The organism is Mesorhizobium captivum (assembly GCF_033977165.1).
Taxonomy (GTDB): domain Bacteria; phylum Pseudomonadota; class Alphaproteobacteria; order Rhizobiales; family Rhizobiaceae; genus Mesorhizobium; species Mesorhizobium captivum.
Genome location: NZ_JAVIJB010000010.1, coordinates 112,673 through 163,727 on the forward strand (window position 1 = coordinate 112,673; position 51,055 = coordinate 163,727).

Genomic DNA, 51,055 nt, shown 5'->3' on the forward strand with positions numbered 1-51,055 from the left:
GTTAACTGGATATGCCGACCAAGGTCAAAGAGCCGCCACCACCGAAGCCCGAGCCGAAGCCACCTGTTCGTCGTCCCGACAAGAAACCATCGCCAGAGCCTGGACATGTCGATCCGCCACCGCGAGACGTGCGAGAGGCTCCGGCACCAAATCCCAACGGCGATAAGAAATCCTAGGGGTCGACACGATGCCTGGCTCGACTGCCACGGCGACCCGTTCACGGGAGGCAAATTCAGTTGGATATTGGCCAAAGATTGGACAGAGAGGGCAGGGAAGTCGCTGAGTGCTTGAAAAAAGCTGGTACGCCCAAGGGGAATCGAACCCCTGTTACCGCCGTGAAAGGGCGGTGTCCTAACCGCTAGACGATGGGCGCGCTCAGACGAAGCGGCTTATAATTGCGTTGTTGGCAACCGGCAACCCATCTGCCGCCACATGCGACAACTTTTTTCGCGAGCCTGCAAAACGCATGTTTGGCAGGCCGAAAGGCAGGTTTTGCAAGGGATGAATGAGCCACCGAGTGACGGCAGGCGAGCCGCTAGCCGTCGCCGCCGCCGCCGCGCCGGCGGCAGCGCCAGTTCCAGTCGCGCTCGGGGCCGACGTCGACATGGATCGATTCGGTGTGGCAGTAGGTGCCGACGCCGCCGCGGCCGGGCATCGAGCGTACATAGCTCGCCAGCTCCCACTTGGAGACGCCGGGCAACTGGATGTCGGCGGCGGCGCAGTACATGTGCAGCGAGTTCTTGGCACCGTTGGCGCGGCGGTTGCGCGAGGGATCGCGATAGCCGGAGGTGACCACCATCTTGCGGCCGAAATGGCCCTCGATCGTCTTCAGCACCCGCACCAGCGACGGCTTCAGGCAGGCGACGTCAACGCTTTCGTTCTGCTTCAAGAGGCCGTTGGGCGCGAGCCTTGCCATGCCGGCGGCGGACGCCACCTGGTAGGAGCCGCCGCCTTCGTCCTCGTTGAGGTCGACGTCGCTTTCGTCGTCGATGCCGGACTTGCGCTTGATCTCGAACAGCGCCGTCTGGCGCACGCCGGGCAAGGCATCGGCGCCGGTGATGTGGTTGCCGCTATCGTCGCCGAGGGAAGCGAGCTGCACCGGCTTGTCGCCCGGCGTAGCGGAGGCGAGCGTCACGATCGGCTTGGCAGGCGGCGGCGTGGTCTTGGCCTGGGCGGCAGGCTGGTCGCCGGAGCGCGCATTGTTGATCAGCGGCGCGGGTGCCGCAGAAGCCGGCGTGGTGCTGAACAGCGAGGCGAACAGGCCCTTCTTCGGCGCGGCGATCGGCTGCTGCTGAGGCTCGCCCGCCGTGACATAGACGCCATTGTTCATGGCTTGCGTGGTCGCCTGCGCTTGCGATGCGACCGCGGCGGCGTCGGCGGCAGCGACTTTCTCGGCGGCGGCTTTCGTCTCGTCGGTCGTCTGCGCCGGCTGTACCAGCGGTTGCGGCGTGTTGCCTGCAATCGAGGTGGCGCCGTCAGGCACGGCGACGGCGGGGAAAGCGGCGGCTCCGGGCCGGGTCTCCGGCACATAAGCAATCTTTTCCGGCAGCGGCTTGTCGTCCTCGCTCATCACGGTCGATGCCGCCTCTGGGGTGGCCGATGCCACCTGCGAGGTCGAATCGGCCGAGGCCGCGGGCGTGGCGCCGGAAGCCGCGCTCATCTCGGTGGCGGTTGAATTGTAGGCCGGCGTGACGACCGACATCGTCGGATCGCCGGTCGAGGTGCAGGAGGCCAGAAGCACGGAGAAAAGCGCTGCCACAATGCTGCGGCTTTCCCTTCGTGCGAGACGCCAACCTGCTGGTTTCAAAATAGAATTCCCCCTCGGCATCCGGTCCGTGCATCATCGCCGTGGCGCTCCAGTGCCCCTGGCGACGACCTCCTGTTCCCGAACCGGAAACGGGATTTGTCTCGTATCTGCAAACCTCGGATTTACTCTGCACCAGAAGGCGAATTGAGGCTGCGAAAACGATTAACGCCACCATTTCGCCCTGTTTTGGCAGCCCGTCAACTCACCAGACATTACAGTCCGTTACACACGCACCTTGACATAGGTGCCCGGCGCATCGCCCAAGGTTTTCATACGCTTGCCCGGTTTGCGGGCAGGTACATGGACATTGTCCTGGCTCTCGATCCAGTGCTGCCAGTGCGTCCACCACGAACCAGCATGCTCGTGCGCCCCAGCGAACCAGGTGTTGAAATCGCCCACCGGCCTGCCGCCCGTCCAGAACTGGTATTTATGCGCCGCCGGCGGATTGACGACGCCGGCGATGTGACCGGAGCCCGCCATGACGTATTCGACATCGCCGCCGAAATAGCGCGAGCCGAGGAACACCGAGAGCGCCGGCGCGATGTGGTCCTCTTTCGTGGCCAGGTTGTAGACGGGGATCGTGATGTCGGCCAGCGAGACGGTGCGGCCGGCAAGCTCCATCGTGCCGCGCGAGAGATTGTTCTCGAGATAGCAGTTGCGCAGATAGAAGGAATGGTTGGCCGCCGCCATGCGGGTCGAATCGGCGTTCCAGTAGAGCAGGTCGAAGGGCAGGGGGTCCTTGCCGCGCATGTAGTTGTTGATGACATAGGGCCAGATCAGGTCGCCGGAGCGCAGCATGTTGAAGGCGGTCGCCATCTTGGTGCCGTCGAGATAGCCCTTCTCGCTCATCGAGCGCTCGACCGCGGCAACCTGATCCTCGTCGACGAAAACCTTCAGGTCGCCGGCATAGGTGAAGTCGACCTGAGTGGTGAAGAAGGTCGCCGACTTGATGCGGTGGTCGCCTTCCTGCGCCAGAAGGGCAAGCGCCGCCGCCAGCAGCGTGCCGCCGACGCAATAGCCGATCGAATTGACCTCCTTCTCGCCGGTCGCCTTCTCGACCATGTCGAGGCCATATTGCAGGCCCTCGCGGATATAGGCCTCCCAGCCCTTGGCGCCGTGGCGCTCGTCTGGGTTGATCCAGGAGATGACGAAGACCGTATGGCCCTGCTCGATCGCCCAGCGGATGAAGGATTTCTGCGGGTTGAGGTCGAGGATGTAGTATTTGTTGATCCAGGGCGGGCAGACGAGCAGGGGGCGCTTCAGCACCGTCTCCGTCGCCGGGTCGTACTGGATGATCTCGGCGACGTCGCTGCGGCCGATCACCTTGCCGGGCGTCGTGGCTATGTTCTTGCCGATCTCGAATGGCGCGTAATCCGCCTGGCGCAGCTTCAGGTCGCCCCTGCCGGCGGCGATGTCCTCGGCCAGCATCTTCATGCCGCGCACCAGGTTCTCGCCGTTGGAGGCGACGGTCTCGCGGAACAGTTCCGGATTGGTCAGGATGAAATTCGACGGCGCGATCGCGTTGGAGACCTGCTTGACGTAGAAGCTCGCCTTGTGGCGGGTGTGCTCGTCCAGGCCCTCGGCATGCTCGACGAGGTCCGCGGCCCAGCGCGAGGTGACGAGATAGGCCTGTTTCAGGAAATCGAAGAAGGCGTTGCGGCCCCATTCCGGGTCCTGGAAGCGCTTGTCGCCGCGCTCGGGCTTGACCGCGTCCTCGGGGGCTTCGGCGTTCTGGCTGACCCTCTGGATGGCGTTCGCCCAGACCGTCATGTAGCCGGCGAAGAGCCGCGTCTGCGCTTCCAGAGCGCGCTGCGGATCGGCCAGCCAGTATTCCGAGAGCTTGGAGAAGGTCTTGACCATGTCGACCACGGGCTCGGCGACATGGTCGCGCACCTCACCCTTCTCGCGCGGCTCGGCCCAGGCGGAGGCCGCCTTGCCGGCCTGCTCGATCATGCGCGCCATGTTCAACGCGAAACGCTCGGGGTCTTTCACCAGATATTGCTCGACCGTCGAAGGTCCGCCATTTTCCGCTTTGTCCGAATCGGGCGCTTTGGACATGGTTCGCGGGGTTCCTCCCGGAGCGTTTTCTTGACATATTACCATGGGACATCTGACCGGGTCCAACACGCTCTAACCCGGCTGCCAGGAAAACAATATGACGATTAATGTTGGCGGGACTTATTTTCTCGGCGTCGGTTCGATTTGCCGCATCGCTGTCGCGGCCGCGGTTTTGTCCGCGCCGTTGTTGGCGGGCGGCTGTACCACCAGCAACACCTCGAACAGTTCGGCGCCGACAGCGCTGGCGGAGGGACCGAAGGACACTGGCTCCTATCCGAATCTCAACATTCGGCCACAGGTGGCCGCCAAGCAACTGTCCAAGGAAGAGACCGCCGCCAGGCTCGGCGAGCTCAAGGCGGAGCAGCAGGCGCAGCTTGCCAAGGGCGGCGGCGCGAAACCAGCCCCCAATACAGCGGCGCTCAACACGCTCGCCAGGACGCATGGCGTCGACACGCTGAAGCAGATCGAGACCAAATGCGATCCCGCCCTCGACCCTAACTGCAATTAGGTCTATATCGCGCGCCGAATGCGCCCCCTTTGATCGTCTGGAACTGAAATGGAAGAATTTCACAAGGTCCGCCGGCTTCCGCCTTACGTGTTCGAGCAGGTCAACCGGCTGAAGGCCAGCGCCCGCTCGCGCGGTGCCGACATCATCGACCTTGGCATGGGCAATCCGGACCTGCCGACGCCGAAGGCCATCGTCGACAAATTGTGCGAGGTGGTGCGCGACCCGCGCACGCATCGCTATTCCTCATCACGCGGCATTCCGGGCCTGCGCCGCGCCCAGGCGAACTACTACCAGCGCCGCTTCGGCGTGAAGCTCAATCCCGACACGCAAGTGGTGGCGACACTGGGCTCGAAGGAGGGCTTCGCCAACATGGCGCAGGCGATCACCGCGCCCGGCGATGTGATCCTGTGCCCCAATCCGACCTATCCGATCCACGCCTTCGGCTTCATCATGTCGGGCGGCGTCATTCGCTCACTGCAGGTGGAGCCCGATGACGGGTTCATCCCGGCGGTCGAACGCGGCATCCGCCACTCGATCCCGAAGCCGCTGGCGCTGATCCTCAACTACCCGTCGAACCCGACGGCGCTGGTCGCCTCGCTCGATTTCTACAAGGACGTCGTCGCCTTCGCCAAGAAGAACGACATCATCATCCTGTCCGACCTTGCCTATTCGGAAATCTATTTCGACGGCAACCCGCCGCCTTCCGTACTTCAGGTTCCGGGCGCGATCGACGTCTGCGTCGAGTTCACCTCGATGTCGAAAACCTTCTCCATGCCCGGCTGGCGCATGGGTTTCGCGGTCGGCAACGAGCGGCTGATCGCGGCGCTGACCCGGGTCAAGTCCTATCTCGACTACGGCGCCTTCACGCCGATCCAGGTGGCGGCGGCGCATGCGCTGAACGGCGACGGCGCCGATATCGAGGAGGTGCGCGAGGTCTACCACAAGCGACGCGACGTGATGGTCGATTCCTTTACCCGCGCCGGCTGGACCATTCCCGCGCCCGCGGCCTCGATGTTCGCCTGGGCGCCGATCCCGGAACAGTTCCGCCAGCTCGGCTCGCTCGAATTCTCCAAGCTGCTCATCGAGCATGCCGACGTGGCGGTGGCGCCGGGCATCGGCTTCGGCGAGCACGGCGACGACTTCGTCCGCGTGGCGCTGGTCGAGAACGAGCACCGGATTAGGCAAGCGGCGCGCAACATCAAGCGCTTCCTGGCCTCGACCGCCAAGCAGCCCAACAATGTTGTGCCGCTCACGGCCCGCCGCTAGAGCCGGATGATTTCAGGCCCGTTGGCCTGAAATCTGAATCCGGCTCTCAATTAAAGAGATAGAGCATGATGTCGTCCGAAAACCGCATCACACTTTTCGGCATCATGCTCTAGTTCACCGCACATCACACCGACCAATCTTTGAGGGGCGTCGCCGGACATGGCTGAAGCGTTGCGTGTTGGAATTGCCGGCCTTGGCACGGTGGGCGCCTCGGTGGCGCGCGTGCTCAACGAAAAGGCCGCCGAACTCACCCGCCAGTGCGGCCGCGACATCGTCGTCACAGCCGTCTCGGCGCGCGATCCGAAGCGCGACCGCGGCGTCGATCTCAGCGCCGCCAAGTGGTTCGACGACGCCGCGCAGATGGCCGAGAGAGCCGACATCGATGTCTTTGTCGAATTGATCGGCGGCGACGAGGGGCCAGCGCGGGCATCGGTGAAGGCGGCGCTCGAGGCCGGCCGCCATGTCGTCACCGCCAACAAGGCGCTCTTGGCCAAGCATGGCGTGCAGCTCGCCGAGATCGCCGAGAAGAGGGGTGTGCTGCTCAACTATGAGGCGGCGGTGGCCGGCGGCATACCGGTCATCAAGACGATGCGCGAGGCGATGGCCGGCAATCAGGTCACCCGCGTCTTCGGCATCCTCAACGGCACCTGCAACTACATCCTGACCCGCATGGAGGCCGAAGGCATCTCCTTCGACGCCTGCCTCAGGGACGCGCAGCGGCTGGGCTATGCCGAGGCCGACCCGACCTTCGACATCGAGGGCCATGACACGGCGCACAAGCTGTCGATCCTGACCAGCCTTGCCTTCGGCACGAAGATCGCCGCCAACGACATCTATATGGAAGGCATCTCCAACATCACCCAGGCCGACATCCGCGCGGCGGCCGAGCTCGGCTACCGCATCAAGCTGCTCGGCGTCGCGCAGCGCACCGAAAGCGGTATCGAGCAGCGCGTGCACCCGACCATGGTGCCGACGGCTTCGGTCATCGCGCAGGTGCACGGCGTCACCAATGCGGTGGCGATCGAGACCGACATCCTTGGCGAGCTGCTGCTCTCCGGTCCCGGCGCCGGCGGCAACGCCACTGCTTCGGCAGTGGTCGGCGACATCGCCGACATCGCCAAGAGCCGGCCGGGCTTCCAGCATGCACCGGTCTTCGGCTGGCCGGCGAGGGAATTGAAGCCCTACAAGAAGGCGCAGATGCGCAGCCATGCCGGCGGCTATTTCATCCGGCTGACGGTACACGACCGCACCGGTGTCTTCGCCGCGATCGCCAAGCGCATGGCCGACAACGACATTTCGCTGGAATCGATCGTGCAGCAGGCGGCCGGGCCGGAAACCGAGGCGCAGAAGACGGTGATCCTTGTCACCCACGAGACGACGGAAGCCGCGGTGCGCAAGGCGGTCGAAGGTGTCACCAAGGACGGCCACCTGACCGACAAGCCGCAGGTGATCCGGATCGAACGGGCGGAATAGCCGTCGTCTGATTTCGCCTTAATCGATTGATATTGCTGCAATTTCAAAAATTGCCGGGGCAAGTCTTGCCGTTGTCATGGAGCTTTGCCAGAAGAAGCGCGCCTCTGGCGGGAGGCTAGGAGCAATTCCAGGAAAAGTGCTTAGCGGTTTTCCGTCCGGAATTGCTGGAAGCAACAGTCAACGAGGAATATCCATTTATGAATATGGCCCAGAACATCGCAGCCGGCCTCGACCGTATCCTCACCATGGAAGTCGTGCGCGTCACCGAACGGGCCGCGGTCGCCGCCGCGAGGTTGCGCGGTCGCGGTGACGAGAAGGCCGCCGACCAGGTCGCGGTCGATGCCATGCGCCAGGAGCTCAACCGGCTCGCCATCAAGGGCACCGTGGTGATCGGCGAGGGCGAGCGCGACGAGGCGCCGATGCTCTATATCGGCGAAGAGGTCGGCACCGGCAAAGGCCCGGCCGTCGACATCGCGCTCGATCCGCTCGAAGGCACGACGATCTGCGCCAAGAACCTGCCCAATGCGCTCGCCGTCATTGCCATCGCGGAAAAAGGCAGCCTGCTGTTCGCGCCCGACGTCTACATGGACAAGATCGCCATCGGCCCAGGCTATGCCGAGGGCATCATCGACATCGATGCGCGGCCGGCCGAGAACATCGCCAACCTCGCCAAGGCCAAGGGCGTCGCGGTGTCCGACATCACCGCCTGCATCCTCGACCGGCCGCGCCACACCAAGCTGATCGACGCCGTGCGCGCCACTGGTGCGGCGATCCGGCTGATCGGCGACGGCGACGTCGCAGGCGTCATTCACACCACCGATCCGGACGAGACCGGCATCGACATCTATCTCGGCACCGGCGGCGCGCCAGAGGGCGTGCTGGCCGCGGCGGCGCTCCGCTGCACCGGCGGGCAGATGCAGGGCAGGCTGATCCTCGATACGCCGGAGAAGGTGGCGCGGGCCGAAAAGATGGGCATTTCGGATCCGAAGCGGGTCTATCGCGCGCAGGACATGGCACGCGGCGACGTCCTGTTTGCGGCAACCGGCGTCACCGACGGCAATTTGCTCGACGGGGTCAAGTTCGGCCGCACCTTCATTACCACTCACACCATCGTGCTGCGCTCGTCCTCGCGCACCGTGCGCGAGATCAAGGCGCGTCACCAGGATCTGGAAAAATTTTGATTTCGTGCAGCGTTGACCCTTTCGACGCAATTGCGGACGGAAAACCGTTCCACAGTTTCCTTTAGTTGCCCGCTTTCCTGGAATTGCTCTGGACGTCGCATATTGATATCTGCCACAGGATGATGTGCAGACGGCGCCTCGCGTGACGGGCGAAAGACGGTTCTTCCTCGATGTCAGGCAGTCGGCGACCGGTGTCTCCTGGGAGCATCGGCTGACCGAGCGGCAGGACATGGCCGCCTTGGCCATCGCGCAGGGTCATGGGGTGCCGGACATCGTCGCGCGGGTGCTCGCCGGGCGCGGCGTGACGGTCGAACAGACCGAGCGCTTCCTCGATCCGACCATCCGCGAGCTTTTGCCGAATCCTGCCTCGCTGACCGACATGGAAAAGGCGGCGGCGCGGCTGGCGGATGCCATCGTGGCCGGCGAAAAGGTGGCGATCTTCGGCGACTACGATGTCGACGGCGCGGCTTCGTCGGCGCTGCTGAAGCGCTTTCTTGCGCATTTCTCGGTGCCGTCCGAAATCTATATTCCGGATCGCATCTTCGAAGGCTACGGCCCCAATCCGGAAGCCATGCGCGAGCTGATCTCGCGCGGCGCGAAGCTTATCGTCACGGTCGACTGCGGCACCAACAGCGCCGCGTCGGTCGAGGCGGCCAGAGAAGCCGGCGCCGATGTCGTGGTGCTCGACCATCACCAGGTCGGCGGCGCGCTGCCGGCGGCCGATGCGGTGGTCAATCCGAACCGGGAGGACGACCTTTCGGGGCAGGGGTATCTTTGCGCCGCCGGCGTGGTTTTCCTCTGCCTGGTGCAGACCGCGAAGGTGCTGCGCGAGAAGTTGCCGAACGCCGCGCCGGTCGATCTGCTTTCGCTGCTCGACCTCGTCGCGCTGGCGACGGTGTGCGACGTGGTGCCGCTTACCGGGGTGAACCGCGCTTTCGTGGTCAAGGGGCTGCAGGTAGCGCGCCAGCAGAAGAATGAGGGGCTGGCGGCCCTGGCGCGGGTCTCGCGCATTGGCGAGCCGATCAATACCTTCCATCTCGCCTATCTGATCGGGCCGCGCATCAATGCCGGCGGGCGCATTGGCGATGCCGCGCTTGGCAGCCGGCTTTTGGCCACCGACGATCCGGTCGAGGCCGCAAGCATTGCCGAGACGCTCGACCGCCTCAACCAGGAACGGCAGCAGATGGAAATGGAGATGCTGGCGCAGGCGCGCGCCGAAGCCGATGCCGAGCTTGCCGGCGGCAACGGTCCGGCCATCGTCGTCACAGCCAGCAACAGCTGGCACCCGGGCATCGTCGGGCTGTTGGCGTCGCGGCTCAAGGAGCATGCGCGCCGCCCGGCTTTCGCGATTGCCTTCAACGCCAACGGCATCGGCACCGGCTCGGGGCGCTCGGTCTCCGGTTTCGATCTCGGCCGGCTGGTGCGCGAGGCGGCGGGCGCCGGACTGATCGTCAAGGGGGGCGGCCATGGCATGGCGGCTGGCATCACTGTCGAAAGGGCCAAGCTCGGCGCGCTCAGAGCCTTCTTCGAGGAGCGTGCGTCGGCGGACGTGTTCCGGCTGCAGAGCGAGGAGAGCCTGGCGATCGACGGCGCTTTAGCCGCCGAGGGCGCGACGCTTTCGCTTCTCGACGCGCTGGAGAAAGCCGGCCCCTTCGGCGCAGGACATATCGCGCCGGTGTTCGTGCTGCCGCGCCACAGGCTCGCCGACGCACGACCGATCGGCACCAACCACATCCGCGCCGACCTGCAGTCGCAAAGCGGCGGCAACCTCCAGGCGATCGCATTCCGCGCCGTCGACACCGCGCTCGGCGAATTCCTGTTCAAGAACAGGGGCAAGACCGTGCATGTCGCCGGTTCGCTGTCGGGCAACTACTGGAACGGCAACCGGACGGTGCAATTCCGCATCACGGATGCCGCGGTTGCTTGAAGCAATTCCAGGAAAAGTGTGAAGCGGTTTTCCGTCCGGAATTGCGCAAAATGAAGCTCAGGCGAGCACCGTCTGCAGCCGCGTCAATTCGCTGATCTGCGCCATCGTCGCCTGATAGCCGAGGCGGATCGCCTCGTCGGCGCGGTGGAACTCGGTCAGGCCGATATGGCTGAGCTTCGGCTGCAGCGACATGTCAGGCGGATCGCCGGCGAGCCTGGCGCGCGAAATCCGATCCTGGATGATGTTGAAGGCCTCGACCATGACGCCGGTGATGCCGAGCCGGGTCTGGTGGGGCTGATACTGAGGATTGACCTGGCCGGGACGCGGCGCGTCGTTCTCGATGACGAGCTCACCCGCGCTATGCTTGATGACCGCGGCACGTCCGAACAGGTCGTAGTGGAGGTTGACGGCCACGACGAGCGGCTGCTCATAGGCACGGCAAACCGAGACCGGCACCGGATTGACCAGGGCGCCGTCGACCAGCATGCGGCCGTTGCAGTTCACCGGCTCGAAGACGCCGGGCAGCGCATAGGATGCGCGCATGGCGGTGATCAGCGACCCGTTCGACAGCCAGATCTCGTGGCCGGTGCGGATTTCGGAAGCGACGGCGACGAACGGCTTTGTCAGGTCCTCGAAACGAATGCCGGCCATGTGCTCGCGCATCCGTGCGTCGAGCTTCATGCCGCCGAACAGGCCGCTGCCGCGCAGATTGAGATCGAGGAGCCCGAAGAGGCGCCGCTTGGTGAGGCTCCTGGCAAACTCTTCAAGCTCGTCCAATTTGCCGGCGATATAGCAGCCGCCGACCAGCGCGCCGATCGAGGTGCCGGCAATCATCGATACTTCGATGCCGGCTTCGTCCAGTGCGCGCAGCACGCCGATGTGGGCCCAGCCCCGGGCGCACCCGCCGCCGAGAGCCAGCGAGATGCCTGTCTTCTTCGCCGACTTCGGGTCGGGCACGCCGCCGGACGATGCAGGGCCGTTGGCTTCCTGCACGTCAGGTTTGCTGCGCAATGACGCCCATTCGAGCATCATGATCTCCCCTTGTCCCGTATCCCTTCTACCACAAGGATGTTTGAGAATGGTGAATATGAGTGGTTTGTGAATATTGAATGGTTCACACCGGCTTCCGATACGTCTGTTCCGCATCGAACAGCGGCTTGCTGCCATCGTCGGCAAGCGTCGCTTTGCCGTCGCTGAGCCCCACCGTCCGATAAAAGCAGGAACGTCTGCCTGTGTGACAAGTTGCGTCGTGGCCCAATACTTTGACGGTCAACCATATCGCGTCCTGGTCACAATCCGTGCGCATCTCGACGACGCGCTGGAAATTGCCCGAGGTCTCGCCCTTCTTCCAGAGCGCATTGCGCGAACGCGACCAGTAGTGCGCGATGCCGGTTTCCAGCGTCAGCGCCAATGCCTCGGCGTTCATATGCGCGACCATCAAAAGCATGCGGTCGCCGGCGTCGGTGACGACCACGGTCACGAGGCCGGCGGCATCGAAGCGCGGAGAAAGGACGGTGCCTTCCTCCAGCGCCTTCATGTCTGCTGGAGCTTTGGGAAATTGCAGTGCCGACATCGCCGGTCCTTGTTTGATTTAAAGACGTGTTGATACTCGGGCGAGGCCGGCTTGCAAATGGCGGCTTCCGGCGCTCCCGAAGCTCACATACTCTAAGTACGCTCCGCTCCGGTTCTCGGAAACCACCATTTTCGACTTAAGCCTGACCTGAACCTCAACCGCCTTTGGGAGGTGCCGGCCGACGATCAGCTGCGCACCATGGTGACGAAGCGCACCTGTTCCTCGGGCGTGTCCTTGAAGACGCCGGTGAAGGTCGAGGTGAGCGTGGTCGAGTCCTGCTTGCGGATGCCGCGCATGGCCATGCACATATGCTCGGCCTCGATCATGACGGCGACGCCGCGCGGGTTGAGCACGTCCTGGATGACGCCGGCGATCTGCGCCGTCATCGCTTCCTGCGTCTGCAGGCGATGCGCGAAGATGTCGACGACGCGCGCGATCTTGGACAGGCCGACGACCTTGCCGTCCGGCAGGTAGCCGACATGCGCCTTGCCGATGATCGGCACCATGTGGTGCTCGCAATGGGAGTGGAACTTGATGTCCCTGACGATCACAAGATCGTCATAGCCGGCGACTTCCTCGAAAGTGCGGCCAAGCTCCTCGGCCGGACACATGTCGTAGCCGTTGAACATCTCGCGGAAAGCCTTGGTGACGCGCTTCGGCGTATCGACAAGACCCTCGCGATCCGGGTTGTCGCCAGTCCAGCGCAAAAGCGTGCGCACGGCGGCTTCGACCTCGGCCTCGCTCGGACGATCCGTGACGGGCTTCTCCATATAGGAGGCGGGGGGCATGAGTTTCTTGATGACGGCATCCATAAAAGGCGTCTCCCGTAGTCCCACTCAAAGGTGGGACGAGTTGAACGGACCACGACCTTTCGGGTGAAACTCGCCCGGTTTCCAGCCCGTAAGCGGCGTGAACAGATGAGCAATGACAATGGCTTGAGGTTGCCTTGTCGATGCCCGGCTGCCAGCATTATATATGCTCGTGCAGAGCGAAAGGAAGACGCTACAGCGGCAAACACTGTTCGCTCGGCGGCGACGGATTGGAAAAATATGATCGACGATGTCTACAATGCGAAAATTCTGGGCTTCGCCGGAAATATCGCGCGGATCGGCCGGCTCGACCACCCCGACGCGACCGCTCGGGCGCATTCCAAATTGTGCGGCTCTACCGTCACCGTCGACTTGAAAATGGATGGCGATGTGGTGTCCGATTTCGCCCATGACGTGAAGGCCTGCGCGCTCGGCCAGGCCTCCTCCTCGATCATGGCCCAGCATGTTATCGGCGCCAGCGCGGATGAGCTGCGTGCGGTGCGCGAGACCATGCTGAAGATGCTGAAGGAAGACGGCGCGCCCCCGGAGGGCCGCTTCGCCGACCTCAAATATTTGGAGCCGGTGCGCGACTACAAGGCGCGCCACGCCTCGACCATGCTGACCTTCGACGCGGTGGTCGACGCGATCGGCCAGATCGAGAAGAAGCGCGCCGGACACGCGGCTTGATCACAAGCGCCTAAATCGCTCCCCTTGTCGCGGCGAACTCGCCTCTTATCCAGTCGGCAAAAGCCGTGGCCGGCTCGGAAAGATCCTGCAAATTTCTCGCCACCAGCCAGTAGGCGCCCGACGCGACGTCGATGTCGAACGGCTTGACCAGCGCGCCGGAGGCGAGCTCGTCGCCGATCTGCAGGAGATCGCCGAGCGCCACGCCGTGGCCGAGCAATGCCGCCTGCTTCGAGAGCGAGGCGTCGGCGAGCATCGGGCCGCGCGCCGGCACAATGTCGGCCGGCACGCCCGCCGCCTCGAACCAGCGCGCCCAGCTCTGGCGATTTTCCTCATGCAGCAGCGTGTAGTGGCGAAGGTCGACCGGCTTGTCCAAAGGAGGGCCGGATGCCAGCAGCGCCGGCGACAGGACGGGTGAATCGACGGTCGAGGCCAGGCGCTCGGCATCGCTGCGCGGCCACGAGGTCGCGCGCGGGCTGAAGCGCAAGGCAAGCTCGGGCTGGTCGCTGCGGAACTCGATCAATCTCGGATCGACGTCCAGTGAGACATCGATATCGGGCCGCAACTGGCGAAAGCGGTTGAGCCGCGGCACCAGCCATACCGCGGCAAGCGAGGGTTCGACGCTGACGCGCACCACCGACTGCGCCGGCGTGGTCGCCAGTTCCGACAGCACCCGGTCGATGTCGTCGAAGCTTCTCATCAATTGGTCGAGCAGCCGGCGGCCGGCATCGGTCAGCTCGACGTGGCGATGGAGGCGGAGAAACAGCGGCTGACGGAGGAAGGCTTCGAGCTCGCGGATCTGCCGGCTGATCGCCGCTTGCGAGACGTAAAGCTCCTCGGCCGCGCGGCTGAAGCTCAAGTGCCGGCCGGCGGTTTCGAAGCTCCTGAGCGCCGTGAGCGGCAGCCGGCCCCGCTTCATCTCACATAACCTCAAGTTATCCGATGCGGAAATTATACTCGTTTGAGGACGAAGGCCAGCGGCAGTCTAATCGGTGCCCAAAGGAGCACTTGCCATGAACCAGTTCCTGGCCATTTTGAACGACGTCATGCGGATCGCCACCTTTCAGTGGCATGGCGAAGCCTCGCGCAGCCGCTGTTGCCATGACCATCCGGATGCTTCCTTGCATCATGCACCGCGGATCGACAGGCATCCCATCCGCCGCACCAGGCCATGATGGCAAAAGAACATTGCGTTCCGGGTCAGCAGCCCACATCTATCGCGCAGCGAACACTGCGGAGCAGATTGGTTGGCTGACCACCATGGGCATATGCACAGCGCCCGGCCTATCCAGCGCGGGCGCAACTGGCCGGGACCCTGGCGCAAGACGCCGGGCCGTCTACTCGGCACGTCGCTCGTGCGTCTCTACCAGCTGACGCTCTCCGGCTTCGTCGGCAACAGCTGCCGGCACCTGCCGACCTGCTCCGAATACGCGCATGAAGCGATCGCCCGCCATGGCCTGTGGGCCGGCGGCTGGATGGCGCTGTTCCGGGTTTCGCGCTGCGGGCCTTTCGGGACGCATGGCATCGACCGGGTGCCGGAGACGCTCGCTGCGCGCTATGTCTGGTTCATGCCCTGGCGCTACTGGCGGATCGGCAGGAAAAGCCGTGAGGCCGACGGCTGATCGCATCGGCTTTCGCGGGCTTCGTTTACGATCCGGTAGGGTTAACGACAGCCTGCACAAACGCTGCGAATTTGAGACAAAATCGAGACAAGAGGCCTCGCTAAGCCGCTCTCCGTAATCCCCTTTCCGGAGTGAGCTTCGATGCGCCAGATGGACCGCTACCCCTTCTTTATCGCCGTTACTCTGTTGCTTATGGCTTGGATGCTCGGCCTGCCGATGCGGGCGCAATCGGCACCGCTCAAGGACATCCACTGCACGCTGATCCAGGATGCGACGAGCGGCGCGACGCTTTACCAGGATGGTGTGTGCGACCAGCGCGTCAGCCCGGCGTCCACTTTCAAGGTGCCTCTGGCGCTGATCGGCTACGACGCCGGAATCCTGAGCGACCACCATAAGCCGAGCTGGGACTACAAGCCCGAGTTCAATGCGGTGAACCGCGACCGAAAGACCGTCGATCCGACGATCTGGGAACGCGATTCCATCATCTGGTATTCGCGGGAGATCACGCGCCGGCTCGGCTCGAAAAGCTTCGCCGGCTATGTTGCGAAATTCGGTTACGGCAATGCGGATGTCTCAGGCAGCGCCGGCAAGAATGACGGCCTGACCAATTCCTGGGTGGATTCCTCGCTCGAAGTCTCGCCCGTCGAGCAGACGGCGTTCCTGCGCCGGCTGCTTGCCGGCAAAATGCCGGTTTCCGCCAAGGCGCAAGAGATGACAAAAGCGATCATCCCAACCTTCGAGGCGGGGGACTGGACCGTGAAGGGCAAGACCGGCAGCACGGCGCTCGACAAGAACAAGCGGTCACTCGGCTGGTTCGTAGGCTGGGCCGAGAAGGATGGTCGCCGCATCGTGTTCGCCCGGCTGGTTGTCGACGCCAAGCGCGGCGACATGCCAAAGGGGCTCACGACGCGGGCGGCGTTCTTGAAGGATCTGCCCGGCCTCATCAAATAGAACGGCTTGCGGCTTTACGGCGGCAGAAACTCCTCATAAAAGACTGCCGCCGGCCAGCGTCCATGTGATTGGCGCCTCCGGCTAACCCTCTGCATGCTCCAGCCGACATGCATTTCACCACCCGCGCTCGTTTGCGGGACTGGATAGGAGAACTTGATGCTGAATTCCGTCTCCCTGACGTTTCCCGATGGTTCGGTCCGCGAGTACGACGCGGCAATGACCGGCGCCGGTCTTGCCGAATCGATCTCGAAGTCGTTGGCCAAGAAGGCCGTGGCCTATGCGATCGATGGCACCGTGCGCGACCTTTCCGATCCGCTCGGCAAGCCCGGCAAGGTCGAGATCATCACCCGCGACGACCAGCGCGCGCTCGAACTGATCCGCCACGACGCGGCACATGTGCTGGCCGAGGCCGTGCAGGAGCTCTGGCCGGGAACGCAGGTGACCATCGGGCCGGTGATCGAGAACGGATTCTATTACGACTTTGCGAGGAACGAGCCGTTCACGCCGGATGATTTTCCGGCGATCGAGAAGAAGATGCGCGAGATCATCGCGCGCAACAAGCCGTTCACCAAGGAGGTCTGGTCGCGCGATAAGGCGAAGAAGGTCTTTGCCGAGAAGGGCGAGCGCTACAAGCTGGAACTCATCGACGCCATTCCGGAGGATCAGGACCTCAAGATCTACGCCCAGGGCGACTGGTTCGACCTCTGCCGCGGTCCGCACATGGCTTCGACCGGGCAGATCGGCAATGCCTTCAAGCTGATGAAGGTGGCGGGCGCCTACTGGCGCGGCGATTCCAACAACCCGATGCTGACGCGCATCTACGGCACCGCCTTTGCCGATCAGGCGCAGCTCGAGGCCTACCAGATGCTGCTTGAGGAGGCCGAGAAGCGCGACCACCGCAAGCTCGGCCGCGAGATGGACCTGTTCCATTTCCAGGAAGAGGGGCCGGGCGTCGTCTTCTGGCACGCCAAGGGCTGGAAGATGTTCCAGAACCTGGTCAACTATATGCGCCGCCGCCTCGACGAGCATGGCTACCAGGAAGTCAACGCGCCACAGGTGCTGGACAAGAGCCTGTGGGAGACGTCGGGCCACTGGGGCTGGTACCGCGACGCGATGTTCAAGGTGACTGTTGCCGGCGACGATACCGACGACGACCGCGTCTTCGCGCTGAAGCCGATGAACTGTCCCGGCCATGTGCAGATCTTCAAGCATGGATTGAAGTCTTACCGCGAACTGCCCGTAAAACTTGCTGAGTTCGGCAATGTGCACCGCTACGAACCATCGGGTGCGCTGCACGGGCTGATGCGTGTGCGCGGCTTCACCCAGGACGACGCGCATATCTTCTGCACCGAGGAGCAGTTGGCCGCGGAATGCCTGCGCATCAACGACCTGATCCTGTCGACTTATGCCGATTTCGGCTTCGACCAGGTCGCCGTGAAGCTCTCGACGCGGCCGGACAAGCGCGTCGGCACCGACGAAGCCTGGGACCATGCCGAGGCGATCATGAGCAATGTGCTGGAGACGATCCGCACGCTCTCGGGCAACCGCATCAAGACCTCGATCAATCCGGGCGAGGGCGCCTTCTACGGGCCGAAATTCGAATATGTGCTGAAGGACGCCATCGGCCGCGAATGGCAATGCGGCACCACGCAGGTCGACTTCAACCTGCCGGAGCGTTTCGGCGCCTTCTATATCGGCTCGGATTCGGAGAAGAAGCAGCCGGTCATGGTGCATCGCGCGGTGTGCGGCTCGATGGAACGCTTCCTCGGCATCCTGATCGAGAACTATTCCGGCCATTTCCCGCTGTGGTTCGCGCCGCTGCAGGTGGTGGTGGCGACGATCACCTCCGATGCGGATGAGTACGCAATGAAGGTCGTCGAGCGGCTGAAGACAGCGGGCCTGCTGGCCGAGGCCGACCTGCGCAACGAGAAGATCAACTACAAGGTGCGCGAGCACAGCCTGGCCAAGGTTCCGGTCATCCTCGTCTGTGGTAAGCGCGAGGCGGAAGATGAGACCGTCAATGTCCGCCGCCTGGGTTCCCGCGATCAGGAATCGCTGAAGCTCGCCGATGCGGTGAAATCGCTGGCCGATGAGGCGGTCTCGCCGGACCGCAAGCGCCGCGCGGCCTGACATACCAGCACTTCCTGAAATGGCGGTGGCACGGTCCACCGCCATTTTCATACGCCTGTCACGCCCACCCTGTAACGAGCCGTCATGCTCAAGCTGAAACTGCGGGAAAGGCCGTTTCCCGAGCTCTCTTATGCCAACCAGCATCAGCCGGCGCTGACGCGGTGGTTCATCCATTCCGTCGAAGGCCTGTCGGGCCGCGACCGCTTCGCCGTGCTTTATGATTTCTGGCGCCGTCAGGTTGCCCCAACGGGCGAAAGCGTGTTCAGCCGCATGCTGGAGCTGATCGACGTCGAGGTGCGCAACGCCGGCCACTGGCCGCCGGTGAATTTGCCGGACACGCCGCTGGTGATCGTCGCCAACCATCCCTTCGGCATCGGCGACGGCATTGCCGTGCTGTCGCTCGCCGAGCAGCTCGGCCGCCCGTTCCGGGTCATGATCCACAAGGATCTGCTCAGGATCCGTGAGATGGAGCCCTATTCGCTGCCGATCGATTTTTCCGAGACCAAGGAAGCGCTGAAGAACAACATGGCGGTGCGCCATGAGGCGGTGCGGCTGTTGAAGGAAGGCGTCACCATCGTCGTCTTCCCGGCCGGCGGCGTCGCCACGGCGCCGAAGGGGTTCGGCCGGGCGATCGACCTGCCGTGGAAGATGTTCCCGGCCAAGCTCATTCAGGAGGCCAAGGCCTCGGTCATCCCGATGCATTTCTCCGGCCAGAACGGCCGTCTGTTCCATCTCGTCAGCGGGCCGATGAACATGGCCGAGCGCGACAACCGCGTGGCGAAGTTCGTCGGCAAGGCGTCGCTGACGCTGCGCACGTCCTTGCTCATCCGCGAGTTCGCCCGCCTGTCGGGCAAGGCCATCGAGGTGCGCATCGGCGATGTGCTGAGGTGGAGCGAGCTGGAGCCGTTGCGCGACCGCAAGGCGCTGCTCGACAGGCTCTATCGCGCCGTTTTTGATCTGGCATCGCCGGCCGCGCCGCGCGGACGCGTGCCTTTCCTGCCAAAGCGGATGCGCAAAGCCGCCTGACCGGCTAGTATTAGCCGGCTTTCAAACGGTCAATAATATTTTAGCATCTTCTTGAATACTTGATGGATATTCATGCAACTGTGACCAGTGGCCACAGTCATAGGTTGCACGATTTGCTATCAACGGCTTGGGTGGGAGCCAAGCCGATGAATATTGCGAAGACACTTGTATTGACGAGTCTGGTGCTGGGCGGCGTCGGATTTGCCGCCGCGGGGGCGGCCAGGGCGGGTGATGCCGTTCCATCCTGGAGCGGCGCGTATACTGGCGCGAACTTTGGCTATGGCTGGGATTCGGGCAAGGTCGGTTTGTCGCCAAGCACGGATGTCCCGGAGCTGCAGGATTTCCTGGACGACATCATCGCTTCCGGCTCCTTTCCTTCGTCCATATCCCCTTCAGCTCGGGGTGTGATCGGCGGCGGTCAGGCCGGCTACAACTGGCAACTGCCGTCCGGCTGGATTGTTGGCATCGAGGCGGATCTGCAGGCCTCAGGCATCGGCGGATCGAAGTCGGAAGCCAGGTTTCCGGAATTTTTCGACGCGACAAGCACGAGCGTCGAAATGAAAGTCGACTGGTTCGGAACGCTGCGCGGGCGGGCAGGGTACCTCGTCGATCCGCAATGGCTTGTCTATGCAACGGGCGGCCTCGCCTTCGGCGAAACCAGCCTAAGCTACAGCGAGGCCGACGTGACCTCAGGTTGTATTCCTGACGCAACGATCTGCGGCGATCACACCGCCTCCGGGACGCGTGCGGGCTGGACGGTGGGAGCCGGCGTCGAAACGATGCTGGCGCCTAATTGGAGCGTGAAGGCCGAATATCTTTACGTCGACCTCGGCAAGCGGTCCTTCACGGCAGCCACTAACACACCGATCGATTTCAACGTGTCAGCCAAGTACCACGAACAGACGGCTCGCATCGGGCTGAACTACCACTTCGATTAAGAAACCCTGGTGCCTGGCCGTCAGTCCGCGCCTTCCTCCGGATCAATGGCGGACGATTCGTTCGCCACGACCTCGATCTCCTGGTTCTGGCCGGCCACGACCGTGAAATCCTTCTGGTAGATGCGGTCGCGGTTCTTGGCGATGATGGTGTACTGGCCCTCGGCCAGCACCATCGAGGCGAAGGCGCCGACGGCTTCCTTGATCGGATCGCCGGATTCGTTGAGCAGTGACCAGGAAGTGTCGGCAATGGCTTCGCCGCCGGCCTCGCGCACCAGCTTCATCGTCATCTCGGCCGCGCGGTGCTCGACGGTGGCCTCCGTCAGCTTGCCGGCCTCGACGCGGATGTCGGAGCGGATCACGGCGTTGACCGCGCCATAGGTGGAGACGACGTGATAGGTGCCGGCATTCAGCCGCACCACTGTATCGGGTGCGACGTCGGGGGCGATCAGCGCACGATCGCCATTGGCCTCGGCCTGGCCCTCATAGATCGCGAAGCGGAGCTTCTTCGGCGGGATATGCGCGCCGCCTGACGTCACGGCGTCGAGCTTCAAGCCGCCGGCGTCGAGCACAAGGCTTTCGCGCTTGGCATCCTTGCCGACGGTGATGCGCTTAGTGGCGCCGGCCCGTCCATATGAGGCGTGGACAAGGTAGCTGCCGGGATCGAGCTGGAACACCGCCGTGCCACCATGCGCGGACGCCACCATGGGCAGCTTGCCGTCGCCGGCCGGCTCCGGCCTGAACACGCGCCAGACGATGCCGCGGGTGATGTCGGCGCCCTTGTCGGTCAGTTGCGCCGAAAGGGTGATCGCGCCGCCATTGCCGAGCGCAAGCGACCTCTCGCTCTTCGGCGTCGTATAGCTCGAAATGCCCGGCAGCTTGATATCGCCGACGTCGTTGGCGTTCTGGGCCAGCGCGAACGAGACCGGCACCGCGAACAGCGCGGCGACGAGCCCGATCACGAAAAGGCGCAGAGTCCCCTCAAACATGCCTTGCGTTGAAGCCCAAGGCGGTGGCAATTTCAAGGCTCAAGAGCCTGCCGCGTCCCGGCAAGGCTCTTTATCCGGCGCATAATGCGTCATTGCCCGAGCCGCCCGGCCTCCCGATAGCGCGCTTCAGCTCAAAATTGAATGTTTCTAGGAGACTTGCGCCCATGGCGTCGCCGATCATCGACTTCCTGCTGACCCGCAATTCCGCGCCTATACCCGACCTCAAGGAGCCGGCGCCGAGCGATGCGGAGATCGCCACGATGATCGCCGCTGCCTCGCGCGTTCCCGATCACGGCCGGCTCGAGCCTTGGCGCTTCATCCTCTACCGCGGCGAAGCGCGGGTCGAGATCGGCAAGAAGCTCGCGGCCCTTGCCGAGCAGCGTGAGGGACCACTGCCCGAGGGGCGGCGCAACCAGGAACTGGCGCGCTTCTCGCGCGCGCCGCTGGTGATCGGCGTGGTGTCGGTGCCGAAGGAGAACCCCAAGATCCCGCAATGGGAGATGTTCCTGTCGGGCGCAATGGCGGCTATGAATCTGATGATCGCGGCCAATGCGCTGGGCTATGGCACCAACATGATCAGCAACTGGTATTCCGATGTTGCGGAGGGCAGGGCGATCCTCGGCCTCTCGCCGCGGGAGCGCGTCGTCGGCTTTGTCCATATCGGCTCATACCAGGGGCCGGCGCCGGAGCGGCCGCGGCCCGATCCGGCGAAGCTCTATGCCGACTACACAGGGCCCTGGGTCGGCTAAGATGTTCTACGAGCCTTCGAAGGGACATGGCCTGCCGCATGATCCGTCGAAGGCGATCGTGGCGCCGCGCCCCATCGGATGGATTTCGACCATTGACAGGCAAGGCAAGGTCAACCTTGCGCCCTATTCCTTCTTCAACGCTTTCTCGACGCGTCCCTTCATCGTCTGGTTCTCATCCGAGGGAGAGAAGGACAGCGCGACGATTGCGGCCGAGAGCGGCGAATTCGTCGCCAATCTTGTCAGCCGCGAATTGGCCGAGAAGATGAACCGCACGGCCGTCGATGCGCCGCGCGGCGTCAGCGAGTTCGGCTATGCCGATCTCGCCATGGCGCCGTCGCGCCTCGTCGCGCCGCCCCGCGTGGCGGAAGCGCCGGCGGCGCTCGAATGCCGGGTTACCGAGATATTTCGGCCCCGGGCGCTGGACGGCACGCAAACCGGCGCCGTCGTCGTCGCCGGCGAAGTCGTCGGCGTCCATATCGACGAGGCCTATCTCAAGGACGGCCAATTCGACATCGTCAGAGCCGGCAATGTCGGCCGGCTCGGCTATATGGACTATGCCAGCGTCAACGAGATTTTTTCGATGCGGCGGCCGCGTTGGCCGAAGGATTAGCGCGGATCCGGCGACTGTATCGCCGGTCCGCTCCAAGCGTAGGTTTTACGCAATTCCGGACGGAAGGCCACGGCGAAGTCGCCGAACCTAACCGTTGCGCACTTTTCCTGGAATTGCTTTGGCGCGCGCCATCATGACGGCGCGCACATAGCCAGGCTCGCCGATCCGGATGCTGCCGTCTGCGAGACCGAGGATGCGGTCGAGGGCGATCTCGTAGAGCCTGATGCGCTTCTCCAGGGCTTCGATCGCGATTTCCATGTCGGCATCGCTGCCGCTGGCGAACGCCTTGGCGATGACGTCGTGCGTGGCCATGCCGAATTGCATGACGATGTCGGCGACGCCTTCCGGGTCGAATGTGCGGAACGTGCCGTCCTTGACGCCTTGCCGGATGATCTCGACCAGCAGGGGCGAAAACGATGCGCTGGCCGCCAGATTGATGCGGTGGAAAAGCACCAGGTTTTCCGGCCGAAACAGCGTCTCGAACAGCGCCCAGGCTTCCGCCGCGGTCTCGATCTTGGCCTGCCGCGATTTCGCGAGCAGGGCATTGAGCCGCCCGAGCGGATCGAGCGCCGGATCGGCGAGTATGTCCTGGACACCGGCGAGCGCCTGTTTCGCGAAGCGCTCGGCCAGCGCTTCGAGCAGGGCCTCCTTGGACGGAAAATAGTGATAGAAGGCGCCCTTCGAGATGCCGGCGGCGGCAATCACGTCATTGAGGCTCGCCTTGTCGTAGCCATGCGTCAGGAACAGGGTCTGGGCATGGTCGAGCAGTTCTTCTCGCCTGAGTTCCGGGTGCTTGACGATACGTGGCATGGCGAAACCTTCTGCACGCCGCGACCGTTCCCGTCCAGATGCCGGAGTTGTCGATAAGGCTTGAGAGCAGACCACTGGTCGGTATAATAGACCACTGGTCGGATTCGGCCAATAGCGGCGGGGCATGTCACGGAAGGTTGGTCATGGTCTCGAGATTGGTTGTCCAGACATTCGTGTGGTTTGGCGTCATGGGCGCACTGATGTTTCTGTCGGCAGGCACGCTGCACTGGACCGGAGCCTGGGTGTACATGGTCGTGATGGTCGGGCTAAGCCTTACCATGGGTGTGGCGCTTGCCCGGCGCGATCCGGGCCTGATGAATGAGCGCCTCCGCCCTCCGATCCAGAAGAACCAGACCGCGGCCGACAAGATATTGCTGAGCATATTGCTGCTCGGCATCTTCGGTTGGCTGGCCCTGATGGGGTTCGACGTCCGTTTCGGTTGGTCGGCAGTTCCCGCCTGGGTGCAAGTGATCGGCGCGCTGGTGCTGCTCGTCGGCATCTGGATCTGCTATCTCACGATGCTGGAAAACAGCTTCGCGGCGCCGGTCGTGAAGATCCAGGACGAGCGCGGACAGCGGGTGGTCACGACAGGGCCTTACAGCTACGTCCGCCACCCGATGTATGGCGGCGCCATACTCTATTTCGCCGGCACGGCGCTGCTGCTCGGCTCCTGGTGGGGGCTGGCATCGGTGCTTGTCTTCATCGTTCTGCTCGCAATCCGCACCTTCATCGAAGAAAAGACGTTGCGGACGGGGTTGCAGGGCTATGACGACTACGCGGCCCATGTGCGCTACAGGCTGATCCCGATGGTCTGGTAGCTCTTCAGGCAGAAATCCCTGCGGCTTTGGCGCGGGCCAGCAGCCGTTCGGCAAGCCGCAGGTGCGGCCGGTCATACATCTTGCCGTCGATGCCGACCACGCCGGGATTTCCCGCCGCTGCGAAGGCTGCGACGATCGCCTGCGATCGCGAGACCGCCTCGGCCGACGGCGTGAAGGCGGCGTTGATGACGGGCACCTGCGCCGGATGGATCGCCATCTTGCCGGTAAAGCCGTCGCGTTCGGCCTCGCGGCATTCGGCCTCGAAGACGGCCATGTCGCGGAAATCCGGAAACACGGTATCGATCGCCGCGACCTCGGCCGCGCCGGCCGCAAGGATGGTCATCGCGCGCGCCAGGCGGAACACGTCGGTGTAGCGGCCGCTATCGTCGCGCGCCGAGCGCGCGCCGATCGCAGCGGACAGGTCCTCGGCTCCCCAGGTAAGCCCGACGAGACGCCCGCTTGCCCCGGCATAGCTCGTCGCCGCCAGCACGCCGGCGGCCGTTTCGGTGATGATCGGCAGGATTCCGATGCCGCCGTCCGGCAACCCGTTTTCGGCCTCGTAAACTCGAAGCTTGGCCGCCAGCTGCTGGACATCCTGGCCGCTGTTCGACTTCGGCAGCATGATGCCGTCGGGCCTCACCGGGACAAGTGCCGCGAGGTCGTCGTCGGTCAGACCGGTCGAGAGGTCGTTGACGCGCACATAGACGGCGGAACCTGTCTGCTGCCTTTTGCTTGAGATGAAGCTCGCCGCAATCGTCCGCGCCTGCGCCTTGTTGGCGGCGGCGACAGAATCCTCAAGGTCGACTATCACCACGTCGGCGCCGGCGGCAAAGCCCTTTTCCAGCTTCCGCTCGGAATCGCCCGGAACGAAGAGCAGCGAGCGCATCAGGCGGCCTTCTTCAGCATCATCGCCTGCCTTGTGCATCTGGCGACAAGTACGTCGTTCTGATTGTAGGCGCGATGCTCGAATTCGACGATGCCGCGATCCGGCTTCGACTTGGATTCGCGCACCGAAACGACCGTGGTTTCGACCCGGATGGTGTCGCCGTGGAAGACCGGGTGCGGGAAGACGGTTTCCTTCATGCCGAGATTGGCGACCGTGGTGCCGACGGTGATGTCATTCACCGAGATGCCGATCATCAGGCCGAGCGTGAACAGCGAATTGACCAAGGGCTTGCCCCATTCGCTCTTCGCCGCGAAGTCGAAATCGATATGCAGGGGCTGCGGGTTCAGCGTCATCACCGAAAATAGCATGTTGTCGCTTTCGGTGACGGTCTTGCGCAATGTGTGACGGAAGACGTGGCCGACGACGAACTCCTCAAGATAAAGCCCGGCCATGTCCGATCTCCTCCGCTTACCCTTGCTTGATAGGCGTTGGTTGCGGCTCCATCAAGCCGGTTAAGAAACATGGTGAACCGTTCGTAAACCATTTCCAGCCTACCTTTCACAACGGGGCCGGGGAACATTCCGGCAAGGGCGTAGCTGGTCGGCATGATTGTTTCGCATTTCCTAAAATGGATTGATACGGCAAGGGTTTCCGAGCGCGCGGCCGCCGCGAGCGCGCTGGCCCGCGCCTACATAAATTCCGACCTGCCTTTCGAGGATCGCTGCGCCGCCGAGGCGGCGCTGACGCTGCTGCTCGACGACGTTTCCGCCAAGGTCCGGCAGTCGCTCGCCGAAGCGCTGTCGATGAGCCACCACGCGCCGCCGCAGGTGATAGCCGCGCTGGCTTCCGACCAACCGGAAGTGGCGGCGCTGGTGCTGGCGCGTTCGCCTTTGCTTACCGATGCCGATCTCATCGACCGTGTCGCCTGCGGCCAGAAGGCCACCCAGAAGCTGATCGCCAACCGCCCCGTCGTCTCGATGGCCCTGGCGGCGGCGATCGCCGAGATCGGCGAGCCGGAAGCCTGCGCCTCGCTCGTTGCCAACAGCGGTGCCGATATTGCATCGCTGAGCTTCCGCCGCATGGCCGAACGGCACGGCCACCTGCCGCTGGTGCGCGAAGCGCTGATCTCCGACGCGCGTCTGCCTGCCGACTGCCGGCACATGCTTTTGGTCAAGCTCGGCGAGACGCTGAAGGGTTCGCCGCTGGTTCTGGCGCTGATGGGGGCTGCGCGCGCCGACCGCGTGATGCGCGACGCCTGCGTGAAAGCCTCCGTCACGCTGATCGAGGGCACGCGCGCCGAGGAGCATGCCGCGCTGATCGAGCATCTGAGGCTGCGTGGCGATCTCACCGCTGGTTTCATCATCCGCACCATCGCGCACGGCAAGGTCGACTTCTTCGGCTCGGCGCTGGTGGCGCTTGCCCAACAATCCGAGCAGCGGGTGAGGGCGTTGCTGGCCGGCGGCCATGACGTGGCGCTGCAGGCGCTGTTCCGCAGCGCCGGCCTCGCAGCCGCCACGCACGGCATCATCCTGCGGGCGCTGAAGATCTGGCGCGAGGTCGCCAATGGCAAGCGCGTCGCCGGCGTTCAGGAAGTGAGTTGGCTGATGCTGAAGGAACTCGGCGGGCAATCGGCCGAGGGCGATCTTGCCGGGCTGGTGAAGTCGATCCACCTCGACGCGCTGCGTGAGAACGCGCGCGGACATGCGCTGGCAATTGCTGCGGCTTAGTTTGAACGTCACCGACCGGCGAACGGTCGCGGTCGCCGCTGCGTTGTGGGCTGGCGAAATTGCTACTATCTTTGGGTTATGCAGCACCCCACAGGAAAAAGTGTCAAGATTCCGGCGGAGATCAAGCCCTTGATCGACGAGATCAAGCTTCGCCTCAACCCGGATTCGATATGGTTGTTCGGCAGCCGGGCGCGGGGCGACAATCGACCCGACAGTGATTGGGATATCTTGGTTGCCTTGCCGGATAATACCAGACCGGAACTGCTCGATCCGCTCGTAGGCTGGACGATCCAGAACGAAATCGGAATTCCTGCCACGATACTTGCCACGACATCCGGCGATTTGGCTGCAAGCTGGGGAGCACGAAACACTATCGCTTACGCTGTCGCTCGAGACGGGCAACGGCTGGATGTCTGACCATCGAACCATCGCCAGCGCGGTTCGATTGGCGAGCGGATGTATCGAGGATGCGCGCCTTCTTGCTCAAACAGGCTCTCGCAATGCAGCCTATCTCAGCGAGCAAGCGATAGAGCAGGTCATTCGGGCGTTGGCGACTTCCGAGTCATATCGAACGCCATGACGCACACCAGCTCGACAAGATCGTACGGCGATTTCCGGATGACAACGCCGAGAAGGCAGTATTGAAGTCGCTCACATGGCTGGAGGCCTACGCGACAACTTTTCGATACCCATCGCCGTCCGGTCAGATACCCCGCACGCCCGACAAATTGAAACTTGGGGAAGCTATCGACGATATCTCGAAGCTGATCTTGCGGGTTGCGGCTCATTTTGAGGTGGACCTCACCGACGAATCCAAGCCGGCAAAAGCGGTGGTGCCTATGCGGAGGCCACAAGGCAGGCAACAAGACGTTCCCGCAAAGAGCTAATTTCGATCCTTCGCGAAGAAATCCGGATAATCCTCCATCGCCGCGGCGATGATGCGCAGCGAGGCTGCGACCTGCAGCATTTCGGGCCGGTCGCTGCGATCGGCGATGCTGGCCGCATATTGCCTCGCCACGGCAACGGTCGACGTCTGCGGTTCGCCATGCCTCCTGAACAGCAATTCCCGCGCCAGGCCGCGCAGGAAATTGCCGATCGATTCCACCGTTTCGTGAGGGACGGCGGAGTTCAGCTGGGCATTGCGCAGCCGCAGCACTTCGAGCCCGACGGTGACGGCGGCGATGCTGCCGCCCAGAATGGGGTCACCTTTCCTGCCTGTACGCTGCAGCTGCGGCATCAACTGGTTGATCCGGTCGTAGGCAAGGCTTTCGAAGGCCGAACGTCGCGGAATGCGCTCATGCAGGCAAAGTCGCGCCAGGTCCTCCCGCATCGCCTGCGAGATGCGCTCGACGGTGACCCAGGCGTTGGCCGGCAGCACGACGATGAAGACGCCGATGGCAATCAGGATGCCGACCAGGATCGACGCCGATCCGGCGAAGAACGGACCGGGATCGTAGGTCATCAGCTGGTGCGGGCTGAGGAAAGCCAGGAAGTTGATGGCGAAGGCGGTGGCGACGCCGACATGGCGCGGATTGGCCATGCCGAGTGCTGCCGGCACCATGATCGGCACGACAAAGAGCGTGAACCAGCCGAAGCCGGGGAGCGCCGGCATGGCGATCTGGCCGACGAGAAAGGCAAAGGGGAGCGCCAGCAGCGTTCCCGTGAAAAAGCCCCAGGCGGACTGGACCGGATCGGGACGTGCCGCGAACAGGCTGGAGACGACGGCAACGAGGATGACGGTGCCGGCGGTTTCCGACCATTTGGTCGTCAGCCAGAAAGCTGCCACCAGGAGGGTGGCCAGCGCGGCGCGCACGGCATTGCGCCAGGCGGCGTGATAATCGCGATGCACGACCAGCGCCGGCTGCTGTCGTTCACGGGACGGCCTGGAGACCGGCGAGCGAAGCGCATCCAGGCCACGCATCACCTGCTTCAGCGCCTCCGCGAAATCGGCTGCGATGGTGAGGCGGGTGATGGTGCCGACCTTGTCTTCGCTGGGGTCGGTAGGCACAGGCGGCGCCTCTCTTGCCTTGCTCGCGATCGCATCGAGCCGCGCTACCCACGGTCCCGTGTCGTCAAGCGCCCCTGGCGTCGCCGCCAGTTCGCCGACCAAGGTCTTCAACTCGCCGCGCACCGGGATGAGCGCCGCGTTCTTCGGCGCGGCATGGGTGTGCAGCGCGCGCGCCGCCGAAAGCGCCCATAGGAGTTGCCCGATCGTGCGCCGCACCGGATGGGCGCGCGTGGCGAAGCTCGGCGCCTCGAGACGCGCATAGGTGCGCATATCGGCAAGCGTCTGGGCATCGGTGATCAGCTTGCGCTGAAGAGTGGCGAGGTCGGCCGGATCGCCGCCGGAAAAGGCGCCTGAGGCATAGTCGGCAAGATCGAGAATGCTGCGCTTCAGCCTCGAAATGATGGCGTCTGCCGCCAGTTTCGGCAGGATCAGCCGGCTGGTGACGCCGGCGCAGACGATGCCAAGCACGATTTCAGCGCAGCGCGCGATGGCGAGATCGACGACGAGATGCGGCTGCCCGAATGCCGGCAGGCTGATGATCATCGCGGTGTAGCCGGCGAGGGCCGCACCATAGGCCTCCGGATTGCGCAGCAGCGAGGAGACCAGCGTGCAGACGCCGACCCACAGCGCCAGCGCCGTCACCAGCAACCAGGGATTGGTGCCGAACAGCGATGTGATGCCGATCGCCGCTACGCCGCCGGCCAGCGTGCCGAGCAGCCGATAGAACCCCTTGGCCAGCACCATGCCGGCCACCGGCTGCGCGACAATGAACACGGTCATCATCGCCCATTGCGGATGGTCGAGCTTGAGGGCGTAGGCGGCAAGTAGCGCGATCAGCCCGGCTGAAACCGTGCGCAGGGCAAAGATCCAGTCCGAGCGCGTCGGTTGCGTCAGGCCATTCAGCGGTATCTCGACAAGCGCTTTCAGCCGCGTCAGGGTCACATCCAGTCTCCCTAAAGCGCGTCACCTGAAACGGGTTTCAGGCGACGCGCTTCAAGTCCTTGTTCTGATGCATGTCGTTATCCCAGAACCGCTGCACACTTCTGGGCGACATGCATTAGCGGAGCCTGTTGTGGACCAGTCCGCGTTCAGATATCCAGCACGTCGGTCTCGGCGAATTCGGCGCGTTCCTGAATGAAGCGGAAGCGCGCCTCGGGCTTTGTGCCCATCAGCGCGTCGACGGCGTCCTTGGTCGCCGCCTCGGCCTCGCTCACGTCGACCCTGAGCAGCGTGCGCTTCCTCGGGTCCATCGTGGTCTCCTTGAGCTGCGAGGCCATCATTTCGCCCAGGCCCTTGAAGCGGCCGATCTCGACCTTGCCGCGCCCGGTGAATTCGGTGCGCAGCAGCTCATCCTTGTGCGCATCATCGCGGGCATAGGCAACCTTGCCGCCCTGGCGGATCGAGTAAAGCGGCGGCACGGCCATGTAGAGATGGCCGCCGCGGATCAGGCTCGGCATCTCCTGATAGAAGAAGGTGATCAGCAGCGAAGCGATATGGGCGCCGTCGACATCGGCGTCGGTCATGATGATCACGCGGTCGTAACGCAGGTCCTGGTCACGATATTTCGAGCGCGTGCCGCAACCGAGCGCCTGGATCAGATCGGAGATCTGCTGGTTGGCGGCAAGCTTGTCGTTGCCGGCGCTGGCGACGTTGAGGATCTTGCCGCGCAGCGGCAGCACCGCCTGGCTGGCGCGGTCGCGCGCCTGCTTGGCCGAACCGCCGGCTGAGTCGCCTTCGACGATGAAGAGCTCGGCCCCCGCGGCGGCGTTCTGCGTACAATCGGCGAGCTTGCCCGGGAGGCGCAGCTTGCGCACCGCGCTTTTGCGCGAGACTTCCTTTTCCTGGCGGCGGCGCACGCGCTCGTCGGCGCGCGCGATCACCCACTCAAGAAGTTTTGAGGCTTCCTGAGGATTGTCGGCCAGCCAGTGGTCGAACGGATCGCGGATGGCGCTTTCGACGATGCGCATCGCCTCGATGGTCGCCAGCCTGTCCTTGGTCTGGCCGACGAATTCCGGCTCGCGGATGAACACCGACAGCATTCCAGCGGCCGAGATCATCACGTCCTCGGTGGTGATGACGGAGGCGCGCTTGTTGCCGATCAGGTCGGCATAGGCGCGAAGGCCGCGCGTCAGCACGTTGCGGAAACCGGCCTCATGCGTGCCGCCTTCGGCGGTGGGGATGGTGTTGCAGTAGGAATTGAGGAAGCCGTCGCCGCCGAACCAGGTGACGGCCCATTCCAGCGAGCCATGGCCGCCTTGCCTGTCGCTTTTTCCCGCGAAGACCTCGCGGGTGACCTGGAATTCGTCACCGAGCGTGGCCTTGAGATAATCCTTCAGGCCGCCGGGAAAATGGAACTCGGCCTTGGCCGGGGTTTGATCCTTCTCCTTGATGAGCGACGGATCGCAGGTCCAACGGATCTCGACGCCGCCGAACAGATAGGCTTTCGAGCGCGTCATGCGGTAGAGCCGCGCCGGCTCGAAGGCGGCGCCCTTGCCGAAGATCTGCTCATCGGGATGGAAGCGGGTCTTCGTGCCGCGGCGGTTGTGGACCTCGCCGAGATGCTCGAGACCGCTGACCGGGATGCCGCGCGAAAAACGTTGGCGATAGAGCTGGCGACCGCGCGCGACCTCGACCTCGAGATGGTCGGACAGCGCGTTGACGACGGAGACGCCGACGCCATGCAGGCCGCCGGAGGTCTCGTAGACCTTGGAGTCGAACTTGCCGCCCGAATGCAGCGTCGTCATGATGACTTCGAGCGCCGGCTTCTTGAATTTCGGATGCGGATCGATCGGGATGCCGCGGCCGTTGTCGGTGACCGTCAGGAAGCCATCAGCCGAGAGTTCGACGTCGATGAAGGTGGCGTGACCGGCGACCGCCTCGTCCATAGAATTGTCTATGACCTCGGCGAAGAGGTGATGCATCGCCTTGTCGTCGGTGCCGCCGATATACATGCCCGGGCGGCGGCGCACCGGCTCCAGCCCTTCCAGCACCTCGATGTCGGCCGCGCTGTAGCTCTCGCTGCCGTCACGGGCGGAGGTCGAACGCTTCGCCGCCTGAACCAGCGGATCAGCAGGGCGCGAGGGCGCGCGCCCTTGCTGAGGCTGCTTTTCCTGATTGCCGAAAAGATCGCTGGTGTCGTCCATGCTGGCCATTAAGTCCGGTACTGCGAATCACTCCTCGATACTGCCACGCTTTTGGCGGGCGAACGAGTTCCTGTTCCGTTCAGGGATCAAAGTCTCTCTTATTCTAAAACCATTCGATAACCAAGCCGCCGGAAATAGGGCGGTCTCCATACGTTTGGATTCCTGATTCTTTAACAATGACGCCTAGCGTGAGAGGCAACAAACAAAAGACCGCGGGGCGTCAGGGGTTCGTTGTGAGGGGCAGGGCCATAACCATGATCGGCATCGCAGCCGTTTTCGGCGCGATCTCGATCTTTGCCGCGGATTTCTGGGTCAAAAGCCAGGCGAGGGCCCAATCCGAGCAAAAGGTGGCATCGATCGCGGCGCCGCAGGAGCCCAAGGTCGAGTTCAAGACCATCGTGGTGGCCAATGCTCCGCTGCGCTACGGTATGCAGCTCGATCGATCGCAACTCACCGAAATCCCGTGGCCGCAGGATTCCCTGCCGCAGGGCGCCTTCCCGACCATCGACAAGCTGCTTGCCGAAGGCAGCCGCGTCGTGCTGTCGCCGATCGAGGTCAACGAGCCGGTGCTGCTCACCAAGCTGTCGGGGCCGAACGGCCGCGCGACGCTCTCCAACCTGCTGTCGCCAGGCATGCGGGCCGTCACCATCCGCACCGATGAAATCGCCGGCGTCGGCGGCTTCATCACGCCGGGCGACCGGGTCGACGTCGTGCTGACGCGCGACGCGGGCGAAATCCAGGAAGTGGCCAAGAACGCCCAAGGGGCATCCGGCTCGACGGTCACGTCCGAGATCGTGGTTTCCGATGCGAAGGTGCTTTCGGTTGGGCAGGGCGCGGACGAGCGCAAGACCGAGCCGCAGATCGCCAATTCGGTGACCCTCGAGGTGACGAACGAAGGGGCGCAGAAGGTCGCGCTTGCTCGCACCGTCGGTACATTGTCCTTGTCCTTGCGGTCCGCCGCCGATGCCAGCGCCACCAGCAATGGGCTCACCACCATCTCCTCCTTCGGCGGTTCGGTCGCCGCGAGCGCAGAGGCAAGCGCCGCCTCGCTGGTCAATACGGTGGCGAAAGAGCCGGAAGAGCCAAAATTCAAGACGGTGATCGTGACGCGCGGCGAGAAGGTCGAGGAATACAAGGTTCCTTCGCGGGAGCCGCAGCAGCAATAGCCGGTGGGGACCGGTCGGGGACAGGGACAATGTTTGGGCTTGATGTGTTTCGGACGGCCAAGGGGCGGCGCCTGCTGCGCGCGATCGCGCTGGCCGTGCCTTTGGCGGTATTTGGCTTCGGCGCTTCGGCCTGGGCCGACAACGATGTCGTATACGTCTCAGCCAACAGGAACGCCTCGATCAAGGTCGCCAAAGGCAAACCCAAGACGATCATGACGAGCGCCGCCTTCTACCAGATCGTCATCGGCGATCCGGAGATCGCCAACGTCAACCCGCTGACCGACAAATCCTTTTATGTGCTGGGCAACAATCTCGGCACCACCGGCATCGCGCTCTTCGATCAGAACAAGCAGCTCGTCGGCACCATCGACATCGAGGTGACGCTGGATACCGACCAGCTCGCAAGCACCATCCGCGCCAGCGTGCCGGATGCCAAGATCAAGGTCGGTTCGGCCAATGGCCGCGTGGTGCTGTCGGGCGAGGCCGAGGATGCGGTCGCGGCCGAGAAGGCCAGCAAGATCGCGTCGCGCTTTTCCGGCAACGAGGAAGTGATCAACTCGGTCAACATCTCGTCCTCGCAGCAGGTCCAGCTCAACGTCCGCTTCGTCGAGATCAACCGCCAGGCGGGACAGGATCTGGGCGCCAAATACGGCGCCAACTTCGCCTTCGGCATCGGCGGCCGCGACGTCATCATCGATCCCGGCACCGTGCCGACGGCGGGTACCGGTGAGATCATCGGCCGGCTGCTCTCGAACGGCGTTTCGATCGACATCGCCATCAAGGCGCTGGAGGAGCGCGGCCTCGCCCGGCGGCTGGCCGAGCCGAACCTGATCGCCCGTTCCGGCCAGACGGCGAGCTTCCTCGCCGGCGGCGAATTCCCGATCCCGGTTTCGGAAGACAACGGCAAGATCAGCGTCACCTACAAGAAATACGGCGTCGGCCTGGATTTCACGCCGACCGTGCTCAAGGACGGGCTGGTCAGCCTGGACATCGCGCCGGAAGTGTCCTCGATCGACACTTCCGCTTCTATCGAAGTCAGCAGCGGCATCTCCATTCCGGCCTTCATCGTGCGTCGCGCCAAGACATCGGTCGACCTGAAGAACGGCCAGAGTTTTATGATCGCCGGCCTTCTGCAGTCGCAAAACGACATCACCACCTCGCGCCTGCCGGGGCTTGGCAAGCTGCCGGTGCTGGGTTCGCTGTTCTCCTCGAAATCCTATCAGCGACGCGAGACCGACCTGGTGATCATCGTCACGCCTTACCTGGTCAAGCCGGTCGATCCGTCAAAGAAGATGGTCGAGCCGACCGACGGAACGCGGCCGGCAAGTCCGGCCGATTATTTCCTGAACAACACCGAGGAAGTGGACGCCTCAGCGCCCAAGCGCCCCGTGGCGCTGGCCGACGGCAGCGCAGCCCGTCCGGTGGCCGCCACGACGTCCGGCCATTTCCTCGATCTGCCGAAGGACTGAAGCCATGCGCCTGGCTCCTTGCATCGCTCTGCTGCTTGCCGGTGCCCTCGCTGGATGCACCAGCGACGACTACGTGCGCACCGAAGGCGTGACGCCGGCGGCCGGCAACGCGCAGGCGTCCAACACGGTCATGCAGATGGTCGACCCTTGGCGGTACGGCGTCCAGAACACCAGGCTCCTGGTGCCGGCTCAGAGCACGAGCTCCACGACCAGTGCCGCGGGAGCGAAAGCCGGTTCGGAGTCGGCATCGACGACATCGGCATCAACGACATCCGACTGATGGGCTGACGACCATGGCATCCGGCACCAAGACCAAGAAGATCCTGCTCGTTTCCACCGACAGGACCTTTTCGCAGGACACGCGGACGGCTTTCGCCGCGTCCGAGGTCATCGAGATCTCGACGGTCGAGAAGAGCGTCAACGAACTCCGCGGCGAGGTTCTGGAAGCCGTTTTCGGCACCGTCATCGTCGACATGGATGCGGCCAAGCTCGAGGAAATCGAGTCGCTGCAGCGCATCATGCGCCGGCTCGAAGGCCGCGTTCCGGTTGTCGTCGTCACGCAGGAATTCAACGCCGCGGCCGTGCGCATCCTGGTGCAGCTCAAGGTCGCCGACTTCCTGGTCAAGCCGATCACCACCGCCGACCTGGTGCGCTCCGTCATCCGCGCGCTGCAGGGGCCGGGGCGGGAGGAAAACACCGAGTCGCAGATCTACACCTTCATGCCGGCCGCCGGCGGCGTCGGCACCACCACGCTGGCACTGCAGACAGCCTTCCAGCTGCATCATTCGGTGACGCGCGGCGCCTCGACCTGCGTGGTCGACCTCAATTTCCAGCAAGGCGCCTGCGCCGAATATCTCGACCTCGAACCGCGCTTCGACATCACCGAAATCGAGAACCAGCCCGAACGCCTCGACCGGCAGCTGCTGGATGTCATGCTCTCCAAGCATGCGAGCGGGCTCTGCGTGCTTGCAGCACCGACGCGCCCTTCGGAAATGCGCTCGTTCAAGACCGATGTCGTGGTGCGCATGCTCGACCTCGTCTCGGCCTATTTCGACAATGTCGTCATCGACATGCCGCGCACCTGGTTCCCATGGACCGAGACGGTGCTGCTGGGCTCCAACAAGCTCTATATCGTGGCCGAGATGACGGTGCCTTGTCTCAGGCATACGCAGCGTCTTATCCAGGCCATCTATGAGACTGCCGGCCGGGAAGTGAAGCCCAGCGTCATCGTCAATCGCTTCGAGCAGAAGATGTTCGACAGCGGCATCAAGCAGGCCGACGTCGAGGACATTCTCGGCGAGCACTTCGTCGGCGGCATCTCCAACAATTACCGGCTCGTGCGCGAGGCCGTCGACCGCGGCGTGCCGCTGCACGACATCGATCCCAACGCCAATGTCGTCAACGACCTGAAGAAGATCATCCTGCCGGAAGAGGCGGTCACGACGACGACAAAGTCGAAGTCGCTGTTCGGCCTCGGCAAGGGCCTCTTGAAGAGGAAAGCAGGATGAGCAGCCGCTTCTCCACCCTGCAGAACCGCGACGCCCGTCCGCAGCGGCCGCCCGAACCAGCGCCTGTCGCGCATCATGCCGTGGTCATTCCGACGACCCGCAAGCCGGCTGCGCCAAAGCCGGACCACGCGCCCGCAAAAAGCGCCAACAAGGTGCTCGACGCGCGCGTGCGGATCCACCGCATGCTGCTCGAGGAGATCAATCTCGTCGCGCTGGAGCGGCTGCCCAAGGACGAAATGCGCCGCCAGGTGCATGAGTTCGTTTCGGAAAAGACGCGCGAGGAGCGGATGGCGATCAATACCGCCGAGCTCGACGCGCTGGTCGACGACATCGTCGACGAGATGGTCGGCCTCGGCCCGCTGGAGCCGCTGCTCAAGGATCCGGAGATCAACGACATCCTGATCAACGGCCATCAGAATTGCTTCGTCGAAAAACGCGGCAAGCTGCAGCAGGTCCACATCCCGTTCAAGGACGAGGCGCATCTGCTTCGAATCATTAACAAAATTGTCGCCGCCGTCGGCCGCCGCGTCGATGAATCGCAGCCGATGGTCGACGCCCGCATGCTCGACGGCTCGCGCTTCAACGCCGCCATCCGGCCGGTCGGCGTCGACGGGCCGCTGGTGTCGATCCGCAAGTTCTCCAAGAACAAGCTCGGCCTGCACAAGCTGGTCGAGTTCGGCGCCATCACGCAGAACATGGCCGAGGTGCTGGCGGCGGCCGTGCATGCGCGCAAGACCACGATCATCTCCGGCGGCACCGGCACCGGCAAGACGACGATGCTCAACGCGTTGTCGGCCTTCATTCCCGAGGACGAGCGCCTGATCACCATCGAGGACGCCGCCGAGCTGCAACTGCAACAGCCGCACGTCGCGCGCATGGAGACGCGTCCGGCCAACATCGAGGGCCATGGCGAGCTCAAGCAGCGCGACCTGGTCAAGAACGCGCTGCGCATGCGTCCCGATCGCGTCATCCTCGGCGAGTGCCGCGGCGAAGAAGCCTTCGACATGCTGCAGGCGATGAACACCGGCCATGAAGGCTCAATGGCGACCATCCACGCCAACACGCCGCGCGACGCCATCTCGCGCCTCGAGCAGATGCTCGGCATGACCGGCATGCCGATGACGGTGCAGTCGATCCGCAGCCAGATCGCCAGCGCGCTCGACATCATCGTGCAGTTGACGCGCCTGTCCGACGGCAAGCGCAAGGTGACCAGCGTCGCCGAGGTGACGGGCATGGAAGGCGACGTCATCCAGATGCAGGAGATCTTCCGCTTCGTGCGCACCGGCATGGAGGCGGACGGCAAGATCATCGGTCATTTCGAGGCGACAGGCATTCGCCCGCGCTTCCTCGAGGACCTGCGCAACATGGGCATCGAATTTCCGGGCAAATATTTCGAACCCGGCCGGCCGCAGGAGTAGCCGGTGCTCGAGGGGTTCAGCCCGATCTACGCTGTCTACGCCGCGGCGGCGCTCACCGGCATCATGATCGCCGAAGGCTGCTACCTGCTCTATGCCGGCCGCAGCGACAAGCGCACGGCGATCAACCGCCGCATGAAGCTGGCGGAGAACAAGATCAGCCAGGAGCAGGTGTTGATCCAGTTGCGCAAGGAGCGCGGCGTCGAAGGCGGCATGTCCCTGTTTTCTTTCGATCGCTTTCGCGCCTTGCGCACCCAGTCCGGCATGATCATGCCGCTGGCCAAGTTCCTCATGATCACCTCGGGCGTGGCTTTCGCTCTGGCGCTTGTTGCCGTCTGGTACGGCCTGCCTCTGCTGTTCGGCCTGGGCTTGTTCCTGGTGCTGTCGCCGGTCTTGCCGGTGATGGCGATGCGTTTTCTGCGCAAGCGCCGGCATAAGCGCTTCGGCCTGCAGTTGCCGGAGGCGCTAGAGCTGATCACGCGCGGCCTCAAGGCCGGCCATCCAGTGCCGGTGGCGATTGCGATGGTGGCGCGTGAGATGGCCGATCCGATCGGCACCGAGTTCGGCGTCGTGGCCGACGAGGTGACTTATGGCTCCGATCTGGTTTCGGCACTCAACAACCTGTTCGAACGGGTTGGCCACGAGGATCTGCCGCTGTTCGTCACCGCCGTGTCGATCCAGACCAGTTCCGGCGGCAACCTGCGCGAGATCCTGGATGGGCTGTCGGCGACGATCCGCGAGCGTGGCAAGCTGCGGCGCAAGGTACGCGCCATTTCGACCGAAGGCCGCATGTCGGCCTACATCCTGACCGCCGTGCCGGTGCTTCTGTTCACCGCCATCATGGTGCTCATGCCGCAGTTCTACCGCGATGTGTGGGGGATACCCAAGACCTGGTATATGCTGGGCGGCTCGATCCTGTGGCTGCTGCTCGGCAACGCCATCATGTTCAAGATGTCGAATTTCAGGTTCTGAGATGGAAGACATCATCCGCTTCCTCGCGTCGCTCGCGCCGACATCGCTGATGCCGGTGGCGGTGCTTTTGCTGGTGCTGGGCGGCGGCGCGGTGGCCTGGCCGCTGGTCGTCGCCAAGGGCGATCGCAACGAAGTCAAGCGTCGGCTGAAGGTCGAGGTGGCCCAGCCGATCGAGCAGGCGGAGCCGGCGCCAAGGAAGAACACCAGCGCCGTGCGCGAGAAGGCGGTGAAGCGGGCGCAGGAATTCTACGCCAAGAGCGACCCGGAAAACGTCGCGCGGTTGCGCCTGAAGCTCATCCAGGCCGGCTATATGGAGCCGCGCGCCGTCGGCATGTTCTTTCTGATCCGTTTTGCCGCGCTGGTCGGCGCAGCACTTGGCGCGTTCCTGATCAACCACTGGGCGGCCAGCGCCGAGTCGACCGTGACCAGCCGCTGGACCTTCATCATCCTGTCGGGAGCGGCCGGCTATTTCCTGCCGGGTCTGGTGCTGACGCAGAAGGTGCGGGAAAAGATGCGCGAATATCGCAACGGCTTTCCCGATTTCATGGACCTGATGATCGTCTGCTCCGACGCCGGCATGAGCATGGAGGCCGGCATCGAGCGAGTCTCGAAGGAGCTCGCCAGGACCTATCCATCGCTCAGCCAGAACCTGCAATTGGTGTCGCTCGAGCTCAGGGCCGGCCGCAGCCTCGACGATGCATTGAAGGCGCTCGCCGACCGCCTCAGCCTCGACGAAGTGCGCTCCTTTGCAACGCTGCTGCAGCAGTCCAAGGAGCTAGGCACCAGCCTGTCGGGCGCGCTGCGCGTCTTTTCCGACGAAATGCGCCACAAGCGCATGTCGCTTGCCGAAGAGAAGGCGCATGCCCTGCCGGCCAAGATGTCGGTGCCGGTGACGATGTGCATCCTGCCGGTGGTGCTGATGGTCGCCATTATTCCGATCGTCGTAAAGCTGACGGCGCACTGAGGATTCAGGTGAGGCCGGCCTGCAGCGTGCCGGTTAACGCATCCTTTGCACGCGACCGAAATTTAGCTGCATTTCGGCACCGAAGCTTAATCGCTGTCCTGTACGGTCCTTGCTGAAGAACGACCCGGCAAATCGGGCGATGGGGCAGGGCATGCGTCACAGACTTCCCACGGCAGCGGCGGCGTTGGCGGCCGTCTTGATGATCACCGGCTGCACGACGAGCAACAACGTCGATACGACCAAGACCACCGCCATCCAGCCAACGGCCAAGGACGTCAGCGCCACCGACCTGGCGGAGGGCAAGGCGCAGTTCCGCGAGGCGAATTTCGGTCTTGCCGAACAGCATTTCCGCAAGGCGGTGGAGCTCAAGGCCGACAACGCGGAGGCCTGGATGGGGCTTGCCGCCTCCTATGACGAGCTTGGCCGCTTCGACTTCGCCGATCGCGCTTATGCCCAATTGCTGAGGGTCGCCGGGCGCAAGCCGCAGATCGTCAACAATATGGGCTATTCGCAGCTGCTGCGCGGCAACAAGAAGAAGGCAAGGGTGCTGCTGCTCGAAGCCAAGGCCGGCTTGGGCGACCAGACCGTGGTCGATGCCAACCTGGCGCTGCTCGACAAGAGCTAAAGCCTATCGGGCTTGGATTGAATCGGCTATGGCAGAATTCACCGGCTACTGGTCGAACGCCGTTTCTGCGAAACGGGACAGGTTCCACCCTGTTTGTCGATTGGCGAAATCAAAGCAACACCGGGCGAATGCTGTTTTTTCGCGCGGATCGCCTCGCGCTCGTGAAAAAGAACTGTTTCAATATAAACCAAAAAATTTATAGTCTTCGCGTCTGCTAGATGCAGTAGTGGATGCTTTGTAAACCTTATCGGAAGGTTGGGTCGAAAGGTTAGCGGAAAACGGTATCGGCGGGGCGCCATTAACCTAGAATACAGCGTAACCGACGACTCCCAAGAGGCTGCGGCTCAACAATGTTGGATTTTAGTTCGCTCCTGCTCGCGGCGGCGCTGTCGGGCACGTGCCTCAGCATCACCATGCTAGCGATCTGGTTCACGGCTCCGCGGGCGCGATTCGTGCTGACGGTGGCGTGCGGCATCCTCGTGCTTGTCGCGCATGTCGTTCTGTTCTGGCAGTACACCAAGGAACCCAATCCCTGGCTCTGCGAGGCAGTGCTGGTGCTGCTCAGCCTGGGGTTCCTCATCATCTGCATGTCGGCGATGCAATATCTGGGCGTGGGCAACCATGGCAGGGTTGTTCTGCCGACGCTTGCCGCCATGGCCGCCTGCGCGACTTTCACCTATCTCGGTTTCGACGGCATCGGCTTCCAGATCACTTACGCGACTGTGACGGCGCTGCTCGCCGCGATCGGAACGATGTTCTGGATGAAGGGCGATCACGACCGCCGGATCCTGCTCGTCGTTTCGTTCCTGAGCGGCGCCTGTGGGCTATCCTTCGCGCTGTGCGGCCTGGTGCTGCTCGTCCACGGGCAATGGATCCTCGGCGCCGCGCCCGACAATTGGGCTGAGCGGTTGAACTCCGTCGTCGCGGTCGCCTGCATGACCGGCCTCGGCGCGCTGACGCTTTCGCTGCACCATCTGCAGGCGCAGATCGAGCTCAAGGCCGAGACGATGACCGATCCGCTGACCGGCCTGATGAACCGCAGAGCGCTCAGCGAGCTTTACGGCGATCGCAGCTTCGGTCCGTTCATGGCAATCGCGATGTTCGATCTCGACCATTTCAAGATGACCAACGACGTCTTCGGCCATCCTGTCGGCGATCAGGTGCTTTGCCGCTTCGCGGCGGTGATCAAGAAATATGGCAGGACAGGGGTCGATGCCTTCCGGCTGGGCGGCGAGGAATTCGCGCTCGTCATGTCGCGCGTGACGCCGGAAAAGGCACATGACTGGGCAAGCCGGATCGGCGTGGCCTTCGGAACCGAAATCGTTCCGACCCCTCGCGGCCCGCTGCGCAGCAGCGTCAGCGGCGGCATGGGATTTGGCGCCGCCGACGGCCGGACCCTGGACGAGGTGCTGGCCGAGGCGGACGCCGCGCTCTACGCGGCCAAGCGTGGCGGGAGGAATCGCGTCGTTGTTCAGAAAAAGGCCGGCCAGCCCGACGCCGGGCCGACCTTGCGTTCTGCCTGAATCCGCTTCGGTTACTCGGCGGCGCCGAGATATTCCGTCAGCGGCGGGCAGGAGCAGACAAGGTTGCGGTCGCCGGCGACATTGTCGATGCGCGATACCGGCGGCCAGTACTTCGCCGACAGATCGGCGTCACCGGCCGGATAGGCCGCCTCGAGCCGCGAGTAGGGATGGGCCCATGCGCCGGCCAGCGCCTCGGCGGCGGTGTGCGGGGCGTTGACCAGAGGGTTGTCGTTGAGCGGCCACTCTCCCTTCGCCACCTTCGCCGCCTCGCCGGCGATCGCAATCATCGCCTCGCAGAAACGGTCGAGCTCGCGCTTAGGCTCGGATTCGGTCGGCTCGACCATCAGCGTACCGGCAACCGGGAACGACATGGTCGGCGCGTGGAAGCCGTAGTCGATCAGGCGCTTGGCGATGTCGTCGACGCTGATGCCGGCGCTCTCCTTGAGCACGCGGGTGTCGAGGATGCACTCATGCGCGATGCGATCGCTCCTGCCCTTGTAGAGGAGCGGGAAATGCGGTGCGAGCCGCGTCGCCACATAGTTGGCTGAAACGATCGCCGTCTCGGTCGCCTGCTTCAGCCCTGCGCCGCCCATCATGCGGATGTACATCCAGGTGATCGGCAGGATGGAAGCGCTGCCGAAAGGAGCGGCCGCCACGGCATGCGCCGAGCCTTCGGTGACATGGCCCGGCAGATAGGGTTTTAGATGCGCCCTGACGCCGATCGGGCCGACGCCCGGGCCGCCTCCGCCATGCGGGATGCAGAAGGTCTTGTGCAAATTCATGTGGCAGACGTCGGCGCCGATATCGCCGGGTCGGGCAAGGCCGACCAGGGCGTTGAGATTGGCGCCATCGAAATAGACCTGGCCGCCATGCTCGTGGATCAGGGCGCAGAGGTGGCGCGCGCCTTCCTCGTAGACGCCATGCGTTGAGGGGTAGGTAAACATCAGCGCCGCGAGGTTCTTGGAATGCTCGTTGGCCTTGGCCCTCAAATCGTCCATGTCGATACTGCCGTCCTCGGCGCAGCGTACGACGATGACGCTCATTCCGGCCATCGCAGCACTCGCCGGATTGGTGCCATGCGCGGAGGATGGGATCAGGCAGACAGTGCGATGGCCTTCACCGCGCGAGCGGTGATAGGCGCGGATGGCGAGCAGGCCGGCATATTCGCCCTGGCTGCCGGCATTGGGCTGCAGGCTGACCGCGTCGAAACCGGTGATTTCCGACAGCCAGGCTTCCAGCTCGCCGACCATGGCGCGGTAGCCGGCCGAATGGCCGGCCGGGGCAAAGGGATGCAGGTTGGCGATATTCCACCAGCTCACCGGCATCATCTCGGCGGCGGCGTTGAGCTTCATCGTGCAGGAACCGAGCGGGATCATGGCGCGGTCGAGCGCGAGATCCTTGTCGGCCAGCCGGCGCAGGAAGCGCATCATGTCGGTCTCGGAGTGGTTCTCGTGGAAAACCGGCTGGGTAAGGAACTCCTTGCCGCGCGGCTTGCCGGGCATGGAGTCGGCTTCCACCGTGCCGGACTTGGCGCCGAACAGGGCCGCGATCGCCTCCAGGTCGGCTTCCGTCGAGGTCTCGTCGAAGGCGATGCTGATCTTGTCGGCATCGATGACGCGCAGCAGCCGGCCGGTCTTCTCGGCCGCGGCGGCTATTGCCGCGGCCTTACCCTTCACTTCCGCCGTCACCGTGTCGAAGCGGTGTGTGCCCAGGACTGTCACGCCTGCGGCCTTCAGCCCCGCCGCCATGCGGTTGGCGAGGGTGTGAATGCGCTCGGCGATCGCCTGCAGGCCGGTGGGGCCGTGCCAGATGGCGTAGGCCGTCGCCATGTTGGCGAGTAGCGCCTGCGCGGTGCAGATGTTGGAGGTGGCCTTGTCGCGACGGATGTGCTGCTCGCGCGTCTGCAGCGCCAGCCGGTAGCCCGGGCGACCCATGGTATCGGTCGATTGGCCGACAAGGCGGCCGGGCATCAGGCGGGTCAGCCTGTCGGAGACGGCGCAATAGGCGGCATGCGGGCCGCCAAAGCCCATCGGCACGCCGAAGCGCTGCATTGGACCGACGGCGATGTCGGCGCCGAGCTTTGCCGGCGCATCCGTCAGTGTCAGGGCAAGCGGATCGGCGATGAAGACGACCAGCGCGCCCGTGGCGTGGGCTTTCTCGATCGCCGCCTTGTGGTCGCCATAGACACCGAACGTGTCCGGCCAGGAGACGAGCAGGGCGGCGGTGTTGTCGTCGATCGTCTCGCCGTCGACCTCGATGCCGAGCGGCTCGGCGCGGGTGCGCACGACATCGAGCGTCTGCGGGTGGGGCGTGCCGGCGAGCGCCACCTTGGTGCGCTTGTCGCGATGATGGCGAAGCGCGATGCCGACGGCTTCGGCGACGGCGGTGGCTTCATCGAGCAGCGAGGCGGACGCCACCGGCAGGCCGGTCAGTTCGGTCACCAAAGTCTGAAAGTTGAACAGCATTTCCAGGCGGCCCTGGCTGATCTCGGCCTGGTAGGGCGTATAGGCCGTGTACCAGGCCGGGTTCTCGAAAAGGTTGCGCTGGATTACCGGCGGCACAAAGACACCATGGTAGCCGGCGCCGATGAAGCTTTTCAGCACCGTATTCTTCGCCATCATCGCCGACAATTCGGCCAGGGCTTCCGCTTCGCTGGCGGCGGCGGGCAGGTCGAGCGGCTGGTCGAGGCGGATCGATCTCGGCACGGCTTGGCTGATCAGCGTCTCGACGGACGGAACGCCGATCACGGCGAGCATTGCCCTGACATCGTTGATGCCGGGGCCGATATGACGGGCTGAGAAAGGAATAGGTGCTGCGGTCATTTGCAAAAATCCTGATATCAGCCGATATGGGCTTTGTAGGCGGCCTCATCCATGAGGCTGGCGAGCTGGCTTTCGTTGGAAAGCTTCATCTTCCAAAGCCAGCCGTCGCCCGTCGCCGCCGAATTGACCAATGAAGGGTCGGATGACAGCGACGTGTTGGCTTCGGTGATCTCGCCGTCGACCGGCGCGTAAACGTCCGACGCCGCCTTGACGGATTCGACGACGACCGCAGTGTCGCCCTTGGCGAGCTTGCGGCCGATTTCGGGCAGTTCGACGAAGACGAGATCGCCGAGCTGCTCCTGCGCGTAGTCGGTGATGCCGACGGTGGCGACGCCGCCTTCGACGCGCAGCCATTCATGGTCTTCAGTGAAATAGGTGTTTGCCATCGGGAATTCATCCTTTGCGGTAGCGATGCGGCGTGAAGGGGAGCGAGGTGACGTCGATCGAGATTTTCGTCCCGCGGACATCGGCGAACAGTCTGGCGCCGGGCTTGGCCAGCGCAGTGTTGACGTAGCCCATGGCGACCGGGTGGCCTGTCGAGGGGCCGAAACCGCCCGAGGTGACATGGCCTGCCGGATTGCCGTCGGCGTCGACCAGCGCCGCCCCGGCGCGCACCGGCTGACGGCCGTCGGGCTTCAGGCCGACGCGCTTCTGCGACGGGCCACGCTCGAGGATCGAGCGCAGCGCATCGGCGCCGATGAAATGACCGGAGGCGCGGACCTCCTTGGGGACGGCCCACATCAGACCGGCGCTAGCCGGATCGATCTCGGGTGTCAGGTCCTGGCCGTGCAGGCAAAGCCCGGCCTCGAGCCTGAGGCTGTCGCGAGCGGCAAGGCCGATCCATTGCACGCGCTCGTCCTGCAGCAGCTTGGCGACGAGATCGCGAGCATCCGCCTCCGGCAGCCCGATCTCGAAACCGTCCTCGCCGGTGTAGCCGGAGCGGCTCATGAACCAGTTTTGCCGGGGCTCGACACCATGCATGAAGAGCAGCGAGCCGGTTTCGATGCCGGCCCTCGCAAGCGCGGCCCAGGCGTCCGGTCCCTGGATGGCCAGGAAGACGCGGTCGAGGGGCTCGACCTTGGCGTCGAAATCCGTGGCCAGCGCGCTGAGGTGCTTTTCGTCCTCGACCGCGTTGCCGGCGTTGGCGACTACCATGAAGCGACTGTCGCCGAGCCTAGTGACGATTAGGTCGTCGATGATGCCGGCCGCTTCATTGAGGAAGAAGGTGTATTTGGACTGGGAAATCTCCAGCGCGCCGGCATCGAGCGGACAGGCGCGGTCGAGAAGCGCGGCGGCGCCCGAGCCAACGACCTCGAACAGCTTCATATGCGAGATGTCGAACAGGCCGGCATGCTCGCGCGTGTGAAGGTGTTCCTTCATCACGCCCGCCGGATAAGTCAGCGGCATCGACCAGCCGGCGAACGCGCCGAAACGCGCGCCTGCCGCGTTATGCAAATCCTCGAGGGGTAGATGTCTGGTGTCTTCGTCCGTCATGTCTTCTCCAGAGTCGCACGCAATCGACCGCCACCGGCGGTCTAGTCCGTGCCCCTCTGTCTGAAGCCTGAGAGACTCGCGCCCCGTAACTCTGTCGGCAGCGCTTACACCTTCGGCGCGGGAAGATTCCCGACTTTCCAGAGTTGTCTTTCCCGTCCACGGTTCTTTTGCCTGAGAGATTTCGGGCGATTTCCCCTTCGGCGACAGCTCTCGCTGTTCTCTCCCGCAAACAGGTAGGACTCAGTCGCCTGAGTCCTCGACGCGCCATCCATAGCCCGTCGGCGACACCTTGTCACCTCCCAGCGACATCCAAATAAGGTGGCTTGAGTGCTACTGCTTCGGCTTGGCCTGTTCCGGCTTGGCGCCGGTGTCGAAGCGCGACATCCACTTGAAGCCGCCGAACCAGTAGCGGCGGACCCCCGAAATGGTGCCGTCGGCGGTGCGCGCGCCGATCCAGTTGTTGACGTATTGGGCGAGGCGGATGTCGTCGGGACGCAGGGCAAAGGCTTCCGGCGTGCGCAACAGCGGGCCGCCCACCAGCTTGAACTTCGCATCATAAAGCCTGGCCGCCATTTGCGGCGTCGGCGACGTGGCCACCATGGCCTGTGCATTGCCGCCGATGAGGGCGGCAAAAACGTCGGTGGTATTGTTGAACGAAAGGATTTCCGCCTTCGGGAAAGCCTCCTTGGCGGCCGCCTCGTCGGTGGAATTGGACAGCACGGCGATCTTGTAGCCAGGCGCCGTCAGCGCCTTGCCCGGCCGCTTGCCGAGGCTGGCAATCGACGCAACCACGCGGATGTCGGCGGCGCCCGTCGGGTTGGAGAACACCACGTCGCGCGCACGCTCCGGCGTGTTGGCATAGCCGGCCGCGATCAGGTCGAAGTCGCCTTTCAGTAGCCGCGGCTTCAGGTCGTTCCATGGCACCTCGACCAGCTTCAATTCGACGCCGAGATCCGAGGCGAGCGCATTGGTCAGATCGACATCGTAGCCCGCGAACTTCCCGTCGGCCTTCTTGAGGATCCATGGCGGATTGATTGCAACTCCGACCGTCAGCGTCTTCTGTTCGATAACGCGCTTGAGACTGTCGTCGGCGCGAGCCGGCAAAAAAGTCGACCAGGCAGAAAGAGCAAGTATAATCGCGGCGATTATCTTAGCGCGCATGAATATAACCTCGCTGCTGGCCCCTCTGGTTGTCAGATTTACACAGAGGTGCCATTCTGTCGATAGCGGACCCTGACGGAGATTTGCAAATGTCGGTGCGGATGGCAGTTACCGGTTCGATGATGTTCCTGGCCTGCGCCTTCGGCAATCCGGCAAAGCTGTCGCTTCTGCCTGATGCCGCGCAGGCCGCAGGCGCCAAACGCGTGGTCTGCTCAAGCGCGGATTATCGCTATTCCTATTGCGGGGTCGACACGCGCGGCGGCGTGCAATTGACCAACCGGCTGTCGAAGTCGCGTTGCCAGTACGGCAGAAGCTGGGGCTACGACGGCGGCGGCATCTGGGTGGACAATGGCTGCTCGGCGGAATTCCTGGTCACAGGCTCCGGCCGTGGGCCGTCTCCCGGCGACGCGGCGGCGGCGATCATCGTGGGGGGCATTGTCGGCGCGATCCTCGACAGCAACAACCAGCACGGCCATCATTCGGACAATTACTATCCGAGGCCCAAGCCGCGCCGTGACGACCGATGGATCGACCCGACGCCGCAATTCGACAAGGACGGCAATCCCAATTTCGATACCCACGGCAACTATCAGGGATGCCACGGCGTCGGCTGCATGGTGGATAATCCCGACGAATGATCGCGTCGCCAAGGTCTGCATGCTGAACGCCGGATGCGTCCGGACGCTGCCTATCGGGGAGCCATCGTCTTGCAAAGGATGATGTTGGAATGGCCTTCGGGCCACCCGGTGAATTCGGCCATACGCTCGAACCCGGCCTTTTCGTAGAGGCCGGGCGCCTGGAAGTCGTGTGTCGAGACCCATACGCGCCGCGCGCCGCGAGCGGCGGCCCCGGCGACGAAGGCGTTCAACAACGCCTTTGCATGGCCTCGGCCGCGATAGGATTCCTCGACCCACATCAATTTGAGCTCGGCGATCCCCGCCCAGGAATAGCCGGCGGCGACGCCGATTGCCTGTCCGGCTTCGTCCCGCAACGCAAAAACGAGGCCCCGGTCGTCATCGCGGCCTGTGTGAAGCCGGTTGTCGCCGTTGAGGCGTTCCTCGATCGCGTTGAGTTCGGCCGGCGGAAGATCGTGTTCGGCCTGCAGGCGAGGGGTCATCAAATCCCGCCATACCAGTCGTAGCCATTGTCCTCCCAATAGCCGCCGCGGCCGCCGCCTATGGCGGTGAAGCCGTCGACCAGCTCTATTTTGTAGAGATATTTCGGCATCTTGTAGCCTAGCTGGCGCTCGACCCGCACGCGCAGCGGCGCGCCGTTTTCCACCGGCAGCGGCTTCCCGTTGAGGCCATAGGCCAGGATGGTCTGCGGGTGGCGGGCATCGATCAAGTCGATGGAGCCGTAATATTTGATATCGCCTGAGAGGCTCTGCTCGATCGTGTCGAGGCAGTGGAACATGACGTAGCGCGCCTCAGGCTTCACCACCGCCTGGTCGAGCACCAGCGACAGCGGCGTGCCGGTCCATTTGGCAATGCAACTCCAGCCTTCGACGCAGTCGTGGCGCGTGATCTGGGTGCGACTCGGCATGTTCTGGAGCTGTTCGCGGGTGAGCGACAGAGGCTTCTCGACCAGCCCGGTGACCTCTAGGCGCCAGTCGGCGAAATTGTTGGCGAGAAGACCCTTGTAGGTGTCGTCGTCTGGCGCGGTGACGCCGTTCGGCCGCTGCGGCTGGCGGATGTCGGCCTCGGTGAATTCCGGCGCCAGCGCCTCGCGGCCGGCAAGCAGGCGCTGCGCCCGCCAGGTCAGGCCGTTGGCGTTTTCGAGAAAGCTGCGCAAGCCCCCGCCTATGCCAAGGCCGCTGTCGAAGGCATCGCAGCCCGACAGCGCGATGCCTGACAGGCCGAGGCTGGCCGAGGTCAGGAATTTCCGGCGGCTGATCTGGAATTTTGCCATGTCAGGCGCTCCTCTCGGTCGGCTGGTCGTGCTTCTTGGGCGGGTCGGTGCGGTACCAGCCGGTGATGATCGAGCGCAGCTCGTTGATCGGGCCGGCTGCGAGGATCATCAGCATGTGGATGATGAAGAAGAGGACGAGCAGCACCATGACGGTGAAGTGGATGGTGCGCGCCGTCTGCCGGCCGCCGAGGATTTCATTGAGCCAGGGAAGCACCGAATTCATGCTCGGCGACATCGCGAGGCCGGTGACGATCATCAGCGGCAACAGCACGAACAGCACGCCGCCATAGGCCATTTTCTGCAGCGTGTTGTATTCGCGCGTGTGGTGGAACTTCAGCTTCGCATGGTCGACGATGTCGCGCGGCAGCTTGCGCAGATCCTCGACACGCGGCGCCAGATCGCGACGGATGTGGCCGTTGATGAGGCCGGTGATCAGCCAGACCACTAAAGTGGCCGAGAGCACCCAGGCAAAGAAGAAATGCACGACGCGAGCGGTGCCGAGGTCATAGTAGGAGGGAATCGTCGCCCAGGCCGGGAAGGCGCGCGGGGTCTCCTGTCCAGGCGGCCCGGACCAGCCAAGCACGCCGGTGGTGTCGAAGCGATGACCGAAGAGCTTCGTGAAGCCGCGCGGCCCATTGTCGGTATTCTCGGCGCCGATTTCGAGGATGGTGTTGTTGTAGGCGAAGCCCGATTCCTTGCCGATGTAGAGCTGCGGACGCGCGTTGAAAATCTGCAGGCCCGAAAGCAGCATGAAGAACAGCGCGAAGGCCCATAGCCAGTGGGTCAGCCGCGTCCAGCGCGACTGCCGGTAGATGAGGGTCGTGTCCTTCGCCTTCGCTTCGGTGGCGGGTTGGCTCGTGGCAGCAGAATCCATTCCGTCCTCCGGCCGCATGATCCAAGCGGCCTTTTCAGGTCATTGTCTTCCCCCCAATACGTCGCCGCACAAGGCAATGTTTCATGCGATCACGGATTTATTACGGAGCGCCGAGGGTGACCGCGAGATTGACCGCGGCGGCAACGATCACCGTGTTGAAGAAAAACGTCAGGATCGAATGGATGAGCACGACCTGACGCATGTGCGAGTTCGTGATCGCAGTGTCGGCCGTCTGCGCGGTCATGCCGATGACAGTTGCGAAATAGAGGAAATCCCAACCTCCCGGCCTCTTGTCGCCGGGAAAGTCGAGGCCGCCAACCGGAATCTTCGTCTTGGTTCTCTCGTCGACCTGATCACCGCCCATCCAATAGACATGCGCATAGTGCAGGGCCGCCATGGCATGAATGGTGAACCAGCCAAGCGGGATCGACAGCATCGCGAACAGGATCTCCCACGGATGCGCGGCATCCTTCTGGTTGATGAGCTGGAACAGCGAGCCGATGGCGATGCCGACGACAAAGAGGGTAACGGCGAAGATCAGTAACACCGGAAGATCGGTGGCGCGCGCTTTCTTGCTGAGATAGCGGCCGGTAAGCCTCGGCATCAAGGCAAGGACCAAGATGATGAAGGTCGCAAAGAACACGTTGGCGCCGATCGAATAGGGGAGCGGCAGGCGCAAAAGCAGTGCAAGTAGCAGCGCGACGATGCCGAAGGCTGCGGCCAAAGCGAACTGCATGTGCCGATGCATCGGCGTGTCGAGGGATGTGTCGCCACCCATGGCCCGGCCTCCGAAAGCGTTCGGATCAGTCCGGTGTGACGGATTTGAGCGCCCGCCGCAAGATGCGGTCGAGCTCGCCGAGAAAGTTCGACCTGTCCTTTAGTGTGAAAGCGGCGTTGTAGCCGCGGCTTTCGCCGGTCTCGCGCAAATGCTGCTTGAGATCGCGCATCGCGACAGCCATGCCGATGGTCTCTGGCGTGAAGGGGCGGCCGGTGGGTCCCAGCACATGCGTGCCGAGCGCCACCGTGCGCGCGGCAAGCGGGATGTCGGCCGTCACCACGACATCGTTGGGACGGGCATTCTCGACAATCCAGTCGTCCGCTGCGTCCGCGCCCTTGGAAACGACGACATTGCGGATCATCGGATCGCGCGACGGACGCAGGCCGCCATTGGAGACATAGGTGACGACGACGCCATGACGCTCCGCCACCTTCTCGACCTCGGCCTTGACCGGGCAGGCATCGGCATCGACGTAGATGACGGGTGCGGGCATTTGCTCTCCAAACGAATATGGGGCCGGCGTGTCAGCCAGCCCCATGGCAGAAATCACGGGACTTGTCAGGCCGCCAAGGCTCCCGACTTCTTCGCCGTCCAGGTGGCGATATAGTCCATCAGGCCGGGGTTGAGGCAGTCATAGGGTTCGAGCCCGATCGACTTGAGCTGGCCGCGGATGCCGGCCATGCGGC

General features: G+C 63.8%; 48 protein-coding genes, 1 tRNA gene, 2 pseudogenes and 1 riboswitch. Of the genes and pseudogenes, 28 read left to right on the plus strand and 23 right to left on the minus strand.

Going from position 1 to position 51,055, the window contains the following annotated elements:
• Positions 1-298: 298 nt before the first annotated feature.
• The 3 genes from RFM40_RS11440 to phaC form a co-directional block, all read right to left on the minus strand.
• Positions 299-373: transfer RNA gene (locus RFM40_RS11440), tRNA-Glu, on the minus strand.
• Between the two features lie 162 nt (positions 374-535).
• Positions 536-1,828 carry a YcbK family protein gene (locus RFM40_RS11445; RefSeq protein WP_430691662.1) on the minus strand — a complete coding sequence of 431 codons (1,293 nt, stop codon included), beginning with the start codon at positions 1,826-1,828 and terminating at the stop codon, positions 536-538.
• A 201-nt stretch (positions 1,829-2,029) separates the two neighbouring features.
• Positions 2,030-3,865, minus strand: coding sequence for a class I poly(R)-hydroxyalkanoic acid synthase (gene phaC, locus RFM40_RS11450; RefSeq protein WP_320226616.1), 1,836 nt, complete (start codon positions 3,863-3,865; stop codon positions 2,030-2,032).
• Between the two features lie 97 nt (positions 3,866-3,962).
• On the opposite strand from phaC, the gene RFM40_RS11455 reads away from it, so the two are divergent.
• From RFM40_RS11455 to recJ, 5 genes are all read left to right on the plus strand, one after another.
• Positions 3,963-4,373, plus strand: a complete 411-nt coding sequence (locus tag RFM40_RS11455; protein WP_320226617.1) for a hypothetical protein — start codon at positions 3,963-3,965, stop codon at positions 4,371-4,373.
• A 48-nt stretch (positions 4,374-4,421) separates the two neighbouring features.
• Entirely contained in the window at positions 4,422-5,639 is a 1,218-nt protein-coding gene (locus RFM40_RS11460) for an LL-diaminopimelate aminotransferase (RefSeq protein ID WP_059188342.1), read from the plus strand.
• 159 nt (positions 5,640-5,798) lie between these two features.
• Positions 5,799-7,112 (plus strand): homoserine dehydrogenase, encoded by a 1,314-nt coding sequence (locus tag RFM40_RS11465; RefSeq protein WP_320226618.1) that lies wholly within the window; start codon positions 5,799-5,801, stop codon positions 7,110-7,112.
• Positions 7,113-7,309: 197 nt separating this feature from the next.
• On the plus strand, positions 7,310-8,293 hold the full coding sequence (glpX, locus tag RFM40_RS11470) for a class II fructose-bisphosphatase (protein ID WP_320226619.1): 984 nt from the start codon (positions 7,310-7,312) through the stop codon (positions 8,291-8,293).
• Between the two features lie 142 nt (positions 8,294-8,435).
• On the plus strand, positions 8,436-10,220 hold the full coding sequence (gene recJ / locus RFM40_RS11475) for a single-stranded-DNA-specific exonuclease RecJ (protein ID WP_320226620.1): 1,785 nt from the start codon (positions 8,436-8,438) through the stop codon (positions 10,218-10,220).
• 57 nt (positions 10,221-10,277) lie between these two features.
• Here recJ and RFM40_RS11480 read toward each other — a convergent pair whose 3' ends face one another.
• The 3 genes from RFM40_RS11480 to folE all read right to left on the minus strand — a co-directional run bounded on the left by RFM40_RS11480 (position 10,278) and on the right by folE (position 12,605).
• Positions 10,278-11,249 (minus strand): patatin family protein, encoded by a 972-nt coding sequence (locus RFM40_RS11480; protein ID WP_320226669.1) that lies wholly within the window; start codon positions 11,247-11,249, stop codon positions 10,278-10,280.
• Positions 11,250-11,334: 85 nt separating this feature from the next.
• Positions 11,335-11,793, minus strand: coding sequence for a phosphoribosyl-AMP cyclohydrolase (gene hisI / locus RFM40_RS11485; RefSeq protein WP_320226621.1), 459 nt, complete (start codon positions 11,791-11,793; stop codon positions 11,335-11,337).
• Between the two features lie 185 nt (positions 11,794-11,978).
• Positions 11,979-12,605, minus strand: a complete 627-nt coding sequence (gene folE / locus RFM40_RS11490) for a GTP cyclohydrolase I FolE (RefSeq protein ID WP_320226622.1) — start codon at positions 12,603-12,605, stop codon at positions 11,979-11,981.
• 237 nt (positions 12,606-12,842) lie between these two features.
• On the opposite strand from folE, the gene RFM40_RS11495 reads away from it, so the two are divergent.
• Positions 12,843-13,289: an iron-sulfur cluster assembly scaffold protein gene (locus tag RFM40_RS11495; RefSeq protein WP_320226623.1), complete on the plus strand. Its 447-nt coding sequence runs from the start codon at positions 12,843-12,845 to the stop codon at positions 13,287-13,289.
• Positions 13,290-13,299: 10 nt separating this feature from the next.
• Here the strand turns inward: RFM40_RS11495 and RFM40_RS11500 are convergent, their stop codons facing one another.
• Positions 13,300-14,205, minus strand: a complete 906-nt coding sequence (locus RFM40_RS11500; protein ID WP_320226624.1) for a LysR substrate-binding domain-containing protein — start codon at positions 14,203-14,205, stop codon at positions 13,300-13,302.
• Positions 14,206-14,299: 94 nt separating this feature from the next.
• On the opposite strand from RFM40_RS11500, the gene RFM40_RS11505 reads away from it, so the two are divergent.
• The 6 genes from RFM40_RS11505 to RFM40_RS11530 all read left to right on the plus strand — a co-directional run bounded on the left by RFM40_RS11505 (position 14,300) and on the right by RFM40_RS11530 (position 19,953).
• The gene (locus RFM40_RS11505; RefSeq protein ID WP_320226626.1) at positions 14,300-14,461 is read left to right on the plus strand and encodes a hypothetical protein; all 162 of its coding nucleotides are present in this window, start codon (positions 14,300-14,302) and stop codon (positions 14,459-14,461) included.
• 72 nt (positions 14,462-14,533) lie between these two features.
• Positions 14,534-14,908, plus strand: a complete 375-nt coding sequence (gene yidD / locus RFM40_RS11510) for a membrane protein insertion efficiency factor YidD (protein WP_320226628.1) — start codon at positions 14,534-14,536, stop codon at positions 14,906-14,908.
• 141 nt (positions 14,909-15,049) lie between these two features.
• The gene (blaOXA, locus tag RFM40_RS11515) at positions 15,050-15,859 is read left to right on the plus strand and encodes a class D beta-lactamase (protein ID WP_320226630.1); all 810 of its coding nucleotides are present in this window, start codon (positions 15,050-15,052) and stop codon (positions 15,857-15,859) included.
• Positions 15,860-16,015: 156 nt separating this feature from the next.
• Positions 16,016-17,989 (plus strand): threonine--tRNA ligase, encoded by a 1,974-nt coding sequence (gene thrS / locus RFM40_RS11520; protein ID WP_320226632.1) that lies wholly within the window; start codon positions 16,016-16,018, stop codon positions 17,987-17,989.
• Between the two features lie 84 nt (positions 17,990-18,073).
• A complete protein-coding gene (locus RFM40_RS11525; RefSeq protein ID WP_320221116.1) occupies positions 18,074-19,015 on the plus strand; it encodes a lysophospholipid acyltransferase family protein in 942 nt (313 codons plus the stop codon).
• 146 nt (positions 19,016-19,161) lie between these two features.
• A complete protein-coding gene (locus tag RFM40_RS11530; protein WP_320221115.1) occupies positions 19,162-19,953 on the plus strand; it encodes an outer membrane protein in 792 nt (263 codons plus the stop codon).
• Between the two features lie 20 nt (positions 19,954-19,973).
• Here RFM40_RS11530 and RFM40_RS11535 read toward each other — a convergent pair whose 3' ends face one another.
• The gene (locus RFM40_RS11535; RefSeq protein WP_320221114.1) at positions 19,974-20,939 is read right to left on the minus strand and encodes a hypothetical protein; all 966 of its coding nucleotides are present in this window, start codon (positions 20,937-20,939) and stop codon (positions 19,974-19,976) included.
• Positions 20,940-21,103: 164 nt separating this feature from the next.
• Between RFM40_RS11535 and RFM40_RS11540 the strand changes: the two genes are divergently transcribed.
• Positions 21,104-21,688, plus strand: a complete 585-nt coding sequence (locus RFM40_RS11540) for a nitroreductase family protein (RefSeq protein WP_320221113.1) — start codon at positions 21,104-21,106, stop codon at positions 21,686-21,688.
• A gap of 1 nt (position 21,689) precedes the next feature.
• The gene (locus RFM40_RS11545; protein WP_320226633.1) at positions 21,690-22,298 is read left to right on the plus strand and encodes a flavin reductase family protein; all 609 of its coding nucleotides are present in this window, start codon (positions 21,690-21,692) and stop codon (positions 22,296-22,298) included.
• An 87-nt stretch (positions 22,299-22,385) separates the two neighbouring features.
• Here RFM40_RS11545 and RFM40_RS11550 read toward each other — a convergent pair whose 3' ends face one another.
• Positions 22,386-23,108, minus strand: coding sequence for a TetR/AcrR family transcriptional regulator (locus tag RFM40_RS11550; RefSeq protein ID WP_320226634.1), 723 nt, complete (start codon positions 23,106-23,108; stop codon positions 22,386-22,388).
• Positions 23,109-23,251: 143 nt separating this feature from the next.
• On the opposite strand from RFM40_RS11550, the gene RFM40_RS11555 reads away from it, so the two are divergent.
• Positions 23,252-23,926 (plus strand): methyltransferase family protein, encoded by a 675-nt coding sequence (locus RFM40_RS11555; protein WP_320226635.1) that lies wholly within the window; start codon positions 23,252-23,254, stop codon positions 23,924-23,926.
• 4 nt (positions 23,927-23,930) lie between these two features.
• On the opposite strand, the gene RFM40_RS11560 is transcribed toward RFM40_RS11555, so the two are convergent.
• Together RFM40_RS11560 and RFM40_RS11565 are read right to left on the minus strand one after the other, a co-directional pair.
• Positions 23,931-24,812 carry an HpcH/HpaI aldolase/citrate lyase family protein gene (locus tag RFM40_RS11560; RefSeq protein WP_320226636.1) on the minus strand — a complete coding sequence of 294 codons (882 nt, stop codon included), beginning with the start codon at positions 24,810-24,812 and terminating at the stop codon, positions 23,931-23,933.
• Positions 24,812-25,270 (minus strand): annotated as a pseudogene (locus RFM40_RS11565) (MaoC family dehydratase); the annotation flags it as partial. The pseudogene RFM40_RS11565 and the gene RFM40_RS11560, both read right to left, overlap by 1 nt.
• A 147-nt stretch (positions 25,271-25,417) precedes the next feature.
• On the opposite strand from RFM40_RS11565, the gene RFM40_RS11570 reads away from it, so the two are divergent.
• The 3 genes from RFM40_RS11570 (at position 25,418) to RFM40_RS11580 (ending at position 27,426) form a co-directional block, all read left to right on the plus strand.
• Positions 25,418-26,539: a DUF2336 domain-containing protein gene (locus RFM40_RS11570; protein WP_320226638.1), complete on the plus strand. Its 1,122-nt coding sequence runs from the start codon at positions 25,418-25,420 to the stop codon at positions 26,537-26,539.
• Positions 26,540-26,668: 129 nt separating this feature from the next.
• Positions 26,669-26,956: a nucleotidyltransferase family protein gene (locus RFM40_RS11575; protein ID WP_320221105.1), complete on the plus strand. Its 288-nt coding sequence runs from the start codon at positions 26,669-26,671 to the stop codon at positions 26,954-26,956.
• A 224-nt stretch (positions 26,957-27,180) separates the two neighbouring features.
• Positions 27,181-27,426 (plus strand): hypothetical protein, encoded by a 246-nt coding sequence (locus RFM40_RS11580; protein ID WP_320277559.1) that lies wholly within the window; start codon positions 27,181-27,183, stop codon positions 27,424-27,426.
• On the opposite strand, the gene RFM40_RS11585 is transcribed toward RFM40_RS11580, so the two are convergent.
• Both RFM40_RS11585 and parE read right to left on the minus strand, forming a co-directional pair.
• Entirely contained in the window at positions 27,423-29,489 is a 2,067-nt protein-coding gene (locus RFM40_RS11585) for an FUSC family protein (RefSeq protein WP_320226639.1), read from the minus strand. The two genes, RFM40_RS11580 and RFM40_RS11585, sit on opposite strands and share 4 nt — an antisense overlap.
• A 146-nt stretch (positions 29,490-29,635) precedes the next feature.
• The gene (gene parE, locus RFM40_RS11590; protein WP_320226640.1) at positions 29,636-31,690 is read right to left on the minus strand and encodes a DNA topoisomerase IV subunit B; all 2,055 of its coding nucleotides are present in this window, start codon (positions 31,688-31,690) and stop codon (positions 29,636-29,638) included.
• 254 nt (positions 31,691-31,944) lie between these two features.
• Between parE and cpaB the strand changes: the two genes are divergently transcribed.
• The 9 genes from cpaB to RFM40_RS11635 all read left to right on the plus strand — a co-directional run bounded on the left by cpaB (position 31,945) and on the right by RFM40_RS11635 (position 41,332).
• On the plus strand, positions 31,945-32,856 hold the full coding sequence (cpaB, locus tag RFM40_RS11595) for a Flp pilus assembly protein CpaB (RefSeq protein WP_320226641.1): 912 nt from the start codon (positions 31,945-31,947) through the stop codon (positions 32,854-32,856).
• 29 nt (positions 32,857-32,885) lie between these two features.
• Complete coding sequence (locus RFM40_RS11600) at positions 32,886-34,325, plus strand: type II and III secretion system protein family protein (protein WP_320226642.1); 1,440 nt, start codon at positions 32,886-32,888, stop codon at positions 34,323-34,325.
• A gap of 4 nt (positions 34,326-34,329) precedes the next feature.
• Positions 34,330-34,605: a hypothetical protein gene (locus tag RFM40_RS11605; protein WP_320226643.1), complete on the plus strand. Its 276-nt coding sequence runs from the start codon at positions 34,330-34,332 to the stop codon at positions 34,603-34,605.
• A 13-nt stretch (positions 34,606-34,618) separates the two neighbouring features.
• Positions 34,619-35,833, plus strand: coding sequence for a CpaE/TadZ family protein (locus tag RFM40_RS11610; RefSeq protein ID WP_320226644.1), 1,215 nt, complete (start codon positions 34,619-34,621; stop codon positions 35,831-35,833).
• Positions 35,830-37,251 carry a TadA family conjugal transfer-associated ATPase gene (locus tag RFM40_RS11615; protein ID WP_320226645.1) on the plus strand — a complete coding sequence of 474 codons (1,422 nt, stop codon included), beginning with the start codon at positions 35,830-35,832 and terminating at the stop codon, positions 37,249-37,251. Before RFM40_RS11610 ends, RFM40_RS11615 begins: the two co-directional genes overlap by 4 nt.
• Before the next feature lie 3 nt (positions 37,252-37,254).
• On the plus strand, positions 37,255-38,220 hold the full coding sequence (locus RFM40_RS11620; protein WP_320226646.1) for a type II secretion system F family protein: 966 nt from the start codon (positions 37,255-37,257) through the stop codon (positions 38,218-38,220).
• 1 nt (position 38,221) lies between these two features.
• Entirely contained in the window at positions 38,222-39,184 is a 963-nt protein-coding gene (locus RFM40_RS11625) for a type II secretion system F family protein (protein WP_320221097.1), read from the plus strand.
• 151 nt (positions 39,185-39,335) lie between these two features.
• Complete coding sequence (locus tag RFM40_RS11630; protein ID WP_320226647.1) at positions 39,336-39,809, plus strand: hypothetical protein; 474 nt, start codon at positions 39,336-39,338, stop codon at positions 39,807-39,809.
• Between the two features lie 350 nt (positions 39,810-40,159).
• A complete protein-coding gene (locus RFM40_RS11635; RefSeq protein WP_320226648.1) occupies positions 40,160-41,332 on the plus strand; it encodes a GGDEF domain-containing protein in 1,173 nt (390 codons plus the stop codon).
• Between the two features lie 11 nt (positions 41,333-41,343).
• On the opposite strand, the gene gcvP is transcribed toward RFM40_RS11635, so the two are convergent.
• From gcvP to RFM40_RS11655, 4 genes are all read right to left on the minus strand, one after another.
• Positions 41,344-44,154, minus strand: a complete 2,811-nt coding sequence (gene gcvP, locus RFM40_RS11640) for an aminomethyl-transferring glycine dehydrogenase (RefSeq protein WP_320277560.1) — start codon at positions 44,152-44,154, stop codon at positions 41,344-41,346.
• Positions 44,155-44,171: 17 nt separating this feature from the next.
• Positions 44,172-44,540 (minus strand): glycine cleavage system protein GcvH, encoded by a 369-nt coding sequence (gene gcvH / locus RFM40_RS11645; RefSeq protein WP_292118198.1) that lies wholly within the window; start codon positions 44,538-44,540, stop codon positions 44,172-44,174.
• 7 nt (positions 44,541-44,547) lie between these two features.
• Positions 44,548-45,648 carry a glycine cleavage system aminomethyltransferase GcvT gene (gcvT, locus tag RFM40_RS11650; protein WP_320277561.1) on the minus strand — a complete coding sequence of 367 codons (1,101 nt, stop codon included), beginning with the start codon at positions 45,646-45,648 and terminating at the stop codon, positions 44,548-44,550.
• 149 nt (positions 45,649-45,797) lie between these two features.
• A riboswitch (glycine riboswitch) is annotated at positions 45,798-45,884 on the minus strand.
• A gap of 94 nt (positions 45,885-45,978) precedes the next feature.
• Positions 45,979-46,809 (minus strand): transporter substrate-binding domain-containing protein, encoded by an 831-nt coding sequence (locus RFM40_RS11655; RefSeq protein WP_320277562.1) that lies wholly within the window; start codon positions 46,807-46,809, stop codon positions 45,979-45,981.
• Between the two features lie 89 nt (positions 46,810-46,898).
• On the opposite strand from RFM40_RS11655, the gene RFM40_RS11660 reads away from it, so the two are divergent.
• The gene (locus RFM40_RS11660) at positions 46,899-47,447 is read left to right on the plus strand and encodes a DUF3011 domain-containing protein (RefSeq protein ID WP_320226653.1); all 549 of its coding nucleotides are present in this window, start codon (positions 46,899-46,901) and stop codon (positions 47,445-47,447) included.
• Between the two features lie 50 nt (positions 47,448-47,497).
• On the opposite strand, the gene RFM40_RS11665 is transcribed toward RFM40_RS11660, so the two are convergent.
• The 6 genes and pseudogenes from RFM40_RS11665 to RFM40_RS11690 all read right to left on the minus strand — a co-directional run.
• Positions 47,498-47,926: a GNAT family N-acetyltransferase gene (locus RFM40_RS11665; protein WP_320226654.1), complete on the minus strand. Its 429-nt coding sequence runs from the start codon at positions 47,924-47,926 to the stop codon at positions 47,498-47,500.
• Entirely contained in the window at positions 47,926-48,717 is a 792-nt protein-coding gene (locus RFM40_RS11670; protein WP_320277563.1) for a molybdopterin-binding protein, read from the minus strand. Before RFM40_RS11670 ends, RFM40_RS11665 begins: the two co-directional genes overlap by 1 nt.
• A gap of 1 nt (position 48,718) precedes the next feature.
• A complete protein-coding gene (locus RFM40_RS11675; RefSeq protein WP_320226656.1) occupies positions 48,719-49,591 on the minus strand; it encodes a cytochrome b/b6 domain-containing protein in 873 nt (290 codons plus the stop codon).
• A 100-nt stretch (positions 49,592-49,691) separates the two neighbouring features.
• Positions 49,692-50,369, minus strand: coding sequence for a DUF1345 domain-containing protein (locus tag RFM40_RS11680; RefSeq protein WP_320277564.1), 678 nt, complete (start codon positions 50,367-50,369; stop codon positions 49,692-49,694).
• Positions 50,370-50,394: 25 nt separating this feature from the next.
• Positions 50,395-50,862, minus strand: a complete 468-nt coding sequence (locus tag RFM40_RS11685) for a YaiI/YqxD family protein (protein ID WP_320226657.1) — start codon at positions 50,860-50,862, stop codon at positions 50,395-50,397.
• 65 nt (positions 50,863-50,927) lie between these two features.
• Positions 50,928-51,055: pseudogene (locus RFM40_RS11690) on the minus strand (S-(hydroxymethyl)glutathione synthase); the annotation flags it as partial.

What these genes read in the sequence shown, in the direction of transcription:
- RFM40_RS11445 (WP_430691662.1), bottom strand. Translation starts at nt 1,828, where the DNA reads ATGCCGAGGGGGAATTCTATTTTGAAACCAGCAGGTTGGCGTCTCGCA.
- phaC (WP_320226616.1), bottom strand. Translation starts at nt 3,865, where the DNA reads ATGTCCAAAGCGCCCGATTCGGACAAAGCGGAAAATGGCGGACCTTCG.
- RFM40_RS11455 (WP_320226617.1), top strand. Translation starts at nt 3,963, where the DNA reads ATGACGATTAATGTTGGCGGGACTTATTTTCTCGGCGTCGGTTCGATT.
- RFM40_RS11460 (WP_059188342.1), top strand. Translation starts at nt 4,422, where the DNA reads ATGGAAGAATTTCACAAGGTCCGCCGGCTTCCGCCTTACGTGTTCGAG.
- RFM40_RS11465 (WP_320226618.1), top strand. Translation starts at nt 5,799, where the DNA reads ATGGCTGAAGCGTTGCGTGTTGGAATTGCCGGCCTTGGCACGGTGGGC.
- glpX (WP_320226619.1), top strand. Translation starts at nt 7,310, where the DNA reads ATGAATATGGCCCAGAACATCGCAGCCGGCCTCGACCGTATCCTCACC.
- RFM40_RS11480 (WP_320226669.1), bottom strand. Translation starts at nt 11,249, where the DNA reads ATGCTCGAATGGGCGTCATTGCGCAGCAAACCTGACGTGCAGGAAGCC.
- hisI (WP_320226621.1), bottom strand. Translation starts at nt 11,793, where the DNA reads ATGTCGGCACTGCAATTTCCCAAAGCTCCAGCAGACATGAAGGCGCTG.
- folE (WP_320226622.1), bottom strand. Translation starts at nt 12,605, where the DNA reads ATGGATGCCGTCATCAAGAAACTCATGCCCCCCGCCTCCTATATGGAG.
- RFM40_RS11495 (WP_320226623.1), top strand. Translation starts at nt 12,843, where the DNA reads ATGATCGACGATGTCTACAATGCGAAAATTCTGGGCTTCGCCGGAAAT.
- RFM40_RS11500 (WP_320226624.1), bottom strand. Translation starts at nt 14,205, where the DNA reads ATGAAGCGGGGCCGGCTGCCGCTCACGGCGCTCAGGAGCTTCGAAACC.
- RFM40_RS11505 (WP_320226626.1), top strand. Translation starts at nt 14,300, where the DNA reads ATGAACCAGTTCCTGGCCATTTTGAACGACGTCATGCGGATCGCCACC.
- blaOXA (WP_320226630.1), top strand. Translation starts at nt 15,050, where the DNA reads ATGCGCCAGATGGACCGCTACCCCTTCTTTATCGCCGTTACTCTGTTG.
- thrS (WP_320226632.1), top strand. Translation starts at nt 16,016, where the DNA reads ATGCTGAATTCCGTCTCCCTGACGTTTCCCGATGGTTCGGTCCGCGAG.
- RFM40_RS11525 (WP_320221116.1), top strand. Translation starts at nt 18,074, where the DNA reads ATGCTCAAGCTGAAACTGCGGGAAAGGCCGTTTCCCGAGCTCTCTTAT.
- RFM40_RS11530 (WP_320221115.1), top strand. Translation starts at nt 19,162, where the DNA reads ATGAATATTGCGAAGACACTTGTATTGACGAGTCTGGTGCTGGGCGGC.
- RFM40_RS11535 (WP_320221114.1), bottom strand. Translation starts at nt 20,939, where the DNA reads ATGTTTGAGGGGACTCTGCGCCTTTTCGTGATCGGGCTCGTCGCCGCG.
- RFM40_RS11540 (WP_320221113.1), top strand. Translation starts at nt 21,104, where the DNA reads ATGGCGTCGCCGATCATCGACTTCCTGCTGACCCGCAATTCCGCGCCT.
- RFM40_RS11545 (WP_320226633.1), top strand. Translation starts at nt 21,690, where the DNA reads ATGTTCTACGAGCCTTCGAAGGGACATGGCCTGCCGCATGATCCGTCG.
- RFM40_RS11550 (WP_320226634.1), bottom strand. Translation starts at nt 23,108, where the DNA reads ATGCCACGTATCGTCAAGCACCCGGAACTCAGGCGAGAAGAACTGCTC.
- RFM40_RS11555 (WP_320226635.1), top strand. Translation starts at nt 23,252, where the DNA reads ATGGTCTCGAGATTGGTTGTCCAGACATTCGTGTGGTTTGGCGTCATG.
- RFM40_RS11560 (WP_320226636.1), bottom strand. Translation starts at nt 24,812, where the DNA reads ATGCGCTCGCTGCTCTTCGTTCCGGGCGATTCCGAGCGGAAGCTGGAA.
- RFM40_RS11570 (WP_320226638.1), top strand. Translation starts at nt 25,418, where the DNA reads ATGATTGTTTCGCATTTCCTAAAATGGATTGATACGGCAAGGGTTTCC.
- parE (WP_320226640.1), bottom strand. Translation starts at nt 31,690, where the DNA reads ATGGACGACACCAGCGATCTTTTCGGCAATCAGGAAAAGCAGCCTCAG.
- cpaB (WP_320226641.1), top strand. Translation starts at nt 31,945, where the DNA reads ATGATCGGCATCGCAGCCGTTTTCGGCGCGATCTCGATCTTTGCCGCG.
- RFM40_RS11600 (WP_320226642.1), top strand. Translation starts at nt 32,886, where the DNA reads ATGTTTGGGCTTGATGTGTTTCGGACGGCCAAGGGGCGGCGCCTGCTG.
- RFM40_RS11605 (WP_320226643.1), top strand. Translation starts at nt 34,330, where the DNA reads ATGCGCCTGGCTCCTTGCATCGCTCTGCTGCTTGCCGGTGCCCTCGCT.
- RFM40_RS11610 (WP_320226644.1), top strand. Translation starts at nt 34,619, where the DNA reads ATGGCATCCGGCACCAAGACCAAGAAGATCCTGCTCGTTTCCACCGAC.
- RFM40_RS11615 (WP_320226645.1), top strand. Translation starts at nt 35,830, where the DNA reads ATGAGCAGCCGCTTCTCCACCCTGCAGAACCGCGACGCCCGTCCGCAG.
- RFM40_RS11625 (WP_320221097.1), top strand. Translation starts at nt 38,222, where the DNA reads ATGGAAGACATCATCCGCTTCCTCGCGTCGCTCGCGCCGACATCGCTG.
- RFM40_RS11630 (WP_320226647.1), top strand. Translation starts at nt 39,336, where the DNA reads ATGCGTCACAGACTTCCCACGGCAGCGGCGGCGTTGGCGGCCGTCTTG.
- RFM40_RS11635 (WP_320226648.1), top strand. Translation starts at nt 40,160, where the DNA reads ATGTTGGATTTTAGTTCGCTCCTGCTCGCGGCGGCGCTGTCGGGCACG.
- gcvP (WP_320277560.1), bottom strand. Translation starts at nt 44,154, where the DNA reads ATGACCGCAGCACCTATTCCTTTCTCAGCCCGTCATATCGGCCCCGGC.
- gcvH (WP_292118198.1), bottom strand. Translation starts at nt 44,540, where the DNA reads ATGGCAAACACCTATTTCACTGAAGACCATGAATGGCTGCGCGTCGAA.
- gcvT (WP_320277561.1), bottom strand. Translation starts at nt 45,648, where the DNA reads ATGACGGACGAAGACACCAGACATCTACCCCTCGAGGATTTGCATAAC.
- RFM40_RS11655 (WP_320277562.1), bottom strand. Translation starts at nt 46,809, where the DNA reads ATGCGCGCTAAGATAATCGCCGCGATTATACTTGCTCTTTCTGCCTGG.
- RFM40_RS11660 (WP_320226653.1), top strand. Translation starts at nt 46,899, where the DNA reads ATGTCGGTGCGGATGGCAGTTACCGGTTCGATGATGTTCCTGGCCTGC.
- RFM40_RS11665 (WP_320226654.1), bottom strand. Translation starts at nt 47,926, where the DNA reads ATGACCCCTCGCCTGCAGGCCGAACACGATCTTCCGCCGGCCGAACTC.
- RFM40_RS11670 (WP_320277563.1), bottom strand. Translation starts at nt 48,717, where the DNA reads ATGGCAAAATTCCAGATCAGCCGCCGGAAATTCCTGACCTCGGCCAGC.
- RFM40_RS11675 (WP_320226656.1), bottom strand. Translation starts at nt 49,591, where the DNA reads ATGGATTCTGCTGCCACGAGCCAACCCGCCACCGAAGCGAAGGCGAAG.
- RFM40_RS11680 (WP_320277564.1), bottom strand. Translation starts at nt 50,369, where the DNA reads ATGGGTGGCGACACATCCCTCGACACGCCGATGCATCGGCACATGCAG.
- RFM40_RS11685 (WP_320226657.1), bottom strand. Translation starts at nt 50,862, where the DNA reads ATGCCCGCACCCGTCATCTACGTCGATGCCGATGCCTGCCCGGTCAAG.